Genomic DNA, 57,671 nt, shown 5'->3' on the forward strand with positions numbered 1-57,671 from the left:
ACGTTGGAAGATATCGCTGCCATCCCCCGTTTCCATTAACTCAATAAAACGTAATTGAATTGGGCGATGTTTAATCCAATTTAGAAATGATTTCAACGCAATATCATTGATATTTTTCATCAGTACGGCATTCACTTTGACTTTCTCAAAGCCTGCTTCAAAAGCAGCATCAATGCCTTTCATCACTTGGAAAAATTTATCTTGCCCTGTAATTGCAGCAAATTGACGAGGATCGAGACTATCGACGCTGACATTAATCGCGTTCAGACCAGCCTCTCTCCATGTTTGTACATCCCTCGCCATGCGGTAACCATTAGTCGTCACCGCTATTTTTTTGATGGCGTCATTTTCATTAATTGCGGCAATAATGTCGCTGAAATCTTTACGCATTGTTGGCTCACCACCAGTAATACGCACTTTTTCCGTTCCCAGTTCAGCAAATGCTGTACTGATGCGACGTATTTCATCTAGTGTTAGAAATTCATGGCGGCCACTGGGTTTATAGCCATCAGGTAGGCAGTATGTGCAACGAAAATTGCAAACATCTGTTATAGAAAGCCGAAGATAGTAAAATTTCCGGTCATATTGATCGACGAGTTGTTGCATAATCACACCTTTCCAAATACGGGAGATGCAGACATTTCTATCTTACACCCTGGTGGCTGTATGCCACGGCCAGTGCATCATATTTGTTTATGCAAACTTAGACGCAAAGGCTAGGAGTTTTATTTGGAACTTAGCCGCTGATTTTGAAAAATAAAATTAGCCACTCTGTTCACTTAATTTCTGTATGGATTCTAGCTGATAGAAATTGAAAAAGCGAATCAGAATTCGATATATATTATATTATACAGCGACTTACATAAGATGAGGTAATTGATTCGAAGCCATTATTATTACTGATAATTTTTTGTTTTGAGCTATAACAATGAATACAATTTCTCATAAAATGATTAACACACCTTATTATTTAATTAAACATTTATTGATGTAGATCTAAAATAAGAGCCCAGTTCGCCATTAAACCAGTGTAAACAAAACTCACACGGCCATTTAATTGCAATTCAATACCTCAAATGCAGTTGCAATTATGTTATGACTCCCAATACCGAAGCCTATCATTTCCAGTTTAGTACGATTTATAGCAAGATTATCTGGTGTATTTTTCCGCATTAAGCACACTTCAATACGGAATGTTCTCTTTTATTGTTTTTTATCACAGTACTTAAGCTAAGAATGATGTTTTATGATAGATTAATGCCCAATTTATTTAGAACCCTTTTTAAGTGCAGCATAAAAAATAGCAGTGGCATATCGGATGAATTTTGCCGTTGTAAACGATTTGGTTATTTTTTGGTGCTAAAAATTAATTGATATAGGAACACTATGCCGAATTGCAGTCTGGCGGATCTCAGGCATGTTGTCGCTCTCGGTGGCGGGCATGGGCTTGGTCGCGTGATGTCTTCTCTTTCCTCTTTAGGTTCTCGTTTAACCGGCATCGTTACCACCACTGATAATGGCGGTTCTACGGGTCGAATTCGTCGGTCTGAAGGTGGGATCGCTTGGGGAGATATGCGTAACTGTTTGAACCAATTGATCACTGAGCCTTCAATTGCTTCTGCCATGTTTGAATATCGTTTTAGTGGTAATGGTGAGCTATCTGGCCATAACTTAGGTAATTTGATGCTAAAGTCATTAGATCATCTGAGCGTGCGACCTTTGGAAGCCATTAATCTCATCCGTAATATGCTAAAAGTCGATGCGCAGTTAATCCCGATGTCAGAATCGCCTGTTGACTTAATGGCTGTTGATGAGATGGGTAATGAGGTTTACGGTGAAGTGAATGTCGATGCCCTGAGTGAAGTCCCGAAAGAACTTCGTTTATATCCAACAGTCAAAGCGACAGGCGAAGCTTTAGAGGCTATTCACCAAGCTGATTTGATCATCATCGGCCCCGGTAGTTTTTTTACAAGCCTGATGCCACTCTTATTGTTAGAAGAAATTGCAAGTGCATTGCATGAATGTAAAGCACCAATGATTTATATTGGTAACTTAGCAAAAGAAATAAGCTCCCCTGCCGCTAACCTTTCTTTACCTGAAAAGTTACAAATGATGGAGCATTATATTGGCTGTAAAAAAATCGATGCATTGATCCTTGGGCCACGCACGCAAATAGATAATATTAGTGGAGAGCGTAAAATCATCCAACGTGTTCTTGAGGCAGATGACATCCCTTATCGTCACGATAGAAAGCTACTATTACAAGCCATTGAGGCTGCCATCCAATTAATTTAATTAAGCATTTAAGAATTTAGTTCCTCTTTTTAAGGAGGAATTAAATTCTATTCCTAAAAACTTCATAATTATTTTTCTCTTTTCCAAGGTTTTCATCTATATTATTAATATATGATTTTATAAAGATAACTTTTAATATTTATGACTAGCAAAATGTGGTTCCATATAATGCCATTGAGGAACGTAAATGCTAAATGATTATTCAAATATTTTAATTCTTTTTCTGATTGTTGGGATAGGATTTATTTTAGGTAAAATAAAGTGGTTCAATGAAAATAGTAATAGTGCAATGACAAAGTTATTACTTAATATCACATTGCCTATAACGCTCATTTTATCTATCACTACTGACTTTTCAAAAAAAGAATTTTTAACATTAATTCCAGCTATTATACTCCCATTTAGCACTATTTTACTGTTAATGTTAATTTCCTTTATAGTTGCTATTATAATGAAGATCCCAAGGGGAGAACATGGCTTATTTATTGGCCTTTGCTCGATGAGTAGCACTGTTTTTTTTGGTATTCCAATCACAATGGCCGTTTATGGTTCCCATCAATTACCTTATGCATTAATGACATACATAGCACAAACCATTATCTACTGGACATTAGGCATCTATTTACTTAAGAATGATAATAATACCGAAAAATTTAACGTTATAGATACAATAAAAAATATTTTCACACCGCCTCTAATCGCATTTATTATTGGTGTATTTCTATTATTAACTCATATAAAGATACCCAGTTTATTAACATCTTTTTTTGACTATTTAAATGGCATGACTTCACCTCTCGCAATGCTGATTATTGGGGTCATCATTTATCTTACTGGCTTAAAAACATTAAAAATAACCATACCTATTATAGTGATTATTATTTTTAGGTTTATTGTTACACCTTTAGTTGTTTTATTACTTGGCCATTTATTGAATATGCCAATAATGATGATAAAAGTCACAATACTAGTCTGTTCACTACCTATTCCAAATACGACTGTTATCTTAGCTAATAAATATAAAGCCGATATAACACTTGCAACACAAGCTTTAACATTTTCTATTCTTATTTATTTATTATATATCCCTGTTATTTTATATTTTATCCATACAATATAACTGAGCTTAATAATTAACTTATATTTATTAAGGAATAACACTTATGCTAGATCTAAAAAAAATGCGCGTTACTGTCGAAGATATTTACCAAGAATTCCGCCATGATACGGAAGGAGCAAATGCAGACTATATTCCATTTTTAGCCAAAATTGATAGTCAACTTTGCGCATTAGCCGTGGTGACGGCTCAAGGGGATATTATTTCAGCAGGTGATACCCAATACCGTTTTGCTATTGAATCGATTTCTAAGGTGTGTACGCTCGCCTTAGCACTCGAAGACTTTAGCCCTGATGTAATTCAAGAAAAGTTAGGGGCATCTGCGACAGGGTTGCCTTTTAATTCTGTGATGGCATTAGAATTACATGGAGATAAACCTTTGTCCCCCTTAGTCAATGCAGGTGCAATTTCAGCGGCAAGTATTATTAAAGCGCAATCAATAGATGAGCGCTGGCAACGTATTTTAGAGATGCAACGAAAATTAGGCTCTAAAGAGATTACTATTTCTGAGGAATTAAACCAGTCCGAACAAGCGACTAATTTTCATAATCGTGGAATTGCTTGGCTATTATATGCCGCTGGCTACCTTTATTGCGATACAATGGAAGCTTGTGATGTATATACTCGTCAGTGCTCAACACTTATTACCACGGTAGAATTAGCCACTATGGGTGCAACTATTGCAACCGGTGGGAAAAACCCAATAACCAAAGAGCAAGTCCTTAACCCTGATAACTGCCCGAAAATACTCGCTGAAATGACCATGGAAGGGATGTACGACAGTTCAGGCAATTGGGCCTATAACGTTGGGCTACCTAGCAAAAGCGGAGTCGGAGGCGGTATATTAACGATAATACCTGGAGTGATGGCAATTGCGGCATTTTCTCCACCTTTAGACCCAATAGGAAACAGCGTTAGAGGGCAAAAGATGGTCGCAAAACTCGCCAAAAGTTTAGGCTATAATTTATACAAATGCCGTTAGCCTATAATACCCCGCCTTGATTGAACAGCCCCGCTGCCAATAAGCGGCGGGGTAATCTTAACAAATTGTTTTTAATCAATATTTATGAGTTAGCAATAAACTGAGAGCGTATCGCTTGCAGTTCATCTCGCACCCTTGCCGCAGCTTCAAACTCCAAATCTTGCGCGTGTTTATACATTTGGGCTTCGAGTTGCGAAATGCGTTGTTCCAACTGTTTTGTCGACATAGATTGCACATCAGCCATAACATCATTTTTGATGTTATCTTTGGCTCGATTCTTGCCCTTGCCCCCCACTTTGTGACCAATTTGCAAGATATCGCCGACTTTCTTATTAAGCCCCTGTGGAGTAATGCCATGCTCTTCATTGAAAGCCATTTGTTTAGCACGGCGGCGTTCCGTTTCGGCAATCGCTTTTTGCATTGAATTTGTGACCCTATCGCCATACAGAATAGCTTTACCATTCAAGTTACGGGCGGCACGGCCAATAGTCTGAATCAATGAACGCTCTGACCGCAAGAACCCTTCTTTATCTGCATCCAGAATAGCGACAAGAGACACCTCAGGCATATCGAGGCCTTCTCTTAATAAGTTAATACCAACCAACACATCAAACTCACCAAGACGCAAGTCGCGAATAATTTCAACACGCTCAACTGTATCGATATCAGAATGGAGATAACGTACTCGCTCGCCATGTTCCTCAAGATATTCGGTTAAATCCTCTGCCATCCGTTTTGTTAGCGTAGTGACTAACACCCGCTCATTTTTCTGTACACGAATACGAATTTCAGAAATTAAATCATCAACTTGAGTTGCAACAGGACGAACTTCAATTATTGGGTCAAGTAACCCAGTTGGGCGAACAACCTGTTCGATAACCTCATGACCAGATTTATCAAGCTCATAGTTACCTGGTGTTGCAGAGACATAGATTGTTTGAGGTGCCAGTGCTTCAAACTCTTCAAAGCGCATTGGCCGGTTATCCAATGCGGAAGGTAGACGAAAACCATATTCAACCAGAGTTTCTTTTCTCGAACGGTCACCTTTATACATCGCCCCAATTTGCGGGATAGTAACGTGAGACTCATCAACCACTAATAAACCGTCAGCAGGGAGGTAATCAAATAAGGTTGGAGGGGCTTCACCCGGTGCTCGCCCTGACAAATAACGTGAATAGTTTTCAATCCCTGAGCAATAACCGAGCTCATTCATCATTTCTAAATCATACTGAGTGCGTTGAGTTAACCGCTGCTCCTCTACTAATTTGTGGTTTTCCAATAGAACTTTACGTCTATCAACTAACTCAACTTTTATCTGTTCCATCGCTTCAAGAATACGTTCTCTCGGCGTAACATAGTGCGTTTTAGGATAGACGGTGAAACGAGGAACACGATGTTGGATTTGACCGGTAAGTGGGTCAAACAAGGATAACCTTTCGACTTCGTCATCAAATAATTCAACACGTAAAGCATATTCATCTGATTCAGCTGGGAATATATCAATAACTTCACCGCGTACACGGAACGTACCACGGGTAAAGGCTTGGTCATTACGTGTATATTGTAGATCTGCCAAGCGACGGAGAATCGACCGTTGATCAATAATCATACCGTCCGTCAAATGCAACATCATTTTTAAATAGCTATCGGGGTCACCTAACCCATAAATAGCAGATACCGAAGCGACAACAATGACGTCTCGACGTTCAAGTAAAGCCTTAGTCGCAGACAAACGCATTTGCTCAATATGTTCGTTAACAGAGGCATCTTTCTCAATAAAGGTATCCGAGCTTGGTACATAAGCTTCTGGCTGATAATAATCATAGTAAGAAACGAAGTACTCAACCGCATTTTCAGGAAAAAACGCTTTCATTTCACTGTAAAGCTGAGCCGCTAAGGTTTTATTATGCGCCATCAACATGGTTGGTCGATTTTCTTTTGCGATGACGTTAGCTATCGTAAAGGTTTTCCCCGAACCTGTTACCCCTAATAGGGTTTGATGAGCGAGACCATCTTGTAGCCCTTCCCTTAATTTTCGAATAGCTTCAGGCTGGTCCCCCCCCGGTTGGAAATCAGAATGCAGTTTAAAATCCTTACTCATATTAACGCCCCTTAGCTTATCTCTTGCGTTATAATACTGGATAAAAAACCAGCTTCAAGCCCTGAGATGAAATTTTCTGTAATTAACCATTCCAATAAGTTTATAAAAATGTTATCCCCAAAAAAGTACTTGACCTTTTCTAAACTTTATATTTTATGCTATTGCCTTTTTGCGCCCTATGTTAAATACAAATTGAAGGCTTGATTTTATTTAACCAATTGAATTTAAAATAAATTAATTTCGAGTCCAGATTCACATCAAATAAAGGCAAAGCCGCTTGTCACCTAGCATAGAACTTGTTTTATAACGTTAATACACAAGGTTATCCACAGAAATAGTGGATAACTCTTGAAGCCCTTAGGGCTCATGCTTTCACGCAATATCTAAAATTTGTTAAATGATAGCTAAATGACAATAAGATGGCAGTTCGATGAAAAAATTTTTACGTAGTATCCGCTACGAAAAAGGGATTTTATCTTTTTTACGAAGATCCAGCAGGTATCTCAGGTGAAAAACTTGACAAAATTTAGGTTGATCACGTTAAAAAGATCGCCAATATAATTAACAATTATTACAGCCCACTATCGCTTTCTATATAGGGGCTGATTCATCATTTTAAAATGTTTGATCAAGATGTTAGTAAAGAAAGATCTAAAAATTGCCCTAATGAGCAGCCCATTATATCTTTGCGATGCGGGATCACACCTAAGCAAGGTGCTTTAATCATATGTTTAAGTGTCTCTAAATACTGTTTTTGGTAATCCCCAGGGGTTTCTACCTCATTAGCAACCCAACCAACCACTGATAAGCCTGAAGCGATAATCGCTTTCATCGTTAATAATGCATGGTTAATACAACCTAACTTAACGCCCACCACTAGAATCACTGGTAATTGCTGTTCGATAACCCAATCAGCGTAAGTCTGTTCATGGGATAACGGTGTATACCAACCACCAGCACCTTCAACTAATACCCAATCCGCTTGCGATTGTAGATGCTGTAAGCCTTTATTGATCACTGAAAATTCGATCGGTTGCTGCAATTTATCACTAATTATATGCGGGGATGTTGGTGCTTCAAATACAATCGGATTAACTGCGCTATAAGGTAATGTTAACCCGCTATTTGCTTGCAATAGTAATGCATCACTATTTCGTAAACCATGTGGTGTAATTTCACTGCCTGATGCAACTGGCTTGTAACCTGCTGTTTTAACACCTTGGCAATTTGCAGACTGCAATAAAGCACAGCTTACGACCGTTTTACCAACTTCGGTATCCGTTCCTGTTACAAAATACGTTTTAGTCACGATAAAGTACCCCAAATACCGTATAATAAGTTAAAGGTAACCCTTGTTCTGTTATCGGATATACAGCCGCAAGCTGTTTTAGGCGCTGGCGTGTCATTAACCCCGTTTTGCGCCCAGCGGTTAAATGAGTTGCCCCTATCCCTTTTAATGAATGAAGTAACTCTGTAATTCCAGAAAAATACAATGTATCTTTTTGAATAGTTAGCTGATTTCTCCATCTTTGGCAGCTATTGCGCATTTGCTGAACTCCCAAAAACACATTAACATGAGGAGCATCATCTAATGCTTTCCAAGCGCTCGATAATTCACTTAATGAATGTTCTCCCAGTGTGGTAAATACCACTATTCCCCCACGTTTAGTCACACGGTATAATTCGCTTAATGCTTGAGTGATATCTTGGCACCATTGGAGTGCTAAATTGGAAAACACGACATCAACACTTTGATCCGCTAATGGGATCGTTTCTATATCTGCACAGATATAATGATCCGCAGCACACTTCCCTTCTGCAACATCTAACATCCCTACAGAAATATCTAACGCTATGACTTGGTAACCTTGAGCTGTAAGTTTTTGACTGAAATACCCCGTGCCACACCCCGCATCCAACACCCGTAATGGCGCTGAATGTGGCATTAATGCTAATTCGGATGTCAGTTGCTTCAACAGTTGTTCTCCTGTTGCTTGCTGGTAGCTAGCAACAGAATCGTAATTTTTCGCAGCGCGGCCAAAAGCAGCCGCTATTTTATGCTTTTCACGACATAGAGACGAAATCATCTAAAGTCTCCAATAATTGATCAATATCTTGACGTCTATGGGCGGCACTTAATGTGATCCGTAGCCTAGCACTTCCCACTGGCACTGTAGGTGGGCGGACCCCGTGAACCCAAATATTTCTATTACGCAAAAAATTTGCGAGTTGTTGGCTAGCTTGGTTATCACCAACAATTAATGGTTGGATAGCCGTCTTTGAGTCGGCTAGTTTCATCCCATTGAAATTCGCATTATTTCTAAAGTATTCGATATGTTGGTTAAGATTAAAACGTGCTTCATCTGCTTGCTTGATTTGTTGCATCGCCGATAAAATGGCAACGGCCTGTGCAGGCGGCATTGACGTGCTATAAATTAAGTGGCGTGCAGATTGCACCAAAAAGTCAGCGGTTTGCTGGTCACAAAGTATTGCTGCCCCACTTAAACCGAATGCTTTACCAAACGTCACCACTAAAATTTCAGGCTTAACTCCCTGCTCAAAGCAGCTTCCACGTCCTTGCTCACCTTTAACTCCAATCCCATGAGCATCATCAACCATCAGCCAAGCTTTGTGTTTTGTGGCGATTTGTTGTAATTGTCGCAAAGGCGCACTATCGCCATCCATGCTGAATACCCCTTCAGTGACAGCAAGAGTTTTCCCTGTAATAGGCTTAGTGATTAGATGTTCTAGAGATGATGTATTATTATGATGAAAGCGACGTAATTTAGCCCCTGAATGCATCGAAGCTTCGATGATTGAAGCATGACTTAATTTATCTGCTAAAATACGGTCGTTTTGTGTCATCAACGCCGTGATCACAGCATGGTTGGCAGCAAAACCCGAAATAAACAACAATGCCTTTGAATACCCCAACCACTCAGCAAGTGCCGTTTCGAGCTCATCATGTGCTTTGGTGTAACCAGTAATATGACCTGAGCCACCGCTACCGACCCCATATTGATTTGCTCCTCTTTGCCAAGCTGCAACAACCTTAGGATGGTGAGTTAACCCTAAATAGTCATTGGATGAGAAGTTAAGATATTCTTTGTCTGCCAGATAAAGTGACCGGCCATCAGCCCGGTCAATACATTGACGTTGCCGCCAGATCGACGCTTGTTTACGCTGTTCAATCTGTTCTTCGATGAATGATTGCCAAGACATTATACAACAGCGTTATAAAATTGTGGGTTATCTGCGGTTAGCAACGTTTCGGCTAGTTTAGCCGCTTGCTGGTTATCTCCCTCATCCGTTTCAATTCGCTCTGGGTTAATGTTTAGTTTGTTAAACAATGCGAGGTCTTTGTTCTCGTCTGGGTTAGGCGTTGTCAGTAATTTACAGCCGTAAAATACTGAGTTCGCTCCAGCCATAAAACACAGCGCTTGAGTCTGCTCATTCATATATTCTCGACCAGCAGAAAGCCTCACATAGGAGGTTGGCATCATGATCCGAGCCACTGCGATCGTGCGTATAAAATCAAAGGCATCAACATCTTCATTATCCGCCATCGGCGTCCCTTCGACTTTCATCAGCATATTGATGGGAACACTTTCTGGGGGCTTTGGTAAATTGGCAAGTTGCACTAAGAGTGCAGCACGATCACTCACTTTTTCCCCTAACCCTAAAATCCCGCCTGAACACACCTTGATACCCGCATCACGCACATTTTCTAAAGTATCTAAACGGTCTTGGTATGTACGTGTTGTAATAATATTGCCGTAATATTCAGGAGAAGTATCAAGGTTATGATTGTAATAATCCAAGCCTGCTTCTGCTAAACGCTGGGCTTGGGTATTATCAATCATTCCAAGTGTCATACAGGTTTCCATCCCTAACGATTTAACCTCTTTAACCATCATTTCAAGATAAGGCATATCCCTTTCTTTAGGGTTACGCCATGCAGCCCCCATACAAAAACGCGTTGAACCTGCTTGCTTCGCTTTCTTAGCTGATTCTAAAACTTGTTGTACTTCCATTAAACGCTCAGTTTCTAGCCCCGTTTTATAACGAGCACTTTGAGCACAATATTTACAATCTTCAGGACAAGCCCCTGTTTTAATTGATAGAAGCGTACTCACTTGCACTTGTTGGGGATCAAAATTTTGCCGATGAATTTGCTGCGCTTGAAATAACAAGTCAAAAAAAGGCATTGAAAACAGTTCATTAGCTTGTTTTATTGTCCACTGTTTTAATTGGCTCACGGGAACTCTCCAGTTGAAAAAGTTGTTGCCAGTTTAAATATTGCGATTATCATGTCAACTAAAATGATCATAAAAAGTTGACGAAGATAAAAATGAACAATGCTGATATTACTTTTGATGCCAAACATATTTGGCATCCTTACACATCAATGAGCCAACCCATTCCAGCCTATCCCATTGTGGAAGCGCAAGGAGTCGAACTCGTGATGCCTGATGGAAAAAGATTGATTGACGGCATGTCTTCATGGTGGGCTGCAATCCATGGCTATAATCACCCTGAACTCAACCAAGCTGTTACCACTCAGTTGAGCAAAATGTCTCATGTCATGTTTGGGGGGATCACTCACCCACCAGCAGTAAATCTATGCAAACAATTAGTGGCTATCACTCCTGAACCACTGGAATGCATATTTCTCGCTGATTCAGGCTCTGTCGCAGTTGAAGTGGCACTAAAAATGGCACTGCAATATTGGCAAGCCAAAGGCGAAAAACGCCAGCGAATTTTGACATTACGCCACGGATATCATGGTGATACCTTTGGTGCTATGGCCGTTTGTGACCCAGATAATTCCATGCATGGACTGTACAAGGGGTATTTGCCCCCCCACGTGTTTGTGGAAGCTCCACAATGTGGTTTTAATGATGAATGGAACCCCGCAGATTTACATCCACTCGAAGCACAATTAGCAGAAAATAGCCATGAAATTGCTGCGATCATCCTAGAACCCATTGTTCAAGGTGCTGGGGGAATGCGCATCTATCACCCTGCCTATTTAAAAGGCGTACGTGATTTATGCGACCATTATGGCCTCTTACTAATAGCAGATGAAATTGCGACAGGATTTGGCCGCACCGGTAAACTATTTGCCTGTCAACACGCAAATATCTCACCTGATATTATGTGTATCGGCAAAGCATTAACTGGGGGTTATATGACGCTATCAGCAACCCTGACAACTCGCCATGTCGCCGAAACCATAAGCAATGGCGAGGCTGGTTGTTTTATGCATGGACCAACATTTATGGGCAACCCCCTTGCCTGTGCGGTTGCAGATGCAAGCCTATCACTATTGCTCAATAGCCCGTGGCAACAAACCATCGCCAATATTGAGCTACAACTCAAAGCTGAATTAATGCCTTTACGCTCTCACCCTAGCGTCGCGGATATACGCGTCCTCGGTGCCATCGGCGTTATTGAAATGAAGCAGCCAGTGGATACAGCGGCATTACAAAAGGTATTTGTTGAAAATGGCGTTTGGGTTCGCCCGTTCGGCAAACTGATTTATGTGATGCCACCGTATATCATCACTCCCGAGCAACTCAGTAAAGTGACGAATACGATGGCAAAAGTGTTGGGATAACACAATAAATTCAATGATAATCGAAGTGATCCTTACTGAGTTTTTAATTAGATAATCTTCTAAATACTTCGAGTTATAGCAAGGCGGCAATCGAGGGTATCTTGGGGAGCATACATCAGTATGTGACCCAAAAGTAGCCGAGTGAAGCCAACACCGCTATAGCTCGAAGTATGACGAAGATTAAAGGATGACTGAAATAACCCACATAGGGCCTTTCCCAACCGCATACCTTCCTATTTGCGTTAGTTTTCCTGTAATTGGGTCAATTTCAGAAACTGAAATATGGTCTGACTTTTGCCCACTGGAAATTAAAAAGCGGCCGGTGTTATCAATATTAAAACCTCTTGGATGGGCTTCTGTCGGGTAACGCGCTTCCAAAGTGAGTTCGCAGCCATCATCAGAAATAAGATAGTGGCTAATATAGCTTTCTGACCGTTCACTGGCATACAAATGGCGGCCATCAGGCGTCACATGGATATCAGCGGCCCAACGCTGGCTTTCATTTCCTGCAGGATAGTTTGCTAATGTTTGCATGGTGCGATAACGGGTAAACTTACGGTAAACACCAATGGTTGAGTCTAACTCATTGATACAGTAGATCACTTTCTCACTAGGGTGGAATGCAAGGTGACGAGGCCCTGACTGCGGTGCTGTCGTAATTTGATCCGCGGTCGCTTCAGTTAGATAGCCATTTTCTTGCAAATCAAACAGGCGAATATGATCTTCCCCTAAGCACGGCACCCAAAGCTGTTGATTATCAGTATCAACATGAGATGAATGAGGGTTACGCAACCCTTCAATAACCTGAACAACTTGGCTTGGAATGCCCTCTTTATTGATCGTCAATACAGATAAATTGTGTTGATGATAAGAAGGAACAAAGAGATATTTGCCATTGTTATCAAGTGATAAATGAACCGGTGTACCTGGAATGGATGTTTCCGCTTTTAAACGTAATGTGCCCTTTGGCTCAATTTCATAGGTCACAACACGAAAATTTGGGCGAACACCGATATAAAGGTGTTTTTTATCATGGCTTAATACCATTGGTTGTACCTGACCCGGTGTTTTTACTGTCTGTAAAAGCGTGAGTTCCCCAACTTCGTTCATCGACCATACGTGGATCTGCTGGCTTTCGGGGCTGGCAATATAAACAACCTGATTCATTCTGACTCCTTAATTCATGACAAAATACTAAACAGCATCTATAGTCCACTACATTGGCTTAACTATACCCTATATTAAGTAAATTGCTGCGAGTAAATAGCACCACCGTTTCAGCCAAAAGGATCGATAATAATGGTACTAAAACGGTTCAGTTAACGCTATGATGATAAAACATACTAAGCTAATTATTTTCGAATGGATAATTTATAGCTGTAATTAATTCATCTTCCCTCCTATCTTTATACTTGATTAAGATAGGCAACCTGTAAAATCACGTGGAGCCGTTTATGTCATACCGCGTTATTGCGCTCGATCTTGATGGAACATTGCTAGATCACCAAAAAAAAATCCTACCTGAATCTTTAGCTGTCTTACAGGAAGCTCGACGCCAAGGCGTTAAAGTTATCATAGTAACAGGTCGCCACCATGTTGCGATCCACCCGTTTTACCAAGCCTTAGACCTTGATACCCCCGCGATTTGTTGTAACGGTACATACCTATATGATTATTTGGGTAAAAAAGTGTTAAAGTCTGATCCGATGCCGCTCAACTCTGTCACTCAAATGATCGATAAATTACGTGGAACCGATATTCAACATCTAATGTATGTCGATAATGCCATGCTCTACAACGCACAAACTGAAGGGATTAAACGTACCTTAAATTGGGCGGAGTCATTACCTGTAGCACAACGACCAACTATTGAGTTTGTGGAAGACTTTGCTGATGTTATGCATGACTATGAATCTATATGGAAATTTGCCGTTAGCTACCCAGATACAGAACGATTAAAACAAGTCGTTCATGAAATTGAAACGGACTTTGGCTTAGACTGCGAATGGTCATGGGTTGACCAAGTGGACATTGGTCTCAAAGGTAATAGTAAAGGCCAACGTTTAAAAGAATGGGTTGAATCTCAAGGTATGACAATGCAAGATGTTGTTGCTTTTGGCGATAACTTCAATGACTTAAGCATGCTTACTACCGCAGGTTTAGGTGTAGCAATGGGCAATGCCGTGGATGAAATCAAACAACAAGCAAAACTGGTGACACGTGTAAACACTGAACCGGGTATTGCCGAAGTGATCCGTAAGTACGTTTTATAAGCCATTAGCCGAATAAAAGGAGGCACACCGGCTCTTTTTATTCGGCTAGCTAATAATACGTTAGGCTATTGAGCAAGTAACTCTATTAATGTTTGTTCCAAAACAGGTAAAGCCGCACCATAAATCCGTGAGTTACGGCTAATTTGGCTCATTGAAAGTTCAGGTAATGCCTGACCAAAAAAACGGTTTTGCTGTTGAAAACTATCACAAAATGCAGCCCAAATTTGTGGGTTTTTCACAAATGGCCCTGAAACAATCAGCCGTGAAGGAAAAAATACCCGACAAATATTGGATGCTGCATGTGCCATATGTGAAATAGCTTGCTGCATTGTTGAATTATTTGCTAAATCAGAGGAGGCTAAAATTTCGGCAACATTTTCTTCATCATCATGCGCTTTAAATTTATCGGCAAGAACATCCGTACCGATAGACCATAAAGCAGTGACTGTTTCTAGGCACCCAACTTGCCCACACTGACAAGGCTTCGTTTGGCTGGGAATATTCCAATGCCCTATCTCACCAAAAGCATTCCCACCGATATTGATATAATTATCTGCCGTACTAAATGCAACCCCAACCCCGTACCCCCAATGCAGCAATAACGTACTTTTATTACGTTCAAGAACATGCAACATCAGTTCATCGTCCAGTGTTCTCGATAATACAACCCGATACTCTGGAGGGAATATGCTTTTGATATTCAGATTATTCATTTTCGGCCAGCGAGAGGCGTGTATCCAATGGTAGGTCTGGCGATCAAAGACCCCACCTAAGGAAAAAACACACCCTGTAACTTCGGCTGATTTGGGTATTTTCTGAATAATGTTGTCATAAAGCTGGCGAATTTTGTCCGCCAAAGCTGAATTATCGCACTCTGGTGAAGCTTCAAGTTGTTCATGAGCGATAACATTAGATACTAAATTGATAGCAAACACATGTAATGACAAGCTAATGACTTGAAATACTAAAGTCACTAACCGATTAGGATTAACAACCAATACCATCGAGGGTCGACCTCGACCTGAGTGCTGGCTAATTGTTTCGGTTAATAATCGGCTATCTAAGAGCTGTGTGACCTGCTCAGATACGGTAGTTGAACGGATCTTTAACAGCTTTACTGCTTCACGGCGCGTGGTAATTTGCCCATTTAAAATCGCAAAGAAAATCCGTTCTTTGTCGTGAGTAATAGGTTGAGTAATCGGTAAATGTGATAGAAAGCCTGTCGTTTGTTTAAATATCATAATAAGTAGACATAAAGCTGTCTATTTTAGGCCCTATCAACACTCATCAAACCTGCATGACATATTGAAACAGGCTACCTATATACAGCCTAACCCTTCTCTAGTTAGAAACACGGTAAATAACTATCGATAAAGTATGCCTTAAGGATCGATACTCAATCAATCCTTATTTATTGTAGGAAAAAATGCCATAAGCAACCGACAAATAAAGCCCCCAGTAATGAGTTGCTCGATTACTGGGGGAGTCCTATTAATTAAAACGATAAATTGAAATAACTAAATCGTTTATTCATACACAAGTTCTTCGTTGATTACGCTATGAATAACATTAAGTTGCTCATCCCATGTTATCGTCGTGATAGGCGATGTTATGCCATGAAACGCAAAAGCGGGTTGCAAGTAATGCCGTGGATTAACAGTTGCCATTCTTATTGCATCATCAAAACTCACTATCTGGTTGTGTACAACGTTACGTATCGCTTGGTCCAATGTCAGGCTTGAACCTGCTAAATTAGCCTCACCGGGAACACGTACCGTACCATCTTCAGTTCGTTCAATTGACATTGAAGCAAATTGATAATTCCCAGCTTTGACACTACCGGCAGCACTAACAGCATCCGTAACTAAAATGGATCTAGTGATAGTTTTCGCTCTTAATAGATTTTTCAACGCTGGAAATGGAATATGTATACCATCAGCAATAAAGCTTGCGCCTATAGCATCACAACTTAACTGGGCTTGTAGTGTGTTATCTAACTTATGTAAATGCTGAGGAATGCCATTTCCTAAGTGGGTACTCATACAAATACCAATTTTGGCAGCTTCATCCATTTGGCTAAAATTAATATTAGAGTGCCCCACAGCAACGCATTTCCCCGTGTTAACTAACTGCTTGGCAAATTGAAAGTTCTGGTCAAATTCAGGTGCATAAGTCACTAGCAATATTGGTCTAGTGAGCATACTTTCTAAATTAGCAACTAACTGGATATCAGGTTTAATTATATCACTCGGGGGATGACACCCTGCATAACCGCACTTAGGGTTAATAAATGGCCCCTCCAAATGGTAGCCAGGAACCATCAATTCACCAAGACGACTTGTTGATACTGCCTTATCAAGCGCTTGAAAACGCTCAGTCAATACTGACGCAGATGCTGTAATTAACGTCGGTAAACAAGAAGTCACCCCTGTTTTTAGCATTGCTTCTAGCGCATAATCAACCGCTTCCGCAGTAATATTTTTATCATTAAAATCAATGCCTGCAAACCCATTGACCTGAATATCAAATAAACCATCAGTTATCGTCATAGTTTAATCCTTCAATACTTTTCCCTAATCAACCGCTGATAATAATGATGCGGAATCTTTATCCAAAAATAGGTAGCAATTGTTATGCTGTTGCACAATGGATGCAGGTACTTGGTTCGTTATTTCCCCTTCTACCGTGTTTTTAACTGCAATAGACTTGCGTAAGTCAGGTACACTGAGAATTAACGTTTTAGACCTTAAAATTTGCATTATACTCATCGAAATGGCTTGTTTTGGGACGTCTTCCAACTGAGAAAACCATTTCTCTCCTAATTGTTGTTTTCTGCAGGCATCATCAAGGTTCACAACAATATAAGGAGAACTTATACTGAAGTCTGCGGGGGGATCATTGAACGCTAAATGTCCATTTTCCCCGATACCAGCAAAACAGACATCGATTTCATATTGACGAATAACCTGGTTCAAACGTTGGATTTCCTCATCAATGTTTTTGGCTGAACCATTCACACCAATAAATTGATGTAGCGAAGGTAATTTATTCACCAAGCGCTCTTGTAAATATCGACGAAAACTTGCGGGGTGTCCTTCATCAAGTCCGATATATTCATCCAAATGAAAAATGGTAATTCGTGACCAATCAATATCCTCATCAATTAAGTGTTCCAACATTTCAAACTGACTCGCACCAGTGGCGACAATAATCGCAATCTCTGATTTTTCACTTAATGCTTTTTGAATAGCATAAGCTCCTGCTCGACTGGCTTGTTTACCTAAAATCTGCTTATTTTCAGAAATAATAATATCCATACCAACCTCATACTTAATAAATAACCGTTTATTTAGCAAAGTGTCTTACTGGTGTTGCTTCAATTTCTTAGCCATTTGCACAGCAGTTAACGTCAGCACACAACAAAAGATTAAGTAATAAACAACATAGGTGGGTTTCCCATCACCAACAGAAACCAATGCAGCAGCAATAACAGGTGTTGAACCTGCAAAAATGACACTGTTTAGTTCACGAGAGAGCGCAATACCTGAATACCGATATTGCGTTGGGAATAGATTAGCTAAGAACGCGCCTTGAGCCCCTGATGTTGCACCATGCCCAATACCATAAGCAATACACATTCCAAGCGTTGCCAACATTAAGCTGCCGCTACCTAGTAGCCAGAATAATGGAAAAGCAAAAACGCCTAAGAAAATTGCCCCGAATGAGAAAATTGCAGTAGTGCCATATTTATCCGTTAACCGCCCCATGACAGGGGTCATCAGCGTATTAATAAGCACGGCAACCATTAACGCCATCAACCCATCTGACTTTTCCATACCCAACGTATTGGTGAGATAACTAATACTGAATACGCTCAACACATAACCATTAGCTTGGTGACCAGCTAAACTGAAAAAACCACAGAGTAAGTTTTTTCGACTATGAATAAAGAGCTCCTTAATAGGAATTTTTTGTTCTTTTTTCTCTACCTCTGCCTTTTCAACGGATTTAACGTATTCTGGCGTTTCATCTAGTTGTTTACGGATATAAATGGCTACAACAAATAAAACGATAGATAACAAGAAAGGGACGCGCCAGCCCCAGCTCATAAATGCTTCATCAGGTAATTGTGATACGGCAAAAAAAGCGGCTGTAGATAATAAAATGGCAATTCCTGTTGATGCATTAATTAACGAGGTATAAAACCCCCTCTGCTTCATCGGAACATATTCCGCCACAAAGGTTTGCGCTCCTGCAAGTTCAGCACCTGAACCAAAGCCTTGCATTAACCGTATGATAACTAAAGCGATTGTTGCCCAAATACCGATATGATAATAAGTTGGTAATAACCCCAGAGCTAATGTTGCGATCCCCATTAATACAATTGCGAAGATAAGCGCTGGTTTTCGCCCATATCGGTCGCCAATATGGGCAATAATCACCCCACCTAAGGGACGTGAAATAAAACCGACAGCAAAAGTAAGAAATGCTGCTAACGTTGCAATTGTGGGCGATAGATTAGGAAAATAAAGTTTATTAATAACCAATCCAGCTGCTGCACCATATAACGAATAGTCATACCACTCGATTACTGTTCCTGATACGCTTGCCATCATGACTTTTCTAATTGTTTTTTTATCAGCTGCAGGCGTTTCGCTTACAGTTTCTGTAGCTAATTGTTCTGAAATAGTGTCACTCATACTGCCCCCTACATTTTAGGAATACATTATTTAGGTATGTTTTATAAAAAACGGACAAAAAGCGCGCACTATTGAAACTAGCACCGTTAATATTATTTTAGAACATGTTTGTTTTTAAATGATCTAAAAATGGGATCACAATCAAAATTCAATGATAAAATACAATTTGAAATTTGAATTATGTTTGTTTACCTCCTATTAAACTAGACAATTCTCATTAGAAACCACTGCCAGAAAAAATAAATAAAATAATAAAATCAATCAACTAAACAAATTCATGACTGAAGTAATCTCTGATTTATATAATCCAGTAAAAAATAGTTTGTTAAGCCAATATTTTACTTTCCTCTACAATACTGCTATTTTTCACCTAAATTAAAAACCATTTTGTTTTTAATTATAAAGAAACCGAAGCAGCTCTAACCTAAATTACTGTTATTCTCAGGGGGATTATGGCGCCTATGTCTAGTTCAAAAAACAAGCTCCGTAACACAGCTCGACGTAATACATCACAAGTCACCTCACAAATGATACATCTTGGCTGTGGTGCATTTCATCGCGCCCATCAAGCCCTTTATACACATTTATTACTTGAAAAGTTCCAATCTAATTGGGGCTATTGTGAAATTAATTTAATGTCTGAGCGTGGTGCAATATTAATCAACCAATTAAACGAACAGCATTGCAATTATACTTTGCTAGAAAAAGATGAAGAAAAATCAACACTAAGGACTATCAAGGCAATTAAGCAGGCTATGCACCCGCGTATTGATGGTATTAATGCGATTATTGAAAAAATGGCTGCCCCCGAAATTGCCATTATTTCACTAACCGTGACAGAGAAAGGCTATTGTATTTCGCCCTCAACGGATAAGCTGGATTTAGCTAATCCGTTTATACAACATGACCTCACTAACCCTATGGAACCTCAATCTGTTTTAGGTTATATCGTTGCCGCACTTCGTTTACGTTTTCAGAGAAACCTGCCCCCTGTCACCATTCTTTCTTGCGATAATATCCGCAATAATGGAGAAACAGCACGTCAGGCTATTATTGGTTTAGCCATTCAACAAGATAATCAACTAGCACAATGGATTGAAAAAAATATCACTTTTCCAAATACCATGGTTGATAGGATTGTCCCTGCTATGACTGAAAGTTCATACGCCGAAATTAAACAACTCATTGGGAAAGATGACCCATGCGCAGTGATCAGTGAGTCATTTAGTCAATGGGTTATTGAAGATTGTTTTGCTAATGGCAGACCAGATTGGCAACGTGTCGGCGTACAATTTGTACCTGATGTTGCACCTTATGAAATGATGAAACTTAGAATGCTCAATGGGAGCCATTCTTTCCTAACTTATCTAGGTCATCTAGCAGGGTATGAGTTTATCTCTGACACTATGCAGAACCCTGATTTTAGCCAAGCAGTACACAAATTAATGCTTCATGAGCAAGCGCCAACACTGACAATGCCAAGTGATACAAACCTGAGAAAATATGCACAAGATTTATTAAAACGCTTTAGCAATCGCGCCATTAAACATAAGACAGCGCAAATAGCGATTGATGGCAGCCAAAAATTACCCCAGCGCCTATTAGATTCTATTATGTGGCATCAGCAACAGGGTTCAGACTATACGCTCCTAGCACTGGGTGTTGCTGCATGGATGAAATATGTCAGCGGGGTCAATGAACAAGGTAACCCAGTGAGTATCCAGGACCCATTACGAAACGAGTTTGCGGAAATCTACCAAAAATATGGTTTTAGCCTTGAAACTGTCGACAACTTGTTAAAAATAGGCGCTATTTTCCCACCCCAACTTTCGAGAAACCACCAAGTAGTTAAAAAAATCAAGGCTGCATACCAGCAACTCATCGTCTTAGGTGCTCAAAAAACTGTTAAATATTATTTGTAACAAATCGATGAGATATAGCAAACTGACGCAAAATAGCTATATCTCTAATATTTGCCTCACTATAGCTGACGAGAAAGCGAGACACTTTTCACCTGTGCAAACACCTTTCTTCCTTTACGAATAGAAAGCTCATCCCTCGCCCAGCGGGTGATGCGAGCCCATAGATAATGTTCTTCACCTAAATCTAGCTTCACATCAACTTGCTCACCATCTTCAATCCATTCAATAACTTCTGCCGCTAAAATATTACGAATACTACTCACTTGCGGCTTTTCTAAAACCAAAGAAACATCCGAAGCATCGATACGTATACGTACTTCAGCCCCTTGCTGCATTTCAACTCGCGGAACCCATAACTTTTGACCGCCGACAATTACCGCTGTCATATCGTAATCAGGGTGTTGACTATGTACCTTTGCACTCACCACACTGCTCAATGTTTCTTGCTGTAACCAAGGACGTAATGCACTGCTCGCCCAGACGTCTTCTAATGGGCCAAATGCTTTAACTTTCCCTTGAGCCATTACAATGACTTTATCCGCTAGGCGCAATATTTCATCAAGACTATGACTGACATATAAAATAGGGATTTTAACATCTTGAGAAAGCTTTTCTAAATAAGGTAATAACTCACGTTTGCGGGGGAGATCCAAAGAAGCAAGGGGTTCATCCATCAGCAGAATTTCTGGCGCAGTTAATAAAGCACGACCAATCGCAACGCGTTGTTTTTCACCGCCAGATAATGTTATTGGATAACGGTTGAGTAACTTTTCGATACCCAGCAACTCAACGATATCATCAAAGCGTGTTTTCATTTTTGGCGCCATGCCATAACGTAAATTACTTTTGACACGGTAATGTGGAAATAACCGCGCATCCTGAAAAACATAACCTATGTGACGCTGCTCTGGCGGTAAACAAATCCGTTTTTCGACATCAACCAATGTACGACCATTTAACACTATCCGCCCTTTATTTGGCTTAGTTAAACCGCCTATCACATTGATTAAAGAGGTTTTACCTGCACCAGAAAGCCCGAAAACCGCAGTAATGCTTTCTGTTGGTAATTGTGTATTCACTTCCAGCTGTAAGTCCCCTAACTTTTGGGAAAAGTCGAGTTCTAACATATCAGGCTACCCCCAAACGCTTTTTACCCCAACGGGTCAGCCATTCTGAAATTAATAATGAAATTAATGCAAGAACGATCGCAATAATACATAAGCGTGCAGCATCAACCTCTGCACCCGGCGTCTCAATTAAGGTATACATCGCTAATGGAATGGTTTGAGTTTCTCCAGGTATATTTGATACAAATGTAATCGTGGCACCGAATTCCCCTAAAGAACGGGCGAAAGCAAGCACTGTGCCTACAATGATACCCGGCAAAGAAAGCGGAATGGTGATGGTGAGAAAAACGCGCAATGGCGTGGCACCTAATGTTCTAGCCGCTTGCTCTAGCTTTCTATCTACCGCTTCTAATGCTAAACGAATTGCTCGTACCATCAACGGAAAAGCGACCACGGCCGAAGCAAGCGCAGCCCCTCGCCAACTAAAGGTGAAGCTAAAACCAAACCAGTTATATAACCATTCACCAATAAAACCGCGTTTTCCCATACTGATCAATAATAAATAACCCACTACCACTGGTGGCAATACCAGTGGTAGGTGGATAATACTATCGAGCAATGTTTTGCCAGGAAAATTACAGCGAACTAATACCCATGCAACTAATATCCCAAGCGGTAAGCTGAATAATACCGCTACGCTTGATACTTTTAGGCTTAAGTAAATTGCTTCCCATTCATAAGGACTTAACATCTGCAACAATATAATCTCTTAATGTTTATTTGGTACGTGGCTCGAAACCATAACGTTTAAAAACCTCAGAAGCTGCTGGAGTTTTCAGATACTCATAATAATCACGAGTCGCTTTATTATCTTGGTCTTTAACTATTGCCATTGGGTATTCAACAGGTTTATGCGTATCTGCAGGGAATACACCAACCACTTTTACTTTTTGGCTAGCGACCGCATCAGAACCATACACAATGCCTAAAGGTGCTTCTTGGCGTTCAACTAGTGCCATACCACTGCGGACATTGTTAGTACGCGCTAACAGTGGATCAACCGTTTCCCATGCACCTAAATTACCCAATGCTTCTTTAGCATAAATACCAACAGGTACATGGTCAGGATCACCAACGGCTAAACGACCGCCATCTAATAATTTTTTCCAATCTGTTTGCTTATTGATTTCCACTTTATCCAATTTAGAATCTTTTGGTGCAATCAACACTAATTCATTACCTAATAATGTATAACGAGTATCATCCACCATCAATTTTTTATCAATTGCATAATCCATCCACTGCTGGTCAGCAGAAATAAATAGATTAGCAGGTGCTCCTTGCTCAATTTGACGCGCCAATGTTGAAGAAGAGGCATAAGATGCCACAACGTCTACTTTCGCCTCTTTCTTATATTGCTCAGAGATTTCATTCAGCGCGTTAGTTAATGAGGCAGCTGCGAAAACCGTTATTTTATCCGCAGCAAAACTATGGCTAGCCATAGTGAGTGTCAGTGTTGCACCCGCGAGAAGTGATACCAAACCTTTTTTCATTTTTATTCACCATAGTATTAATCAACACGCTATATATATCAGGATACAGCGATAACTTAAAGTCAAACTCGTGATAAAAGTGTGCTGGCTCAAGAAATGATGTAATTTTTCTGCATGTTATCCTAAATGGTAAAGAGACACGCCATGTTTTTAGTTTACGAAGAATCGTTTTTGTATAGTTTATAACTTATTTCCCTTGTAACTTTATCGGCACAAATCGTGTGTCTTTGAATATTTCATTCAACTTTTTACAAGTATATAAAAGCAGAGGAGATAATATGGCAATTCAACCTACAGTACATTCTCCAACTAATGCTCATTACTCAGGCAGCTTAACCACTCAACAATTTTATGGGCTATTTGACAAAGATATTCCCCAAGAAACCTTAGATTCTTTAGCTAAATCGTCTGGAGAAGGGAACTTAAATAGTATTGATTTATTACATAACCTAGCTTTACGACAAGACAGTGTAGGAAAACAAGCACAAAATATCTTGTTTGATTTATTTAGCGGAAAATTGCCAGCGAAGAAAGGTGTAGATAAAGAAATACAAGAAACGAGCAAAGTTTTATATCAATCAGCACATCACCAAGCCGTATTGTCTAAACCATCGAAATTACTGTATATCATTGGCTCCGCATTAAACAATATTGCAGATAAATTAAGCCTAACGCGTTTATTTATGGAACCCGATAATATAAAACCGGCAGCGCCGAAACCACTCGCGGAGAGTAATTTATGGTGTGATAACCGAATGCAGCAAAGTGATGAGCTTTATTCAAACTTAATAAGTGATGATTATTTAGCTTTATTTTCAGTTAACTACCCTTTAGATATCAGCGAGGACAACGCGGCTTTGCTAAAAACAACTATTGAGGAAATAAAAAGACAAAGCAACTTTCTAAATAAGCCCGAAATATTTCCAATAAATACAGGGGCTCATTGGGTGCTATTTATGCTCTATCACGACGTCACTGACAATAAAGTTAAAAGCTTTGTTTTTAATTCATACCATCAATTACCATCGGAAATTAAGCAAACTATAACAGAATGCGCTAAAGAAGCTGGAATACAGAGCGACATTGAATATATTGAAGGGAATATCCAAGAAAATGTGCCAAATGGCTGTGGCCTTTTTGTCATTGAAGCCGTTAAACAACTCGCTGAAACTACAACAAAAAATTATGTCGAAACACTGAAAAATTTCAAAAATAATTTTTTAGCGTTACCTTTAGCAGAACAACAACAATTTAACCAGTCTAGCCGCAGACAACTCTATGGAAATTACCATGATACATTATATCCATAGAGGGGAACTTGATTAAACGAAAAACTCCCTGATAGCTTAATGAGTTATCAGGGAGTTTTATAATCCGTCAGAAAAGAAACTCGCTAAAAGTTACTTGTTCTCTGTATTGTGGTGATGTGGCACATGCGCTTTAGATAACAAGTTAAAAAATGCACCAAGACCATAAATCAGGCCCATGATTAAAAACATCACAACAGGAACCATCATCAGGGCGAAACCTAAACTTTTAATCAGTTCTAACATAAAAAAGCCTCTTCAGTGATACTGTACCCACCAGCCTACAAGATACGCTGACGAGGGAAATTCGACTCTCAATTTTTTGATTATAAATCAAATCAAAATAATAACGCATAATAGCGTTATAATGGAGACTATTTTAGACAAAATATTATACTAACGACATACTAAACGTGCTTTTTACCTCTGTCACCACCAACCAAGCCGGAAGGGAGAAAAATATGCAGGCAGAAATCTTACTCACACTTAAATTGCAAGGCAGTTTATTCGCTGATCCACGCCGTATCGCGCTACTCAAACAAATTAAAGCGACGGGTTCTATCAGCCAAGGGGCCAAACTTGCAGGTATCAGTTATAAAAGTGCTTGGGATGCCATTAATGAGATGAACCAACTCACCGATGATATTTTAGTCGACAGAGCAACCGGTGGCAAAGGAGGCGGCGGTACGACATTAACCCATTATGGTGAAAGACTGCTCCAGTTATATGACTTATTAGCTCAGATCCAACAAAAAGCGTTTGATGTCTTAAAAGAAGATAACCTACCTTTAGACAGCCTGCTGGCAGCGATTTCTCGCTTTTCACTACAAACCAGCGCCCGTAATCAATTTTTTGGCACCCTTATCACTCGCGACCACATGCAAGTTCAACAGCATGTACAAATTCGTTTAGCGGACAATAGTACCGTGATTAATGCAGCATTAACCGAACAAAGTGCTAACCGTTTAGGGTTAGTTGAAGGCAAAGAAGTACTTGCTCTCATTAAAGCGCCTTGGGTAAAACTAAGCAAACAACCACAAGCAACCGAGTTCGATAACTGTTTAGCAGGTAAAATTACCATGTTAGAACGTGGTAAAGATAATAGTGAAGTTATTGTAACCCTGACTGGCGGGGAAACACTCTGCTCAACCCTGCCAAATAGCGAGATTGATACACTGTCACTCAATGTTAATGATGCTATCACTGCCTTATTTAATGCAGACCAAGTTATTGTTGCCACCCTGTGCTAACCACCGCTGCTTACTTACCAAATAAGTAAGTAAGCATTTACCTTTTTTTCATCCTCCCACCTACAGTTGTTGACTTTATCTTCAATCCTGATTATTTGTGATAGATGACAAGGTAAATAAATGATGATAAGGAAGCTTAATGAGCTCAATAACTATACAACATGGCAGCTTTAAGCTCAGTGAAACACAAACACTTGAAATTCAACAACTCAATATTGAAAAAGGTGAAAACTGGGCTTTTATTGGTTCCAATGGCAGCGGTAAATCCTCTTTAGCTCGCGTGCTATCTAATGAACTAAAACCCCTTTCTGGTATTGTCACCAATACCTTTCTTTCCCCTGTCCGCCTTTCCTTTGAACAGTTACAGAAAATTATTACTGAAGAGTGGCAACGTAATAATACGGATATGCTGAGTGAAGACGAAGAAGACACTGGATATACTGCGGCTGAGATTATTCAATTTAACCATAAAGATAATGAATATTGCCTAGAGCTTGCTGCTCGCTTTGGCATCAGTGACTTGCTCTCCCGTCGCTTTAAATACCTTTCAACAGGGGAAACCCGCAAGGTATTGTTATGTCAAACATTAATGGGTAATCCTGACTTATTAATCCTTGATGAACCCTTTGATGGTCTGGATGTCTATTCCAGAAGCAACCTCAGTGAATTACTCTATAGTTTGTCTGAAAAAGGCTTAACTTTAATCTTAATTTTAAACCGTTTTGACGAACTCCCTGAGTTTGTTGAAAAAATGGGGGTCGTCGCGGACTGCAAACTGTCCCTTTCAGGAGATAAAGAGTCAGTACTCGCTAACACGCTAATTAACCAATTACAGCACAGTGAAAAAATAAAATTACTATCGATTCCCGAAACGGAAGATCCGACTGCTGATGAAAAACTAGATGATACTGTTCCTCGTATCATTTTGAAGAATGGGACTGTTAGCTATAACGACCAACCTATTTTGCATGGCCTAAACTGGCAAGTTAACCCAAATGAACATTGGCAGATTATTGGCGAAAATGGGGCGGGAAAATCCACATTATTAAGCCTAATTACAGGGGATCACCCACAAGGCTATAGTAATGACCTCACCTTATTTGGCCGTCGCAGAGGTACAGGAGAAACAATTTGGGATATCAAACGCCATATAGGCTATGTCAGTAACAGTATCCATCAAGAGTACCGGGTCGCAACCAGTGTACTAAATGTCATTATATCTGGCTTTCATGACTCCATCGGCTTATATCAAGCCCCGTCTGACCGTCAAATTCAATTAGCTAATGAATGGTTAACCTTATTAGGTTTTTCAGCCCAAACTGCACAGCAACCTTTCCATAGCCTGTCTTGGGGGCAGCAACGTTTAGTCTTAATTGCGCGTGCTCTGGTCAAACACCCTGCAATGCTAATTTTAGACGAACCATTACAGGGGCTCGATGGGTTGAACCGCTTGTTAGTCCTTAGGTTTATTGATGTCATGCTAAGCCAAGGCAACACACAATTACTGTTTGTCACTCACCACCAAGAAGATGCTCCAGCCTGTATTACTCACCGGTTAACCTTCGTCCCTGATAGCGGAAAATACCGCTACGAAATTGATGAACTTTAAAATTTGATCACTTCGCCAATAAGCTCTATTTCGGATTTATTGGCGAAGTTAATCTAGTGATTAACCAACCAACTACCAAAATAATAATATAATAAATTGATTATTAATAATATTTTTTATTTTTAATTCTTTACGATTAGCAAACTCATTAAAAATGATTAAACTCTGCCGCCCATAATAGTTTAAAGATTAATATAGGTATTATTTATGGCTTGGTTAATATTAGCCTCTTCACTTGCAACACTTGCTACGCATCGATTGATTTCATTCATACTGTTGTTGCTTGGGGTTGTTACCGCAGTATTGTCTGGAATTATGAGTTGGCCGGCCCTTTTACTTTGTATTGTTGTCGCTGCAGTTTCTTTTATTCGCATACACTACCAACACCATTTAGCGCTGAAAATAAGCAGTGAGATTGTATTAATTGCCTGTGCTATAGGGCTATTTATTCACTTATTTCCTGGGTTTAATAACCTGAAATATCTCGATAAAGTCACCGTAGGCACACGTAGCGCCCCTTTTACTATGTATTTTAATTTTGATAAGGCATTAGTCCCTTTTATTTTACTCGCCTGCTTACCAACGTTATTTGTCTGCCGTCCAGCCAAGCATGCAACTAAAGTTCAATGGGTACTGCTGGTTATTTCTGTGCCTCTTTTATTGCTGGTCGCGACTACTGCTGGCGGATTAGCCTTTGAATGGCATTTTCCTAGTTGGTTACCTGTTTTTGTGCTCTGTAATCTACTTTTTGTTTCACTAGCTGAAGAAGCGCTATTTCGTGGTTATTTACAACAAAGACTCACCCAATGGTTCGGTTCCCCTTACCTTGCTTTAATACTTACAGCTCTCTTATTTGGTGGGGTGCATTTTGCCGGCGGCCCACTCTTAATTCTCTTTGCGGCCATTGCAGGCTTAATTTATGGCTTAGCATGGATGTGGAGTGGAAAATTATGGCTTGCTGTATCGATTCACTTCGGGTTAAATTTAGTTCATCTGTTATTTTTTACCTACCCTGTAAAAATGGTAACTGGATAATAAAAAGGCAACTTTCCCCTTACAAACCAAATTATGGCTTGAATATTTCCATTGTTTATCCGTTTTTTGATTTGGTTTCGATAAAACGTAAGTTGCTACTAGCGTTCGAGTTGACTATCCCTATAATGTAGGTCAGCAATAATTCATTTTTAATTTGAGTGTACTGATAGGAGTTTTAGCTATGGCTGTAACTAAACTGGTTTTAGTAAGACACGGTGAAAGTGAGTGGAACAAAGAGAACCGCTTCACAGGTTGGACTGATGTAGAACTGTCTGATAAAGGTCGTGAAGAAGCAAAAATTGCAGGCCAACTGCTAAAAGATGAAGGCTTTGTTTTTGATTTCGCTTATACCTCAGTTCTAAAACGCGCTATCCATACTTTATGGAACATCCTTGATCAAGTTGAACAGCAATGGCTGCCAGTTGAAAAAAGCTGGAAATTAAACGAGCGTCATTATGGTGCTCTGCAAGGCTTAGACAAATCAGAAACTGCGGCCAAATATGGTGATGAGCAAGTTAAACTGTGGCGTCGTGGTTTTGCCATCACTCCACCAGATTTAACTAAAGACGATGAACGTTATCCTGGCCATGACCCACGTTACGCAAAACTTTCTGAAAAAGAATTACCGGTTACTGAAAGCTTAGCAACCACTATCGAGCGTGTTGTTCCTTATTGGGAAGAAGTGATCAAACCTCGCGTTGCTAGCGGTGAAAAAGTGATCATCGCAGCTCACGGTAACTCTCTGCGTGCCTTAGTTAAATATTTGGATAACATGGGTGAAGATGAAATTCTGAACTTGAATATCCCAACTGCGGTACCAATGGTTTATGAGTTCGATGAGAACATGAAACCTATCAAACGTTACTACTTAGGTAACCAAGACGAAATCGCGGCTAAACAAGCAGCTGTTGCGAACCAAGGTAAAGCGAAGTAATTACTTACTTTATCTATAGTACGAAAGGGTTAAGCCGTTTGCTTATCCCTTTTTCTTTTCAAAATACCTTTCATTTCCCCCTCTATCAAAAATAAAAAATACAAACAGTTAGTGTTAGAAATAGGAATAACGGATTATCATAGGGAAATACACATAAAAAGGTGCATAGAGCAAAGAAATGAACAAATTTAATATTTACGTGTGGGTAGGGCTGGTTCTTAGCGCGAGTATTTTGGGCTCACTCCTCTATATGATCAATGCAGGAGAGCTCGCCATTGATGGTTCAAATGGTGCAGCAAACCATGAATTAATGAAAACCTTGATGACGATTGCTTGCATCAGCTTTCCTATTCAAATTGTCAGCATGATGGTCATGAAATATAAACCAAGGCTCGCCATTGGCCTTGCTATCATCAGTAGCGTTGCACTCATGCCTATCACAATAGTGTTTGTCATGGGGATGATTTTTTCTGCGATCCGCTGGCGTTATCGCCAATTAGAGCCATTCGATACCACCATCAATATCGACTTTGCAACAAAAATCGAGTTTAATAAACGTAATAATCGTATTGTTGTCATTGCTCTAGGTATTATCAGTGTTGCCTTTATCTTACTTAGCCAAAGTTTAGGTATGTTTCTATTCGTCTTAACCATTTTCCTTGGTTATTTTGGCAAGAAAGCAGCTGATAGCGTTTATTTAGCCATTAAAGATGCACACTTGTATATTCGCCCAAATATTTTCGCTCATTGTTACCGTATTCCACTAAAAGACGTTACTTATACCAAGGGTGAAAAAGGGAAAGTGCATTTTAATGTGCAAACATCAAATGAGGTATTGCAGCTAACCGCTACTCCAGCAAATGCAACCCCTGAAGAGCAAAAGAAACTAGAAGAACTATTAGCCAAAATACCAAAGTAAAAGAGACTGCAATTTATTCGTCCCCTTTACCTACTTTAATATGTAGGTAAAGGGGATAATGACTTAAAATACTTTTATAGGGCTCAAGGGCGTCAGCGTTGATAATCTAGGAACTAAATTATTTATATTCATCGCCTCCATCAAGATAGTATTAGTAGCATTAAACACAGCCACAGCGCAAACTAAGCTCATTGAATCACTAGAAAAATCTTTTTCTACAAAAAACATATATTGAGCTTCAATAGAATATCTTTTTAAAGCATCCTCAGTATGAACAACTCTATATTGTAAATCTTCACGAGCCTGTTTCATGGCATTAATTTTACTTTCACTCTCTGTATTTCTTTTTTTACCCTGTGAAACCGCGTTCTCTTTCGAGATTAATTTATTATATTTCTGAATCATTTTTCTGGTGCCATCTAGGTCACTGATAAAATCAACACCATCATATATTTCATTTTCTTCAAACGATTGAATATTATTCAAAAACTCATTTAAGTTATCAACTAGCTCTTTATATGTATTAGTTAATAAATTAACTTCACTATATTCTAACCCTTTTATATTTTCATTAGGTAGAGTTGAGTTAAACTCACCAACCAAATTTTTATCTAGTTCATCAACTACACAAATTGGCTCTTTTTTAATTATCTCATCGACCTCCATTAACTGTTTATACATATCAACTCTATTATCCTTTTCTACAATATATTCCTTCATTGCATAAATCATACTCTGATAATACCCATGAGCCGATTTAAGTTTCTCTATATGTTTATAAACAACTTTTAACGTATTTAGTTTTGATTCCAATTCTTTAGCATTACCCTGAGGATTTTTATTTTTAATCTCATATTTTTTTATCATTAACCCTATTTTATATTTTCTTTCTTTAATGGACTCATAGAGTGAATCTGATTTTTTTAGTGATCTTAACAATTGATAATTTAAGTTAATTTCATAATTTACTTTCTCTATAAAATTATTAGAATTAGAATAACCAAGATCAACCGTGATACCATCTGATTTTTTATACTTAGTCGTTTGATATTTTAATTCTTCTCTAATTTCTTTCTTAATAATCATTTCATACTCCATTATGTTAGTTTTACAGGTGATATCCTTGCATCCATAAAATAACAAGCTATTACTTTACTATAAAAAAAACAAATTTTTATTTTATATAAATAAAAGAATTCAACAGAAAAATCACTTAAAATTAAAAAAAGGAAAAAAATATTAAACAATGAATTAATATAAAATTATATTAATAAAAACATCTATATTGTAATGGTAAGGTGTTTTTTGGTACAACCCTTTGATTCTATCTGCAAAACCGATAGTTTTTATTTAAGGTGCTAACCCAACTTAAATGGATTGATATCATAAAAAAAGCGAGTTTAATAAATAAACTCGCTTTAACTTTATTGAGTGAACGTGGTCTTGATTACTTGTTACGACGGGTAATCACTGCATCTGCTAATTGGCGTAATACTTTTTCTGTATCATTCCATCCAATACAAGCATCAGTGACACTTTTACCATAAATTAATGGCTCACCGGACTCTAAATTTTGATTACCCTCTACAAGGTTACTTTCAATCATAACACCTGTAATTGAGCGGTCACCATGACTAATTTGTTCACTTACATTGGTAGCCACTTCCATCTGTTTTTCAAATTGTTTACAGCTATTCGCATGGCTAAAATCGATCATAATACTGGGTGCTAAGCCGGCTTTTTCTAAACCTGCACAGACTTCTTTTACATGCTTAGCACTGTAGTTGGGTTCTTTCCCGCCACGCAAAATAATATGGCAATCAGGGTTACCACTCGTATTGACTATCGCAGAGTGCCCCCATTTGGTAACTGATAAGAAACAGTGGGCTGAACGGGCAGAGTTTATTGCATCAATCGCAATTTTAATCGTCCCATCTGTCCCGTTTTTGAAGCCAACAGGACAGGATAAACCTGATGCTAATTCACGGTGAATTTGTGATTCAGTGGTGCGAGCACCAATCGCTCCCCAACTCATTAAATCAGCAACGTACTGAGGGCTAATCACATCCAAAAATTCACCTGCGGTAGGTAAACCTTGGTTATTGATCGTTAATAATAATTCACGAGCTATACGTAAACCTTCGTTAATATCAAAGCTATGGTCCATTTTAGGGTCATTAATTAGCCCTTTCCAACCCACAGTTGTACGCGGCTTTTCAAAATACACTCGCATGACAATCTCAAGTGAATCTTTTAATTCTTCGCGTAGCTTACCTAAACGCTCTGCATACTCTAAAGCCGCTTTAGTATCATGAATAGAACAAGGGCCAATCACCACCACTAAACGATCATCTTTACCCGCTAAAATATTGTGGATTGCAAGTCGTGCTTCATGAACGGTAAACGCAGCTTTATCAGTTGCTGGAAATTTTTCAAGTAAAGCAATTGGTGGTAATAATTCTTTTATTTGTTTAATTCTGACGTCATCGTTCTGATAGTTCATACCCGTATATCCAATGTTTATTATTTTTTACTGTCGTTGATTTGCATGCCAAGTTTCTTCAAGTTACCCGCGCTAGAGCAAAGCATTAAGCAAGCAGATGAAAGCCTTCACTGCGCTTCAAAAGTTAACTGAAAATTGAAAAGATAATTAGCATCGAATTTTTAATCTAACTGTTCAACCGACGTCTGTAAACAGGCAAACGCACGATAAAACCATGGTTTTACCGTGGGCTGATTATAAAATGAGGTTTAATGTTGATATTTAGCACGATAAATAGGTTAAATACCGATTTTACAGAGCAAAAAATAACTAAAACGGCTAAACGACGATAATGTCACTTTAGCCGCTTTAAGCGATTTTTTCTGGTTAAGTTCGTGATATTGGTGAGGAGCCGTTCTCTTTGGCTGATTTTATCCAAAGTCTAGAGCCATTAACCGCGATACCTAATAAAATTAAGTATTCTAAAGACATTGCATAAACACCCTGAATAAAGAAAATCACGATACTAATCACGTTAATAATGACCCACAATAACCAGTTTTCAACATACTTACGCGTCATCAAGATCATTGCTACAACCGAAAGTACTGTCATTGCAGAATCCCAAAATGGAAATGCATCTGGTTCTATGGCTGGCATTGCTAAGTTTGCGCCAAATAAATTCAATAATTCAACGGCCCATATCGCTAACACACCAAATACAGCATCAATATTAAATGTTAAGTAAACGATAGCTAAAATAGAAACCACGAGTGTGGCCATGGCTTTTGGGAAGCTCAACCAGCGAATTTTTAACTCCGCTTGTTGTGAGCTGGTCACTCGGGTCCATGCGTACCAACCATAAATATTCGCAACAAAGAAAAATATCTGTAAGAGCAGGTTTGCATATAATTGGATTTGAAAAAATATGACAGCAAACAATGAAACATTAATTAAACCAAATAGATAGTTAATCGTTTTTTCAAAACTAGCCAGTAAGATACAGAGCAGCCCTGCAACCGTCCCCACCGCTTCAATATAAGACAAATCATAAACAGAACCCCAAAGTGGGATTTGCACTAATGTATTGGCTGTACTAAAGAAATCCATCCCAAAACCCTTTATGATTGATAGTTAATGTTGTATTGCTCAGTACTGAATTAGAATATAGCTAACATATCACGCTAACTTATTTTTATTTTAGACTCTCGGCAAACTCTAGCATCTTATTCAAAGGCAGCAATGCTTTTTCGCGTAAACTTGCACTTACCTCAATTTGATGATTTTGAGTATGGCCTTCTAGAGCCTCTGCAATTGCCTGTAACCCGTTCATCGCCATCCATGGACAGTGTGCACAAGTACGACATGTTGCGCCCTCACCAGCAGTTGGAGCAATATATAGCGCTTTATCAGGGCATGCTTGCTGCATTTTATAAAAAATGCCTTTATCCGTCGCTACAATCATTGAAGGGTTAGGTAGTGCTTGTGCCGCTTTGATTAATTGACTTGTTGACCCGACGGCATCAGCAAGGTCAACAATAGCTTGTGGGGACTCAGGATGAACTAACACTGCTGCTTCTGGGTAAAGCGCTTTCATTTTTTCCAATGACTGTGTTTTAAATTCATCATGAACAATACACGCACCTTGCCAGCACAAAATATCAGCCCCTGTTTGTTGCTGTACATAGCGACCTAAATGACGATCTGGAGCCCAAATTATTTTTTCACCTAAGCTATCAAGATGCTCAATCAATTCTACCGCAATACTGGATGTAACCACCCAATCGGCACGCGCTTTGACCGCTGCTGAAGTATTTGCATAAACGACAACAGTTCTGTCCGGATGTGCATCACAAAAACGAATAAACTCCTCTTCTGGGCAGCCAATATCAAGAGAACATTGGGCATCTAGAGTTGGCATTAATACGTGTTTTTCAGGGCTGAGTATTTTAGCGGTTTCCCCCATAAACTTTACCCCAGCCACGACTAAAGTTGAAGCTGGGTGCTTAGCCCCAAAACGAGCCATTTCTAATGAATCAGCAACGCAGCCCCCCGTTTCTTCCGCTAACGCCTGGATTTCTGGGTCTGTATAGTAGTGCGCAACAATAACTGCATTTTTTTCAACCAAAAGAGATTTGATCCGTTGGCGATAAAATGTTTTTTCATCCGAGCTTAATAGTGCCGGTTTTGCTGGAAATGGATATACTGACTGATCAAAATCGATAAACACGCTCATTTCTTGCCTCTGTTTAGCATAAAGCGATTTTAATGCTTCAAATAAGTTAAGACCGCAAAATTAGCCGCTTTTTGTTTTATATACTAAACAAGATACCCCACTTTACGAAAGAAGTCTCCACCCTTTTTCAGTTATCAAGCATCATTTTCCCCTTACGGTTGCTTTTCTTTAAAAGATATAAAAGTGAAAATTATTCTTTAATTAGATAGAAGCCGATAACGCCCTACTTGATTGGTCATTACACTTGTACTTTTGGTAAGAATTGCAGTGAACTATAAAATTCGACTACAGTTTTAGCATATCGCAAAATAATCGTTCTGATTCATCAGTTTTAAACTGCCATTATATTGAAGTAACTAGAACTCATTGCTTCACTTGATACTCTAATATGATGATACTGACGCATTTTTGGGATATCTAGAATGGTTCAGGGCTGCCATCCCCATTTATCTGTGATTGATTTACCAACGCTGATGTTATGAGCACAGGCAAATCAACCGCAGAAAGTTGTGGTAATGATTAGTTAGGCGGCTTTAAGTTTTAATTTACTTTGCCATAATATTACTATAAACCCTTAGGTGTATAATACCTCCTCTATTCAGGAGGCTAAATTAGCTATGTGATTTCAATACCACGACAAGTAGAGTAAAAATTTATTTTCACCACCCGCCGAGTTACATTGTAGGTAGAAATGAAATTAGTACTTTAGCACCATTACTAATATTTATATTATCACTTATTTTATTTAACAATGCTTGTTCACTGCTATATAAACTAACAATATTTTCTATCAATTTAATTCCTTCATTATAAAAACCTAAATTCTCCATATCTTTATCTTTGATTGATTTGTCTTGTTTTAATGATTCTTTTTTTAAACTATCATTTGGCGTATCAGTATTACCCAAATTTTCAGTCATTATTTTAGGCTTATATTCAACAAACTCACCAACTTCCCCTCCTGTTTCTTCATACTCTTTTATTTCATTTATTTTTCTAGATATTAATGCTACTGGCTCCCTTATTTTGGCCAAAGAGGTATGGAAATCTAATGTATAATCTTTAGCTTGATTTGTTTTTTTTGGGGAGTTTTGTTTAAACTTAGATGGCAGCCTATACAAAGAATAGTTAATAGTAGGATAATTACGAATACTTAATGCCACATTACTATAGATTCCTGTTATCTCTGATGGAATATTTTTTATTTTCACTGGTTCATCAAGATAGGGTTCCAATTTACCTTTTAGTTCCATATATGTGTCCAATCCCCCCTTAACTCTATCAATATATTCATTAACCCTATCAATATATTCATTAACCCTATCAATATATTCATTAGCTACATCATGTTTATCGATTGTTTTTTTTAGATTTGATATTTCTTCAGTTAATGATTTTAGTTCTTTATAATAAGCTGGTATTTTTTCATAGATATATTCAAAATTTTCCTTCAATTCTAAATAACTTTTATTCCTTCTACGAATACCCTCTTTACGCTCTTCCTGAGTATTGCTCCCCTGAAAAATAGCATTCATTTCAATTCCTTTTGAAAAAAAACATGATACTGATTAAATTATATTAACCTAAAATAAAATACAAATTTTATTTTATTATGTTAAATAAAGAAGAATAATTCTAAATTATATGCATGACTTAAATTCAATTTAAGTCATGCATTATCCTAATGTAAATTTTTCTCGTAAAAATGCGAATAGTCGAGAAAAACCATATCACTTTTTCAACAAGTCCACATTAATACTTGAGATGACTATACAATAAGGTCTCCTCTACTTTGCTCTATAACCTTCGTTTTTCACTTACTAAGCATAGACTTTAATCATTTTCGTGCCTTTTCTACACTTTTTACGTTTGTCCTTTAGCTTTTCACTCATTTTATCGGTATCGTAGCCATTCTTATCAAATTTAATTAGGCCAGTTATGGAATTACCTGTATCTATTATAAATAAAATTATATCCATTTCATTACTCGACCCAAGAATCGAAGCTGTGGTACTCACAGGCTCACGAGGAAGAGAGCAAGATGTTGATAATTACTCCGACATTGACATTGAGTTAATCGGTCACGGTGTGACAGAAATATTTAACCAAAAACATTGGGTTGACCATTTTGGCTCCTCTTTAGCAGTTCTACATTTACTCAATCAAGAAGAGGACGCACCAGATTGGCCGACATGTTTAGTTATATACGAGGAAGGTCGCAAAGTTGATTTCACATTTGCTGAGCCTGAACGCTTATATAAAATGAAACGTGAGGGGTTAGATGCGACATTCTCTCGCGGGTTTATTGTTTTGTTAGATAAAACTGGGATCACTGAAGGGCTACCAAAAGATGCCAATTTGCTATCTTTAGCACCAACACCGTTAACAGAGACTGAGTTTTCACAAACCGTTACAGACTTTTGGCACGAAGCCCATCAAGTCGCCATAGCATTAACCCGTGAAGAATTATGGGTGGCATGGTCAAGAAGTGCCGATATGAAGCACTATTTCTTAACGCTACTTGAGCACCTTGTAACCATACAAGGTAAGCATGTTTGGTATAATGGCCGTAAGTACCATGAATGGATGCCACAAAAGTACATACAGGCACTAGAAATCATTTTTAATTGCAGTACCTCAGAAAAAGCTGCCTTGTCATTGCAATGTTTAATGCGTTGTTTTGATGAGGTGAGTATCGACCTTGCCAAGTTACAGGGCTTTTCTCCTGCGCATAATTTAGCAAAAAAAATGCAAATGTTAGTCATTGGCTTTTTACAAGATAATGGCTTGCTACCTGAAGGATTATAATTAATTAGCGTAGAGTACAGCGAAAAAAGGCGATTTAATGACTATCTTTACAAAACAATGAGTTCTTTTATTTTGACTTTCAAAAGATGACTCATTTAACGGTATAACTGTATACAAGAGTTACCCTCAGTTAAATAAACCATCCCTTTTGAGCCCCAACACCAGGGGCTATTTTTTTATCTTGTCACTTTTCAGTTTATCTCAGTCATATTTAAGTCACTAACTAATTCATGCACTTTTTAAAGGTATGCTTAGAACCATTGCGCGCTTGCCGAGGTATGGATTGCCGACTGAGTATTTACGGGGTAGTGAATTGGCTTGCGCTGCTGTTGAGATGGTGGGTCGTGCAGGATTTAAATTCTACGAATTTAGCCTGCGGCCTGAACCTGCAACCAGCTTGCCGAGGTATGGATGCCGACTGAGTATTTACGGGGTAGTGAATTGGCTTGAATTGCTGTTGAGATGGTGGGTCGTGCAGGATTCGAACCTGCGACCAATTGATTAAAAGTCAACTGCTCTACCGACTGAGCTAACGACCCATCTGAATTGCTTGAATTGTTTGTTTCTTTTAGATGGTGGGTCGTGCAGGATTCGAACCTGCGACCAATTGATTAAAAGTCAACTGCTCTACCGACTGAGCTAACGACCCATCTATATAACTTTTCTAACTAATCACAGCTTCTTACCCTTCGGGTTGAACCTGCAACCATCTTAATAAAACTCAATCATCTACCGACTGAGCTAACAACCCATCTAAAACTATATTTCTTCTTTGTATCTCGAGGTTTTCGGCTAACCGTATTCTCGTATCAACGGCGGCTTATATTACTGATTTCTGACGATGGTGCAATGTTTTTTTTACTAAAATAGATTGAATGCGCACTTATCATACTGATAACCCCGAAATATTCGGCAATATTGCTTCGGGGTTAGTAATTAAAGTGTACTCAACTTTTTTTCTGCTAATTTTGAGCCTGCACTGTTTGGATATTGCTTTAACACCTGTTGGTAAACAGCCTTTGCTTTATCCTTTTGCCCTTTGTCTTGCATGATCAGCCCAACTTTATATAAAGCTTCACTGCTTTTCTGAGATTTAGGATATTGCTTAACTACAGTTGCAAAGTAAAAAGCCGCGTCATCTTTGCTGCCTTTGTTGTAGTTTAACTGCCCCAACCAATAGTTGGCGTTAGATTGATACCCAGACTTAGGGTAGGTTTTGATAAACCCTTGAAGCGCATTAATAGCCCCATCAATTTGGGCTTTTGATTTGCTTTCCATTGCAAGCTTAACTGCCGCATTATAATCATCTTTCTCATTTCCACCTGTATTAGCTGATGCAGCAGGTGTAGTTGAAGAAGATACATTTGATGCACTAGTGTCAGGTGTTTCACCTGTATTGGCAGAATTGCCGTCACCCGAGCCATTTAATTGCATATACAAATCTTTTTGACGCTCAATAACTTGATTCAATTTATATTCACTTTCTTGAATCTGACCACGTAACATATCTATGTCGCGTTGGTTATCGGCAAGCTGTTGCTGGATTTGATACATAATTTGGCCTTGAGAATTAACCGCAGTCTCAAGTTGGGTAAGACGGTCTGTTGTTGAACCAGATCCGACATTGTTGATTGGCGCTTGGGCAATAGCGGCCCAAGGGGCCGCTACGCCAACCAATAACGACAGACCTACAATTAGATGTCTGAAGTTACTGTTCATAATAGATAATTTCTCTTATCTATTAGTATGCAATGACTGCACGACGGTTTTTCGCGTAGTCTGCTTCAGTGTGACCTAACACAGCTGGTTTTTCTTTACCGTAAGAAACCAGTGAAACTTGGTCACCAGAAACACCTTTGCTTTGCAGATACATTTTAACTGCATTAGCACGACGCTCGCCCAGCGCGATGTTATATTCTGGAGTACCGCGCTCATCCGCATGACCTTCAACAACAACACGTACAGATGGGTTGCTACGTAGGAATGCTGCATGCGCATCTAACATTTCCGCATACTCTGGAGATACGTTGTATTTATCGAAACCAAAGTAAACAGTGTTGTTTTGTTGCAGCTGTTCCATTTGCTGACGTGCCAGCTCTTCCGCAGACAGACCAGTGTTAGTTTGGTTAGTAGAAGTATCTACGCCATCTTGGTCATTGTTTTTGTTAGAGCTACAAGCTGCGACTGCCATGATTGGTAATGCGATCATCAGCCCTTTAAGCACTTTATTCAGTTGCATCGTTTTGATCCTTAATATTTTTTTGCCACACATTATTATTATGCATCACAGATACGGCGACCAGGCAGGGAATTTTACCTGTCCATCGGTAGCCGGAAGACGCGCTTTGAAACGCCCGTCGGTCGAAACTAGCTGCAATATAGTCCCCAAGCCTTGAGAGGAGCTATAAATTACCATAGTGCCGTTAGGTGCGATACTCGGCGTTTCATCTAGGAACGTTTTCGTTAAAAATTCAACGTTGTTCGTTGCCAGATCTTGTTTGGCGACATGTTGCTGACCGCCGCCGGAGCTGACCATCACTAAGAAAGTACCATCCGGACTAACATCAGCGTCCTGATTTTGTGTTCCTTCCCAAGAAACACGTTCAGGGCTGCCACCATTAATATTCATTTTATAAATCTGCGGACGTCCCGCCTGATCTGAAGTATAGACTAAAGTTTGGCTATCCGGCATCCAGCTTGGTTCAGTATTGTTGCTACGACCATCTGTTACTTGACGAATTTGCCCACTCGCTAAGTCCATAACATATAAATTCAAGCTGCCTGTTTTAGACAGTGCGAATGCCAGTTTTGTCCCATCAGGAGAGAATGCAGGTGCCCCATTGTGACGTGGGAATGATGCAACCTGACGGACTGCTCCTGTAGAAAGAGTTTGAATAACAAGCGCTGAACTACCGCTTTCAAAAGTGACATACGCGAGTTTTTCGCCATCCGGTGACCATGCTGGCGACATTAAAGGTTCTGGTGAACGATGAACTGTAAACTGGTTAAACCCATCGTAGTCAGAAACTCGTAATTCATATGGATACTGACCGCCTTTGTTAACCACAATATAAGCAATACGCGTGCGGAATGCACCACGAATACCGGTTAGTTTTTCAAAGACTTCGTCACTTGCAGTATGAGCTGCATAACGTAACCATTCTTTAGTGACTTTATATTGGTTCTGAGATAAAACAGCACCTGGGTTAGCTGCAACATCAACCAGTTGATAGCTGACAACAAAGCTACCATCTGCGGCTGGCTGCACTTGCCCTACAACCACTGCATTAATACCCAATGCAGTCCATGCTTCTGGAGTTACTTCAGAGGCTGTACCGGGTTGCTGAGGCATACGACTTGGTTCAATAGGGTTAAATTTCCCGCTATTACGTAAATCAGAACCTACGATTTGGCCTACTTCCTGTGGGGGTGCTCCAGCACCTGTCCATTTAAAGGGTACGACACCAATCGGTTGAGCTGAATTAACACCTTCAGTGATCTCAATACGTATTTCAGCCTGAGCCACTGTCGCCCATAGCATTAGGAACCCTAAAACTACTTTAAAAGCCTGCTTCATTCTTGTCTCCCTTACTACGGATTGTTTACCACCGCAATAATTCGCTGAATTTTAACAAAGGTATAATAACAAAACTAGATACCACACAAACTATTTATTCTAATGCGATAGATTTTTCAATACAGATAGCTCTGACTTACTTAAATCAAGGTTTAAAATCGACGACGATACCTTCCCTCTTAACCCTTTCAAAAATTTTATCTGAATCGGGTCTTGGCATCGAAGCTAACTTCGCAGCTCGAATTGCCGCATCACATAACGCAGCGTCGTTCGTCGGGTTATTTTTAGGTTTAATCCCCATCAAAGCGCCATCCCGTGCGAGCACCAATTGCAATTCGCAAGTCCGCCCACGATAAGTATCTGAATCATAGAACTTACTTTGGATTGCCGCTTTTACCTTACCTGCATAGTTATCAACATCTGCGTTTGAGGCTCCTGATTTTTTACCGCCACCAGTTCCAGCAGAAGCTTGGCCGCCCTGTTTACTTGGCCCAGAAGCAGTTAAATCGCCGAGTAAATCATCTACAGAAGCCGCATTTTTTGCCGCCTCTGCTTTCGCTTTCGCTGCTTTAGCTTTCGCTTCTTTATCTGCTTTCTCTTTCGCTTCTTTATCCGCTTTAGCCTTAGCTTCCTTGTCTGCTTTTATTTTAGCTTCTTTATCAGCCTTTTCTTTGGCTTCTTTTTCTGCTTTTTCTTGAGCTTCTTTCTCTGCTTTAGCTTTAGCCGCTTCGGCTTCTTTTTTAGCTTGAGCTTCAGCTTTCGCCTTTTCAGCTGCCTGCTCTTTAACTAATTTTTCCTTTTCAGCTTTCGCTTTCGCGGCAGCTTCTTCCGCTATTTTTTGCTCTTCCTTGGCTTTTTTAGCGGCTTCTAATGCTTTTTTCTGTTGCTCTTCAGCTTGTTTTTGTTGCTTAGCGGTATCTCGTTCAGTTTTGATACGCTCTTGTTCAAGCTGTTGCAGGCGTTTTTGTTCCTTTTCTTGCTGCTCTCTTAGCTCAGCCTCTTGTTTTTGTTCTTGCTCTTTACGCTCTTTAGCTGCTTGTCTGACCATGTTTTGTTGTTTTTGCATTTGTTCATATTGCTCAACAACCACGCCAGGGTCGACCATCACCGCATCGATGACAGTCCCTTCTTCCCCGCCACCACCAAGTTTGACGACGGAAACTAAAGAGCCTATAACAATCAAGCCAATCAATATGATGTGCAATACAACAGACATCACTAATGAACGGTTTAGGTTATCTTTTTTCTCTTTTGACTTTCCCACTCTGGTATCCAAAAAAAGAATTGTGACTTATTCAAACCACAACAACCCAGCCTAGATAGGCTGAGTCATCAAGCCGACAGATTTTATCCCTGCACTGTGCAAAATATTCAGAGCCTTAATAACTTCTTCATAAGGCACCTCTTTTGCACCACCAATTAAGAAAATCGCTTTTGGGTTTTTCTCTAATTGTGATTTCGCTTCAGCAGCAATCTGTTCTGGTGGAAGCAATTCTAATACCTCACCATCGAGCCGCATATTATACTGCCCAACACCCGACACCTCTAAAATTATAGGTGGGTTGTCACTTGATGATACGGTTTGTGTATCTGTTGCATCCGGTAATTCAACTTCCACACTCTGGGAAATAATGGGTGCCGTTGCCATAAATATCAGTAACAGCACCAACAAAACGTCCAGCAGTGGAACGATGTTGATTTCGGATTTCAGCTCACGTCTGCGACTAGTGCGCGCCATTCGCTTATCTCCTCAACTTATTTCTTATCAGCAGAGAATGCTTGACGATGCAAGATGGCTAAAAACTCTTCCATAAAGTTATCGTAAGTTTGCTCTAACTTATTGACTCGTAAGTTCAAGCGGTTGAAAGCCATAACCGCAGGAATCGCTGCAAACAAACCTATCGCGGTTGCGATAAGTGCTTCGGCGATCCCCGGAGCAACCATCTGTAATGTTGCTTGTTTTACCGCACCCAAAGCAATAAACGCATGCATAATTCCCCATACTGTCCCGAATAAACCAATATATGGGCTAATCGAACCAACAGTACCTAAAAATGGGATATGTGCTTCTACTGACTCTAATTCACGATTCATTGATATACGCATCGCGCGTGATGCACCAGTAACCACCGCATCTGGTGCGTGAATATTTGCCTGATGTAAACGAACGAACTCTTTAAAACCGGAGTGGAAAATTTGTTCAGCTCCGCTCAATTCATCACGGCGAGCTTGGCTTTCTTTATATAAGCGCGATAGCTCAATACCTGACCAAAACTTATCCTCAAATGCCTCCGCCTCACGGGTTGCAGCATTTAAAATTTTCGTTCTTTGAATAATAATGGCCCATGATGCAATAGAAAAACCGATCAAAACGAACATAATGAGCTGAACCAAAAGGCTCGCTTTAAGGAATAAATCCAGGATATTCATGTCAGTCACTGTTTAAACTCCGCGACAATAGACTTAGGAAGCGCAATCGGCTTCATTTTTGATGTGTCCACACAAGCAATTAGGGCATTAGCCCCACAAAGCAGGTTACCTTGTGAATCAACTAACCTTTGATGAAAAGTTAATGAGGCACGTTTCATTTCAACAATTTGCGTCTCAACCTCCAACAGATCATCTAGCTTTGCCCCTTTTACAAAATCAATTGTCATGCTACGCACAACAAAACCAAGGTTATCAGCAAGCATACTTTGTTGGTTGATTCCTTTATTTCGCAACATTTCGGTTCTTGCTCGCTCAAAAAATGCTAAATAACGCGCATGATAAACTACACCGCCCGCGTCTGTATCTTCATAGTACACGCGAACTGGCCAGCGAAATAACATAACAACCACTCCGTCTTAGGTTAAATTAACTAACGGTGCCACTATACGCAAGACAGTGCCAGTTTGGAATCACTTTGAAAGTAAAGATATCAAAAATAATTATGGGTCCATTGACCCACAATTAGCAATTAGAATTATCTAAAGACTTGTAAAAGTCCCCAAATAAGAATGATGGCAGCCGGTAATGGATGGAAAATCGCACGCCAAATGACTTTTTGGGGTTTGAAACCAACACCAAAAATCATCGCACTGCAAGTTGCCCAAATTAATAACAGCCCTTGCCAAATTTGGAATGAACTGGTTTTTGCAGCAAATAGAGATGGGTCCCACATCACTGCACCAGCTGTAACTAAAGCTAAAATAAGGATAAGGGCCCTTAACGGCCCCTTATCCAATAGCTGATAGGTTTTATCCACCAGCATTTTATTTACTCACCATCTTTAGCTGCTTTAGAGTCTTCAGAGTGCTCTAATGCTAGTGCTGCAATCACTGCAAAACTACAAGCTAACAGCGTGCCGAGAATCCAGGCGAAATACCACATAGTTATGCTCCTTAATACAGTGAATGCTTGTTGCCTTCGATGAAGTTTTTGTCCAGACGACCAAACATTTTGTAGTAACACCATGCGGTGTATGCCAGTACGATTGGAACAAAGATAGCCGCGACAACTGTCATGACTTGCAGTGTGAACAAGCTAGATGTTGCATCCCACATGGTCAAGCTTGCATTTGGCATAATGCTTGAAGGCATGATGAATGGGAACATTGCTACACCACAAGTTAAAATGATACAAGCGATAGTTAATGAAGAGCTCACAAACGCCCAACCATTTTTGTCTGCTTTACTGAACAGCATAGTCAGTAGTGGCAGCGCTAAACCCAGTGCAGGCAGAGCCCACAGGATTGGGTAAGTATTGAAGTTAGTCAACCAAGCCCCTGAAACAACCTCTACGGTTTTATTCAGTGGGTTTGATACCGCATGGTGATCAATCGCTGAAGTGATAACATAGCCATCGATACCCATTACTAACCAAACACCAGCACCCGCAAACGCTAACAGTGTGACTAATGCACAGATATAGGTTGCTTTACGTACACGTAGGTACAGCTCGCCAGTGGTACGCATTTGCAGATAAGTTGCACCTTGGGTAACAATCATCATTAAACCAACCACACCCGCTAACAGACCATATGGGTTCAGCAGACCAAACAGGTTACCTGTATAGGTTAAGTACTGTTGGTTATCAATTTGCAGTGGGACACCTAATAATAGGTTACCAAATGCAACACCGATAACTAATGGTGGAACGAAACCACCGATGAACAGACCCCAGTCCCACATGTTACGCCATTTTGGGTTCTCCAGTTTTGAACGGTAGTCGAAACCCACCGGACGGAAGAACAAAGCAGCTAACACTAAAATCATCGCGATATAGAAACCGGAGAATGATGCCGCATAGACTTGTGGCCATGCAGCAAACATCGCACCACCCGCAGTGATTAACCAAACTTGGTTACCATCCCAGTGCGGTGCAACGGCATTAATCATGATACGGCGTTCGGTATCTGTTTTACCTAAAATAGGTAATAAGAAGCCAACGCCCATGTCAAAGCCATCCGTGACAGCAAACCCAATCAGTAATACACCGATAAGGATCCACCACACAAACCGAAGAACTTCATAATCAAACATAAGTGGCTCCTATTTACTGAACGTCGTGTGCAGAAGTGTTTTTCTGTTCAAAGTGGTAGCGACCAGTTTTCAGGCTACTAGGCCCTTTACGAGCGAATTTGAACATTAAGAACATTTCAGCAATTAAGAACAGTGTGTACAGACCACAGATCAATACCATAGAGAAGATCAGGTCATGGGTCGTTAAATTAGAATGAGCAACCGACACCGGTAATACTTCACCAATTGCCCAAGGCTGACGACCATACTCTGCAACGAACCAACCTGATTCAATTGCAATCCATGGTAGTGGAATACCAAACAGTGCAATACGTAACAGCAGTTTGCTTTGACCAATTTTGTTACGGACTACTGACAGGAATGCCCAGCCAATAATTAATAACAACAGGAAGCCAACACCAACCATGATACGGAATGCCCAGAACAGAGGCCCTACGTTAGGAATACTGTCTTTTACTGCTTTTTGAATTTGCGCTTCTGTCGCATCAACAACATTTGGTGCGTATTGTTTTAACAGAAGACCATAACCGAGATCTTTTTTGCTAGCTTCAAATGCAGCACGCAATTCAGGATCTTTATTTCCAGCTAACAGTTCTTGTAATTGACCATATGCAACCATACCGTTACGGATACGAACTTCGTGTTGTTTCATTAGATCTTTCAGACCTAATACTGGCGTATCAACAGAACGAGTTGCAATGATACCCATCGCCCAAGGAATTGAGATAGCAAACTTGTTTTCTTGCTTCTCAGTATCTGGCCAAGCGATTAAGTTAAATGCAGCAGGAGGCGCATGGGTTTCCCACTCAGCTTCAACCGCAGCGAGTTTAGTTTTCTGAACGTCACCCATTTCGTAACCTGATTCATCACCAAGAACGATAACAGATAGAACCGCAGCAATACCAAAACTAGCAGCAATTGCAAAAGAACGCTTAGCAAAAGCAACATCACGACCTTTAAGTAGGTAGTAAGAGCTGATACCTAAGATAAACATTGCACCAGTACAATAACCTGCAGCCACTGTGTGGACAAACTTAACTTGCGCAACTGGGTTTAAGACTAGCTCAGAGAAGCTAACCATTTCCATACGCATTGTTTCAAAGTTGAAGTCAGCTGCGATCGGGTTTTGCATCCAACCATTCGCCACTAAAATCCACAAAGCAGAGAAGTTAGAACCTAAAGCAACTAACCATGTTACAGCAAGGTGTTGAGTTTTGCTTAAACGATCCCAACCAAAGAAGAATAAACCAACAAAAGTAGATTCTAAGAAGAACGCCATCAAACCTTCGATTGCCAGAGGCGCACCGAAGATATCTCCAACGTAATGAGCATAGTAAGACCAGTTAGTCCCGAATTGGAATTCCATGGTCAGACCCGTTGCAACACCTAGGGCGAAGTTAATACCAAATAACTTACCCCAGAACTTAGTCATATCTTTATAAATTTGCTTGCCAGACAGCACATATACCGTTTCCATGATCGCAAGCAAAAACGCCATACCGAGCGTTAATGGCACGAACAGGAAGTGATACATTGCAGTTAAGGCAAACTGTAATCGTGACAGTTCGACAATATCAAACATCTTGACTCCTTGCTCCTAGCAGGAAGACACCGACTTGCGGCAACCCAGCTTCCAGATTAAATTTCGAAGAAAGCCTCTTAACTACCAGCAAAAAATGCCTCAAAACAACAAATAATTAACAAAACCAAAAGAAAGAACAATACTATAATAATAGTACGCCTATCTTCACATACAATAAACTTCTTTTACGTGACTCAGATTTGAATTCTGAATTTACATCAATAATTATACCCTTTAATAGAAAATAGAGTATTTGATCGTGCACCAATTTAAGCAATTTCGACAAATAAAGCTAGAGGTAATAAATTGATTTACGTCAATTTTTTTCCTATTGTTAATTGATTTGCATACCAGTCAATTAATAGTTATTCACTTGTTAATGTACTGTTATTGGTATTGATATAAATGTTCTTATTTTTTCTAAAGATTAACAAAAAAATATAATCTTTTTATTAAGAAGTCTAAAAAAGAATATTTAATTTCTAATAGTATCTTATTTCAAAGCTATTATGAATTTTATTAATATACGAACTTATCTCAACTAAAATCATATATTCGGTTAATTAACTTTTCCCAATAATTATAAAATTGACCTGACACAACTTTCTCGTTTTTTGCTTAAAATGGGCTTTGTAGCCCACCAAAGCTATGGAGCATTTTCACAGATAGCCGTACCTGTACTCGTATCTTTTAATATTTTTAAGTATAGACACTCTTTGCCAGAAATCCTTATCCTCTCTCCAGAAATTACACTAACGGCTTTTAAAGCCATAAAAAAACCCGTACTCAAATAAGCACGGGCTTTCGTCTCTTACGGCTGCTAGTTACCTAGCGGATCATTTACTTATTCAGTAATGATTTCACGGCATCGCCGATGTCTGCAAGGCTACGAACGGTTTTCACGCCCGCAGCTTCTAATGCAGCAAATTTCTCATCCGCAGTACCTTTACCGCCAGCAATGATTGCGCCAGCATGGCCCATACGTTTACCTTTCGGTGCCGTTACACCAGCGATATAACCAACTACTGGTTTAGTTACATGCTCTTTAATATAAGCCGCAGCTTCTTCTTCCGCGTTACCACCAATTTCACCGATCATGACAATCGCTTCAGTTTGTGGGTCAGCTTGGAACATTTTCAGGATATCAATAAAGTTTGAACCTGGGATTGGGTCACCACCGATACCAACACAAGTTGATTGGCCTAAACCTGCATCAGTAGTTTGTTTTACCGCTTCATAAGTCAGCGTACCTGAACGTGAAACGATACCGACTTTACCTGGCATATGAATGTGACCAGGTTGGATACCAATCTTACATTCACCTGGAGTGATAACGCCTGGGCAGTTAGGGCCGATCATGCGAACGCCAGCTTCATCCAGCTTCACTTTCACAGTCAGCATGTCCAGAGTTGGAATACCTTCAGTGATGGTGATAATCAGTTTAATGCCTGCATCGATAGCTTCTAAGATAGAGTCTTTACAAAATGGCGCTGGCACATAGATAACAGACGCAGTTGCACCTGTCGCTTCAACCGCTTCGCGAACTGTATTGAACACCGGCAGACCTAAGTGTGTTGTACCACCTTTGCCTGGTGTAACACCACCGACCATTTTTGTACCATAAGCAATCGCTTGTTCTGAATGGAATGTACCTTGACCACCAGTAAAACCTTGGCAAATCACTTTGGTGTTTTTATCGATTAAAATAGACATTATTTAGCCTCCGCTGCTGCTACTGCTTTTTTAGCTGCGTCAGTCAAGCTGTTAGCAGCGATAATGTTCAAGCCGCTGTCTGCCAGTTTCTTAGCACCTAATTCAGCATTGTTACCTTCTAAACGCACAACTACTGGTACATTTACGCCAACTTCTTCAACTGCACCAATGATGCCGTCTGCAATCAGGTCGCAACGAACGATACCACCAAAGATGTTAACAAAAACGGCTTTCACGTTTTCATCAGAAAGAATGATTTTAAATGCTTCAGTTACACGCTCTTTAGTTGCGCCGCCACCAACATCTAAGAAGTTTGCAGGTGCGCCACCGTGAAGTTTAACAATGTCCATAGTTCCCATTGCTAAGCCTGCACCGTTAACCATACAGCCAATGTTACCATCTAATGCAACATAGTTGAGTTCCCACTGCGCTGCTTGAGCTTCGCGCGCATCTTCTTGAGATTCATCACGTAGTTCACGGATTTCTGGCTGACGATATAGCGCATTACTGTCGATGCCTAATTTGCCATCTAAGCAAACTAAATCACCCGCAGTACTGATAACCAGAGGGTTAATTTCTGCTAAAGCTAAGTCACGCTCAAGGAATAAAGTTGCTAGACCCATAAAAATTTTAGCAAATTGGCTAACTTGTTTACCTGTTAAGCCTAATTTAAATGCCAATTCACGGCCTTGGAAAGGCATTGGGCCAGTCAGTGGGTCGATAATTGCTTTATGAATTAATTCAGGCGTTTCTTCAGCAACTTTTTCAATTTCCACACCACCTTCAGTCGATGCCATGAAAACAACACGACGAGTGCTACGGTCAACAACCGCACCTAAATACAACTCTTTATCAATGTCAGTCGCTGTTTCAACAAGAATCTGGTTTACTGGTTGGCCGTTAGCGTCTGTTTGATAAGTCACTAAGTTTTTACCTAACCAGTTTTCTGCAAATGCTTTAACTTCGTTAATATCGCTAGTGACTTTAACGCCACCTGCTTTACCACGTCCGCCTGCATGTACTTGGCATTTAATTACCCATGGGCCATTGCCAATTTTTTTAGCAGCGTCTACGGTTTCAGCGACTGATGAACAGGCATAACCTGTTGGTGCAGGCATCCCATAACGTGCAAACAACTGTTTTGCCTGGTACTCGTGTAAATTCATGATGTTCTATCCATAATTGAGTCTGAAGAGGCGTTTATTCGCCTCCTGCAATTGTTACTGATTTAGCAACCCGCAAGCGGGTTGCATCGGTTACTTCAGACCGGGCAGGTTGTTCCTACCCTGTTATGTTGCTATACGTCCAGCAGTAAACGAGTTGGATCTTCCAGCATATCTTTGATAGCGACTAAGAAGCCCACTGACTCACTACCATCGATTAAACGGTGGTCATAAGACAGCGCTAAATACATCATAGGAAGAATCTCTACCTTACCATTTACAGCCATAGGGCGGTCTTTAATGGCATGCATGCCTAAAATTGCGCTCTGTGGTGGGTTAATGATAGGTGTAGACATCAGAGAACCAAATACGCCACCGTTAGTGATAGTGAAGTTACCACCACTTAAGTCTTCAACAGTTAATTTACCATCGCGACCTTTAACAGCCAGTTCTTTAATTTTTTTCTCGATATCTGCCATGCTCATTGCATCAACATCACGTAGAACTGGAGTTACCAGACCACGAGGCGTAGAGACGGCAATGCTGATATCAAAATAGTTGTGGTAAACCACATCGCTGCCATCAATAGAAGCGTTAACTTCTGGATAGCGTTTCAGTGCTTCTACCGCAGCTTTAACATAGAAGGACATAAAGCCTAAACGTACACCGTGGCGTTTTTCGAATGCTTCGCCATATTGTTTCCGTAAGTCTTTAATTGGTTGCATGTTAACTTCATTAAATGTTGTCAACATTGCAGTGGTGTTTTTCGCTTCTAACAGGCGCTCTGCGATACGTTTACGTAAACGTGTCATTGGTACACGTTTCTCGCTACGGTGTGCTAACGGCGCTTGTGGTGCAGCAGGTGCTGTTGCTGCTGGAGCTGCTGATTTATTTGCTGCTAAATGTTTTTCAACATCTTCACGAGTCAAACGACCACCAACACCCGTCCCTTTAATGTCAGCTGGGTTCAGGCTATGTTCTGCAATCAAGCGACGAATAGCTGGGCTCAGAGCGTCATTACTTTCAGTCTCTAGGCTTGCAGTTTGGCGTTGTGCTGGCGTTGCTTCCTGTGCATCTTTAACTTCAGCAGGAATACCTGAGCTATCACCTAAACGAATACGACCTAACAGTTGTTTAGATAATACCGTCGCGCCTTCTTCTTCAACGATAGCTTCTAACACACCTGCTTCACTTGCAGGCACTTCTAACACCACTTTATCTGTTTCGATCTCAACCAGGACTTCGTCACGCTGAACACTATCACCTGGTTTTTTATGCCATGTGGCAACCGTGGCATCTGCAACGGACTCAGGAAGATCGGGAACAAGAATTTCTACGCTACTCATTTTCTATCCTTTAATTATTCAATGTTCAAAGCGTCATTAACCAGGGCTTTTTGTTGTTCCTGGTGAACGGACGTATAGCCAACTGCTGGTGATGAAGAAGCAGCTCGACCTGCATAACGTAAAGTAGCCCCTGCTGGGATAGCTTCACGGAAATTATGTTGACTGCAATACCAAGCACCTTGGTTTAATGGCTCTTCTTGACACCATACAAAGTCTTTAACATCAGTAAATTGCGCCAACGCTTTTTGGATATCATCGTGTGGGAACGGATACAACTGCTCAATACGCACGATAGCAACGTCAGTTTGTTCATTCTTACGACGTTGTTCTAACAGATCGTAATAGACTTTCCCTGAACACAGAACGACGCGTTTCACATTTTTCGGATTGATTTCATCGATTTCACCGATAACTGGTTCGAATTTGCCATTCGCCAGTTCATCCATACTAGATACTGCTAATGGGTGACGGAGCAGAGACTTCGGTGACATCACAATCAGAGGACGACGCATGCCACGTAAGGCCTGACGACGTAACATGTGGTAAACCTGAGCTGGTGTTGATGGAACACATACTTGCATGTTTTGATCAGCACACAGTTGGAGATAACGCTCTAAACGTGCAGATGAGTGTTCTGGCCCCTGACCTTCATATCCATGTGGCAGTAACATTACAAGGCCACACATACGACCCCATTTTTGCTCACCAGAGCTAATGAATTGGTCGATAACAACCTGAGCACAGTTTGCGAAGTCACCAAATTGCGCTTCCCAAATCGTCAGAGCACGTGGTTCAGTCGTCGCATAACCATATTCAAATGCCAATACTGCGTTTTCTGTTAGGACAGAGTCCCAAACGTTGAATACGCCTTGACCGTTATGAATATTTTGTAATGGAACATAGACAGAACCGTTAGTTTGGTTATGAATAACCGCATGGCGGTGGAAGAATGTACCACGACCCGCATCTTCACCTGACAAACGAACAGGAACACCTTCATCAACCAATGTTGCATAAGCTAAAGTTTCAGCCGCACCCCAGTCGAGTAATTTTTCGCCTTTCGCCATTTCAGCGCGATCTGCATAAATTTTCTCAACACGAGACTGAGCAACAACACCTTCAGGAATAGTGCTAACTTTAGTTGCCAATTCAGTTAAACGTTTGATATCAACGGTCGATTTATATGATTCATCCCATTCATGGTTCAAATACGGAGCCCATGTATAAGAATTGAGTCCCATTTCACGGTACTCTTCAACCACACAATTACCTGCATCTAAGGCATCACGGTACAGATTGACCATTTCAGTCACATCATTAGCACTCAACACGTTCTCTGCAATTAAACGGTCCGCATAAATTTTACGTGGTGTTGGATGCTGTTTGATTTTTTGATACATCACAGGCTGAGTTGCACTTGGCTCATCCGCTTCGTTATGACCATGACGGCGATAACACACTAAATCGATCATCACATCACGTTTAAATGTATTACGGAAATCTAGCGCTAAGCGAGTCACAAATGAAACGGCTTCAGGATCATCAGCATTCACGTGGAAAATAGGCGCCTGCACCATTTTCACGATATCAGTACAGTATTCAGTTGAACGGGTATCTTTCGGATTTGAAGTAGTAAAACCAATTTGGTTGTTAATAACGATACGTACAGTACCGCCAACTTCATAACCACGAGCCTGAGACATGTTCAGTGTTTCTTGAACAACACCCTGACCGGTAACTGCGGAGTCACCATGAATAGTGATTGGTAACACCATGTTGCTGCGACCTTCGTCCAAGCGATCACGACGAGCACGCACTGAACCAATTACCACAGGGCTAACAATTTCAAGGTGAGATGGGTTAAATGCTAACGCTAAGTGAACACGAGAACCGGCGGTTTCAAAGTCAGACGAGAAACCTTGGTGATATTTAACGTCACCCGCACTTGAATGGTCTTTATGTTTACCCGCGAATTCATCGAATAATTCACCAGGTTTTTTACCTAGGATATTCACAAGAACGTTTAAACGACCACGGTGAGCCATCCCCAGAACAACTTCACGAGTATCCTGTTTGCCTGCGTGGTGAATTAAATCTTTCAGCATTGGGATCAGGGCATCACCGCCTTCCAATGAGAAACGTTTAGCCCCTGGGAATTTAGCCCCGATATAGCGCTCAAGGCCTTCAGCGGCGGTGAGTTCCGCTAAGAAACGTAATTTTTCTTCTTTAGAGAAAACTTTTGCAACATCAACTGACTCAAGACGTTGTTGAATCCAACGTTTTTCTTCAGTATTTGTGATATGCATATATTCAGCACCAATCGAACCGCAATAAATGCGTTTCAAGTGCTCATATAGCTCACTGAGTTTCATGGTTTCTTTGCCAATAGCAAATGAACCCACGTTAAAGGTTTCGTCGAAATCTTCTTTCGTCAGATTATGGAATGCTGGGTCTAAATCTGGAACAGATTCGCGTTTCCAAAGCCCTAACGGGTCAAGATTCGCATTCTGGTGCCCGCGGAAGCGGAATGCATTTATTAACTGCAAAACTTTGACTTGTTTTGCATCGATAGCTGGATCGCTAACAGAAGTGTGATAACGCGTAGAGTCTTTTGCTAAGCGGCGGAAGTAATCGCGCGCTTGGGAGTGGAATTGTTCACCACTAGTACCTAAAGTAGCACCAGGAAGTTGCTCAAAAATGGCTTTCCACTCGGCATCTACAGAGTTAGGGTCAGTCAGATAATCTTCATAAAGCTGTTCTATATATGTCTGGTTCGCGCCTGCCAGAAAGCTTGAATCCAGCCAGTCCTTCATTACGCCGTTCTGCATTGTGATCCCTTAAGCTTTAAAAGCTTTAGTTTTCGCCGTGGTTAACTAATTACCGCATTTAAGCGGCCTCGATAAAGGTTCTCTTGGACGTGCTTTATGCATGTTCTCTCTTTGGGAGGCCCTTTATCAGTAAGGGTTTCCCTTTTAAGGAACCTTTAAAAACTGGCTACGGTTTTTAAAGGCCCCTATGCTTGGGCTGTCGTCTTCATCTTTTTTTGCAGTTGGCTATTTTTTCTACTTTTTACTGTTACTTTCTTTGCTTTCACTTTTTTGCGCTTTTGTTATGACAACGTTTTATTAAGTGCTACATTTTATATATGACAATGTTACTTTCTGATGCTCGTTGTGGGTATTTCGTTTTCGCGCTTTTGTGACCTTAAGCGCTATTTAAATTAAAAACCCTACTTTACTTTACGCCCTATTTTTAAGTTATGTATTTATTTTGTGCTATTCCCATTTTAACCCGTAGCACTTAAGCACTACGGGTTAAATATTCACTATCAGGCAGTATGTTTTAGCAACATAGATTTAATATGACCGATAGCTTTTGTTGGATTTAGCCCTTTAGGGCATACATTGACACAATTCATGATGCTATGACAGCGGAAAACACTAAAAGCGTCGTTCAGATCATCTAATCTTGAATCCGTTTCAGTATCGCGGCTATCGATCAGGAAGCGGTATGCTGCCAGCAAGCCCGCAGGCCCAATAAACTTATCTGGATTCCACCAGAAAGATGGGCAAGAAGTCGAACAACAAGCACATAAGATACACTCGTATAAACCATCAAGTTTTTCACGTTGTGCAGGAGTTTGTAAATTCTCACGAGCAGGAGGGTTCTTATTATCATTAATAAGATATGGGCGGATTTTTTCGTATTGGGTATAAAACTGAGTCATGTCGATAATCAGGTCGCGCACAACAGGCAAACCTGGTAACGGACGGATAACAATTTTTTTCCCACCACGGATTAAAGCGGACAATGGTGTGATACACGCCAGCCCGTTTTTACCGTTCATATTGACACCATCAGAACCACAGACACCTTCACGACAAGAACGACGGAATGACAGTGTTGGGTCCTGTTCTTTAATTTGGATCAACGCATCCAACAGCATCATGTCACGCCCTTCTGGCACTTCGAGGGTGTAATCTTGCATGCGTGGGGCGTTGTCCACATCTGGATTATAACGATAAATCGAAAATTGTAGTTTCATAGTTTATTTCTCCGCAACTGGATTAACACCACGCATTAGTAGGTACGAATTTTCGGTGGGAAGGCTTCACGCAATTTTGGCTGCATGTTGACTTCACGACGCGTCATCGTTTCAGATTGCGGTAAATATAATGAGTGACATAACCAATTCGCATCATCACGCTCTGGATAGTCAAAGCGGCTATGCGCCCCACGACTTTCTGTACGGAAGTTCGCTGCTTGTGCTGTCGCATAAGCGGTTTCCATCAGGTTATCCAGTTCTAAACACTCAATACGCTGAGTGTTGAACTCTGTTGAGGTATCATCAAGACGTGCATTTTGCAGGCGTTCACGGATCACTTTTAGCTCTTCCAGACCTTTCGCCATCGCATCACCTTCACGGAATACCGAGAAGTTATGCTGCATACAGGTTTGCAGTGCCTTGCGGATCTCAGTTGGATCTTCGCCAGTACGAGCCCCTTCCCAACGGTTAAAGCGTGTCATCGCCGCATCAATATCGGATTCAGAAGCATCACGCATTGAACCTTGTTCCATGATGGACTCTTTTAGGTGTAGACCCGCAGAACGACCAAATACGACTAAGTCGAGCAATGAGTTACCGCCTAAACGGTTAGCGCCGTGTACAGATACACACGCAATTTCACCCACAGCAAACAGACCTGGAATAACTTCGTCTTCGCCTTTTTCGTTATAGCGAATCGCTTGGCCAGTCACTTTTGTTGGAATACCACCCATCATATAGTGACAAGTTGGAATAACTGGGATTGGCTCTTTGATTGGGTCAACGTGAGCAAAGGTACGGGATAATTCAAGAATACCCGGTAAACGAGACTCGAGAACTTCTTTCCCTAAATGATCCAATTTCAGTTTGGCATGTGGACCCCAAGGACCATCACAGCCACGGCCTTCACGGATTTCAATCATGATTGAACGTGCAACAACATCACGACCTGCCAAATCTTTCGCATTTGGCGCATAACGTTCCATGAAGCGCTCACCGTCTTTATTCAGCAAATAGCCACCTTCACCACGGCAACCTTCTGTCACAAGAACCCCTGCGCCAGCGATACCCGTCGGGTGGAATTGCCACATTTCCATATCTTGTAAAGGAACACCAGCACGAGCTGCCATCCCAACACCATCACCGGTATTGATATGCGCATTGGTGGTCGATTGATAAATACGCCCTGCACCACCCGTAGCTAAGATGGTCGCTTTAGCTTTGAAGTAAACTAATTCGCCAGTTTCCATACAAATTGCAGTACAGCCCACCACATCGCCGTCTTGATTTTTAACTAAATCAAGGGCATACCACTCTGAAAAGATGGTTGTGTGATTTTTTAAGTTTTGCTGATACAAAGTATGTAACAATGCGTGACCAGTCCGGTCAGCCGCAGCCGCAGTACGTGCCGCTTGCTCGCCACCGAAATTCTTAGACTGACCACCAAATGGACGCTGATAAATACTGCCATCGTCTAAGCGAGAAAAAGGTAACCCCATATGCTCTAATTCT

Annotated in this window: 50 protein-coding genes, 2 tRNA genes and 1 riboswitch (2 of these 53 cut by a window edge); of the genes, 13 read left to right on the plus strand and 39 right to left on the minus strand. The window is 40.3% G+C overall.

Annotated features, from left to right (window positions below):
* Positions 1–606: the 5' portion of a GTP 3',8-cyclase MoaA gene (gene moaA / locus ACIPUA_RS20770; protein ID WP_042846603.1), read on the minus strand. It extends 375 nt beyond the left edge of the window; 606 of the gene's 981 nt are visible here — the first part of the coding sequence; the start codon lies at positions 604–606; its stop codon lies off the left edge, out of view.
* Positions 596–735, minus strand: a riboswitch (molybdenum cofactor riboswitch). (Overlaps the previous gene by 11 nt.)
* Before the next feature lie 651 nt (positions 736–1,386).
* On the opposite strand from moaA, the gene ACIPUA_RS20775 reads away from it, so the two are divergent.
* From ACIPUA_RS20775 to glsA, 3 genes are all read left to right on the plus strand, one after another.
* Positions 1,387–2,295, plus strand: coding sequence for a gluconeogenesis factor YvcK family protein (locus tag ACIPUA_RS20775; protein WP_042846604.1), 909 nt, complete (start codon positions 1,387–1,389; stop codon positions 2,293–2,295).
* Positions 2,296–2,482: 187 nt separating this feature from the next.
* Positions 2,483–3,415, plus strand: coding sequence for an AEC family transporter (locus tag ACIPUA_RS20780; protein WP_048606496.1), 933 nt, complete (start codon positions 2,483–2,485; stop codon positions 3,413–3,415).
* Between the two features lie 43 nt (positions 3,416–3,458).
* The gene (glsA, locus tag ACIPUA_RS20785) at positions 3,459–4,394 is read left to right on the plus strand and encodes a glutaminase A (RefSeq protein ID WP_048606494.1); all 936 of its coding nucleotides are present in this window, start codon (positions 3,459–3,461) and stop codon (positions 4,392–4,394) included.
* An 82-nt stretch (positions 4,395–4,476) separates the two neighbouring features.
* On the opposite strand, the gene uvrB is transcribed toward glsA, so the two are convergent.
* The 5 genes from uvrB to bioB form a co-directional block, all read right to left on the minus strand.
* Positions 4,477–6,495 (minus strand): excinuclease ABC subunit UvrB, encoded by a 2,019-nt coding sequence (uvrB, locus tag ACIPUA_RS20790; RefSeq protein ID WP_048606492.1) that lies wholly within the window; start codon positions 6,493–6,495, stop codon positions 4,477–4,479.
* Between the two features lie 628 nt (positions 6,496–7,123).
* On the minus strand, positions 7,124–7,804 hold the full coding sequence (gene bioD / locus ACIPUA_RS20795; RefSeq protein WP_071547846.1) for a dethiobiotin synthase: 681 nt from the start codon (positions 7,802–7,804) through the stop codon (positions 7,124–7,126).
* Positions 7,797–8,582 (minus strand): malonyl-ACP O-methyltransferase BioC, encoded by a 786-nt coding sequence (gene bioC, locus ACIPUA_RS20800; RefSeq protein WP_042846609.1) that lies wholly within the window; start codon positions 8,580–8,582, stop codon positions 7,797–7,799. The genes bioD and bioC overlap by 8 nt, the downstream gene beginning before the upstream one ends.
* Entirely contained in the window at positions 8,560–9,717 is a 1,158-nt protein-coding gene (bioF, locus tag ACIPUA_RS20805) for an 8-amino-7-oxononanoate synthase (RefSeq protein WP_042846610.1), read from the minus strand. Before bioF ends, bioC begins: the two co-directional genes overlap by 23 nt.
* Positions 9,717–10,754 (minus strand): biotin synthase BioB, encoded by a 1,038-nt coding sequence (gene bioB / locus ACIPUA_RS20810; protein WP_042846611.1) that lies wholly within the window; start codon positions 10,752–10,754, stop codon positions 9,717–9,719. Before bioB ends, bioF begins: the two co-directional genes overlap by 1 nt.
* A gap of 92 nt (positions 10,755–10,846) precedes the next feature.
* Between bioB and bioA the strand changes: the two genes are divergently transcribed.
* Positions 10,847–12,115, plus strand: coding sequence for an adenosylmethionine--8-amino-7-oxononanoate transaminase (bioA, locus tag ACIPUA_RS20815; protein ID WP_042846612.1), 1,269 nt, complete (start codon positions 10,847–10,849; stop codon positions 12,113–12,115).
* 180 nt (positions 12,116–12,295) lie between these two features.
* Here the strand turns inward: bioA and pgl are convergent, their stop codons facing one another.
* Positions 12,296–13,282 (minus strand): 6-phosphogluconolactonase, encoded by a 987-nt coding sequence (gene pgl, locus ACIPUA_RS20820; RefSeq protein WP_042846613.1) that lies wholly within the window; start codon positions 13,280–13,282, stop codon positions 12,296–12,298.
* A gap of 287 nt (positions 13,283–13,569) precedes the next feature.
* On the opposite strand from pgl, the gene ACIPUA_RS20825 reads away from it, so the two are divergent.
* Complete coding sequence (locus ACIPUA_RS20825) at positions 13,570–14,388, plus strand: pyridoxal phosphatase (RefSeq protein ID WP_272678113.1); 819 nt, start codon at positions 13,570–13,572, stop codon at positions 14,386–14,388.
* Between the two features lie 65 nt (positions 14,389–14,453).
* Here the strand turns inward: ACIPUA_RS20825 and ACIPUA_RS20830 are convergent, their stop codons facing one another.
* The 4 genes from ACIPUA_RS20830 to ACIPUA_RS20845 all read right to left on the minus strand — a co-directional run bounded on the left by ACIPUA_RS20830 (position 14,454) and on the right by ACIPUA_RS20845 (position 19,088).
* Complete coding sequence (locus tag ACIPUA_RS20830; RefSeq protein ID WP_042846615.1) at positions 14,454–15,629, minus strand: ROK family protein; 1,176 nt, start codon at positions 15,627–15,629, stop codon at positions 14,454–14,456.
* A 285-nt stretch (positions 15,630–15,914) separates the two neighbouring features.
* The gene (locus ACIPUA_RS20835) at positions 15,915–16,937 is read right to left on the minus strand and encodes an N-acetylglucosamine-6-phosphate deacetylase (RefSeq protein ID WP_042846616.1); all 1,023 of its coding nucleotides are present in this window, start codon (positions 16,935–16,937) and stop codon (positions 15,915–15,917) included.
* Between the two features lie 24 nt (positions 16,938–16,961).
* A complete protein-coding gene (locus tag ACIPUA_RS20840; protein ID WP_042846617.1) occupies positions 16,962–17,705 on the minus strand; it encodes a glucosamine-6-phosphate deaminase in 744 nt (247 codons plus the stop codon).
* Between the two features lie 45 nt (positions 17,706–17,750).
* Positions 17,751–19,088, minus strand: a complete 1,338-nt coding sequence (locus ACIPUA_RS20845; protein WP_042846618.1) for an MFS transporter — start codon at positions 19,086–19,088, stop codon at positions 17,751–17,753.
* 461 nt (positions 19,089–19,549) lie between these two features.
* Here ACIPUA_RS20845 and ACIPUA_RS20850 point away from each other — a divergent pair, with 461 nt between their 5' ends.
* Positions 19,550–21,010 (plus strand): mannitol dehydrogenase family protein, encoded by a 1,461-nt coding sequence (locus ACIPUA_RS20850; protein WP_449060098.1) that lies wholly within the window; start codon positions 19,550–19,552, stop codon positions 21,008–21,010.
* 59 nt (positions 21,011–21,069) lie between these two features.
* On the opposite strand, the gene modC is transcribed toward ACIPUA_RS20850, so the two are convergent.
* The 3 genes from modC to modA are packed head-to-tail and all read right to left on the minus strand — an operon-like array spanning position 21,070 to position 23,630.
* Positions 21,070–22,137 (minus strand): molybdenum ABC transporter ATP-binding protein ModC, encoded by a 1,068-nt coding sequence (gene modC, locus ACIPUA_RS20855; RefSeq protein WP_042846619.1) that lies wholly within the window; start codon positions 22,135–22,137, stop codon positions 21,070–21,072.
* Between the two features lies 1 nt (position 22,138).
* Complete coding sequence (modB, locus tag ACIPUA_RS20860) at positions 22,139–22,828, minus strand: molybdate ABC transporter permease subunit (protein ID WP_042846620.1); 690 nt, start codon at positions 22,826–22,828, stop codon at positions 22,139–22,141.
* A 25-nt stretch (positions 22,829–22,853) separates the two neighbouring features.
* Entirely contained in the window at positions 22,854–23,630 is a 777-nt protein-coding gene (gene modA / locus ACIPUA_RS20865) for a molybdate ABC transporter substrate-binding protein (protein ID WP_042846621.1), read from the minus strand.
* Between the two features lie 278 nt (positions 23,631–23,908).
* On the opposite strand from modA, the gene ACIPUA_RS20870 reads away from it, so the two are divergent.
* Positions 23,909–24,940 (plus strand): ElaD/SseL family deubiquitinase, encoded by a 1,032-nt coding sequence (locus ACIPUA_RS20870; RefSeq protein ID WP_042846622.1) that lies wholly within the window; start codon positions 23,909–23,911, stop codon positions 24,938–24,940.
* Positions 24,941–25,030: 90 nt separating this feature from the next.
* Here the strand turns inward: ACIPUA_RS20870 and ACIPUA_RS20875 are convergent, their stop codons facing one another.
* Positions 25,031–25,183 (minus strand): AcrZ family multidrug efflux pump-associated protein, encoded by a 153-nt coding sequence (locus ACIPUA_RS20875; protein WP_004256731.1) that lies wholly within the window; start codon positions 25,181–25,183, stop codon positions 25,031–25,033.
* A 215-nt stretch (positions 25,184–25,398) separates the two neighbouring features.
* On the opposite strand from ACIPUA_RS20875, the gene modE reads away from it, so the two are divergent.
* The 5 genes from modE (at position 25,399) to ACIPUA_RS20900 (ending at position 30,684) form a co-directional block, all read left to right on the plus strand.
* A complete protein-coding gene (gene modE / locus ACIPUA_RS20880; protein ID WP_042846623.1) occupies positions 25,399–26,187 on the plus strand; it encodes a molybdenum-dependent transcriptional regulator in 789 nt (262 codons plus the stop codon).
* A gap of 139 nt (positions 26,188–26,326) precedes the next feature.
* Positions 26,327–27,796: a molybdate ABC transporter ATP-binding protein ModF gene (gene modF, locus ACIPUA_RS20885; RefSeq protein ID WP_048606391.1), complete on the plus strand. Its 1,470-nt coding sequence runs from the start codon at positions 26,327–26,329 to the stop codon at positions 27,794–27,796.
* Between the two features lie 207 nt (positions 27,797–28,003).
* Positions 28,004–28,831 carry a CPBP family intramembrane glutamic endopeptidase gene (locus ACIPUA_RS20890; RefSeq protein WP_048606389.1) on the plus strand — a complete coding sequence of 276 codons (828 nt, stop codon included), beginning with the start codon at positions 28,004–28,006 and terminating at the stop codon, positions 28,829–28,831.
* Positions 28,832–29,012: 181 nt separating this feature from the next.
* Complete coding sequence (gpmA, locus tag ACIPUA_RS20895) at positions 29,013–29,765, plus strand: 2,3-diphosphoglycerate-dependent phosphoglycerate mutase (protein WP_042846626.1); 753 nt, start codon at positions 29,013–29,015, stop codon at positions 29,763–29,765.
* A gap of 178 nt (positions 29,766–29,943) precedes the next feature.
* Entirely contained in the window at positions 29,944–30,684 is a 741-nt protein-coding gene (locus ACIPUA_RS20900; protein ID WP_042846627.1) for a hypothetical protein, read from the plus strand.
* A 63-nt stretch (positions 30,685–30,747) separates the two neighbouring features.
* Here ACIPUA_RS20900 and ACIPUA_RS20905 read toward each other — a convergent pair whose 3' ends face one another.
* From ACIPUA_RS20905 to ACIPUA_RS20925, 5 genes are all read right to left on the minus strand, one after another.
* Positions 30,748–31,770, minus strand: a complete 1,023-nt coding sequence (locus ACIPUA_RS20905; protein ID WP_449060099.1) for a hypothetical protein — start codon at positions 31,768–31,770, stop codon at positions 30,748–30,750.
* A 361-nt stretch (positions 31,771–32,131) separates the two neighbouring features.
* On the minus strand, positions 32,132–33,187 hold the full coding sequence (gene aroG, locus ACIPUA_RS20910; protein ID WP_449060100.1) for a 3-deoxy-7-phosphoheptulonate synthase AroG: 1,056 nt from the start codon (positions 33,185–33,187) through the stop codon (positions 32,132–32,134).
* Positions 33,188–33,553: 366 nt separating this feature from the next.
* Entirely contained in the window at positions 33,554–34,276 is a 723-nt protein-coding gene (pnuC, locus tag ACIPUA_RS20915; protein ID WP_181469142.1) for a nicotinamide riboside transporter PnuC, read from the minus strand.
* An 85-nt stretch (positions 34,277–34,361) separates the two neighbouring features.
* Positions 34,362–35,402, minus strand: coding sequence for a quinolinate synthase NadA (gene nadA, locus ACIPUA_RS20920; RefSeq protein WP_449060101.1), 1,041 nt, complete (start codon positions 35,400–35,402; stop codon positions 34,362–34,364).
* Between the two features lie 674 nt (positions 35,403–36,076).
* Positions 36,077–36,937: a hypothetical protein gene (locus tag ACIPUA_RS20925; RefSeq protein WP_449060102.1), complete on the minus strand. Its 861-nt coding sequence runs from the start codon at positions 36,935–36,937 to the stop codon at positions 36,077–36,079.
* 403 nt (positions 36,938–37,340) lie between these two features.
* Here ACIPUA_RS20925 and ACIPUA_RS20930 point away from each other — a divergent pair, with 403 nt between their 5' ends.
* Positions 37,341–38,210 carry an aminoglycoside 6-adenylyltransferase gene (locus tag ACIPUA_RS20930; protein WP_129466779.1) on the plus strand — a complete coding sequence of 290 codons (870 nt, stop codon included), beginning with the start codon at positions 37,341–37,343 and terminating at the stop codon, positions 38,208–38,210.
* Between the two features lie 463 nt (positions 38,211–38,673).
* Here the strand turns inward: ACIPUA_RS20930 and ACIPUA_RS20935 are convergent.
* The 19 genes from ACIPUA_RS20935 to sdhA form a co-directional block, all read right to left on the minus strand.
* A tRNA-Lys gene (locus tag ACIPUA_RS20935) sits at positions 38,674–38,749 on the minus strand.
* 34 nt (positions 38,750–38,783) lie between these two features.
* Positions 38,784–38,859: transfer RNA gene (locus ACIPUA_RS20940), tRNA-Lys, on the minus strand.
* A 287-nt stretch (positions 38,860–39,146) separates the two neighbouring features.
* Positions 39,147–39,929, minus strand: a complete 783-nt coding sequence (cpoB, locus tag ACIPUA_RS20945; protein WP_449060103.1) for a cell division protein CpoB — start codon at positions 39,927–39,929, stop codon at positions 39,147–39,149.
* A gap of 22 nt (positions 39,930–39,951) precedes the next feature.
* Positions 39,952–40,449, minus strand: coding sequence for a peptidoglycan-associated lipoprotein Pal (gene pal, locus ACIPUA_RS20950; RefSeq protein WP_004909091.1), 498 nt, complete (start codon positions 40,447–40,449; stop codon positions 39,952–39,954).
* Between the two features lie 45 nt (positions 40,450–40,494).
* Positions 40,495–41,787: a Tol-Pal system beta propeller repeat protein TolB gene (gene tolB / locus ACIPUA_RS20955; RefSeq protein WP_042848275.1), complete on the minus strand. Its 1,293-nt coding sequence runs from the start codon at positions 41,785–41,787 to the stop codon at positions 40,495–40,497.
* A gap of 145 nt (positions 41,788–41,932) precedes the next feature.
* A complete protein-coding gene (gene tolA / locus ACIPUA_RS20960) occupies positions 41,933–43,051 on the minus strand; it encodes a cell envelope integrity protein TolA (RefSeq protein WP_042848278.1) in 1,119 nt (372 codons plus the stop codon).
* Positions 43,052–43,102: 51 nt separating this feature from the next.
* The gene (gene tolR / locus ACIPUA_RS20965) at positions 43,103–43,525 is read right to left on the minus strand and encodes a colicin uptake protein TolR (protein WP_004256786.1); all 423 of its coding nucleotides are present in this window, start codon (positions 43,523–43,525) and stop codon (positions 43,103–43,105) included.
* Positions 43,526–43,542: 17 nt separating this feature from the next.
* Positions 43,543–44,226 (minus strand): Tol-Pal system protein TolQ, encoded by a 684-nt coding sequence (gene tolQ / locus ACIPUA_RS20970; protein ID WP_042848280.1) that lies wholly within the window; start codon positions 44,224–44,226, stop codon positions 43,543–43,545.
* Entirely contained in the window at positions 44,223–44,618 is a 396-nt protein-coding gene (gene ybgC, locus ACIPUA_RS20975; protein WP_042848281.1) for a tol-pal system-associated acyl-CoA thioesterase, read from the minus strand. The genes tolQ and ybgC overlap by 4 nt, the downstream gene beginning before the upstream one ends.
* Positions 44,619–44,752: 134 nt before the next feature.
* Positions 44,753–45,040, minus strand: coding sequence for a cyd operon protein YbgE (ybgE, locus tag ACIPUA_RS20980; protein WP_042848283.1), 288 nt, complete (start codon positions 45,038–45,040; stop codon positions 44,753–44,755).
* Positions 45,041–45,045: 5 nt separating this feature from the next.
* The gene (cydX, locus tag ACIPUA_RS20985; protein WP_004909083.1) at positions 45,046–45,159 is read right to left on the minus strand and encodes a cytochrome bd-I oxidase subunit CydX; all 114 of its coding nucleotides are present in this window, start codon (positions 45,157–45,159) and stop codon (positions 45,046–45,048) included.
* 11 nt (positions 45,160–45,170) lie between these two features.
* The gene (gene cydB / locus ACIPUA_RS20990; protein ID WP_042848285.1) at positions 45,171–46,310 is read right to left on the minus strand and encodes a cytochrome d ubiquinol oxidase subunit II; all 1,140 of its coding nucleotides are present in this window, start codon (positions 46,308–46,310) and stop codon (positions 45,171–45,173) included.
* Between the two features lie 13 nt (positions 46,311–46,323).
* Positions 46,324–47,892, minus strand: coding sequence for a cytochrome ubiquinol oxidase subunit I (gene cydA / locus ACIPUA_RS20995; protein WP_042848286.1), 1,569 nt, complete (start codon positions 47,890–47,892; stop codon positions 46,324–46,326).
* Positions 47,893–48,732: 840 nt separating this feature from the next.
* Positions 48,733–49,605 carry a succinate--CoA ligase subunit alpha gene (gene sucD / locus ACIPUA_RS21000; protein ID WP_042848287.1) on the minus strand — a complete coding sequence of 291 codons (873 nt, stop codon included), beginning with the start codon at positions 49,603–49,605 and terminating at the stop codon, positions 48,733–48,735.
* Positions 49,605–50,771: an ADP-forming succinate--CoA ligase subunit beta gene (sucC, locus tag ACIPUA_RS21005; protein WP_042848289.1), complete on the minus strand. Its 1,167-nt coding sequence runs from the start codon at positions 50,769–50,771 to the stop codon at positions 49,605–49,607. Before sucC ends, sucD begins: the two co-directional genes overlap by 1 nt.
* Before the next feature lie 131 nt (positions 50,772–50,902).
* Positions 50,903–52,114: a 2-oxoglutarate dehydrogenase complex dihydrolipoyllysine-residue succinyltransferase gene (gene odhB / locus ACIPUA_RS21010; RefSeq protein ID WP_042848291.1), complete on the minus strand. Its 1,212-nt coding sequence runs from the start codon at positions 52,112–52,114 to the stop codon at positions 50,903–50,905.
* Positions 52,115–52,128: 14 nt separating this feature from the next.
* On the minus strand, positions 52,129–54,942 hold the full coding sequence (gene sucA, locus ACIPUA_RS21015) for a 2-oxoglutarate dehydrogenase E1 component (protein ID WP_042848293.1): 2,814 nt from the start codon (positions 54,940–54,942) through the stop codon (positions 52,129–52,131).
* Positions 54,943–55,442: 500 nt separating this feature from the next.
* The gene (locus ACIPUA_RS21020) at positions 55,443–56,159 is read right to left on the minus strand and encodes a succinate dehydrogenase iron-sulfur subunit (RefSeq protein WP_042848294.1); all 717 of its coding nucleotides are present in this window, start codon (positions 56,157–56,159) and stop codon (positions 55,443–55,445) included.
* A gap of 35 nt (positions 56,160–56,194) precedes the next feature.
* On the minus strand, positions 56,195–57,671 hold the 3' portion of the coding sequence (gene sdhA, locus ACIPUA_RS21025) for a succinate dehydrogenase flavoprotein subunit (RefSeq protein WP_042848296.1). The gene runs 290 nt beyond the window's last position; the window shows 1,477 of its 1,767 coding nt (coding positions 291–1,767); the start codon falls outside the window, past its right edge; it ends in the stop codon at positions 56,195–56,197.

This window comes from Providencia sp. AGC89, assembly GCF_053543535.1.

What these genes read in the sequence shown, in the direction of transcription:
- ACIPUA_RS20775 (WP_042846604.1), top strand. Translation starts at nt 1,387, where the DNA reads ATGCCGAATTGCAGTCTGGCGGATCTCAGGCATGTTGTCGCTCTCGGT.
- ACIPUA_RS20780 (WP_048606496.1), top strand. Translation starts at nt 2,483, where the DNA reads ATGCTAAATGATTATTCAAATATTTTAATTCTTTTTCTGATTGTTGGG.
- glsA (WP_048606494.1), top strand. Translation starts at nt 3,459, where the DNA reads ATGCTAGATCTAAAAAAAATGCGCGTTACTGTCGAAGATATTTACCAA.
- uvrB (WP_048606492.1), bottom strand. Translation starts at nt 6,495, where the DNA reads ATGAGTAAGGATTTTAAACTGCATTCTGATTTCCAACCGGGGGGGGAC.
- bioC (WP_042846609.1), bottom strand. Translation starts at nt 8,582, where the DNA reads ATGATTTCGTCTCTATGTCGTGAAAAGCATAAAATAGCGGCTGCTTTT.
- bioF (WP_042846610.1), bottom strand. Translation starts at nt 9,717, where the DNA reads ATGTCTTGGCAATCATTCATCGAAGAACAGATTGAACAGCGTAAACAA.
- bioA (WP_042846612.1), top strand. Translation starts at nt 10,847, where the DNA reads ATGAACAATGCTGATATTACTTTTGATGCCAAACATATTTGGCATCCT.
- pgl (WP_042846613.1), bottom strand. Translation starts at nt 13,282, where the DNA reads ATGAATCAGGTTGTTTATATTGCCAGCCCCGAAAGCCAGCAGATCCAC.
- ACIPUA_RS20825 (WP_272678113.1), top strand. Translation starts at nt 13,570, where the DNA reads ATGTCATACCGCGTTATTGCGCTCGATCTTGATGGAACATTGCTAGAT.
- ACIPUA_RS20830 (WP_042846615.1), bottom strand. Translation starts at nt 15,629, where the DNA reads ATGATATTTAAACAAACGACAGGCTTTCTATCACATTTACCGATTACT.
- ACIPUA_RS20835 (WP_042846616.1), bottom strand. Translation starts at nt 16,937, where the DNA reads ATGACGATAACTGATGGTTTATTTGATATTCAGGTCAATGGGTTTGCA.
- ACIPUA_RS20840 (WP_042846617.1), bottom strand. Translation starts at nt 17,705, where the DNA reads ATGGATATTATTATTTCTGAAAATAAGCAGATTTTAGGTAAACAAGCC.
- ACIPUA_RS20845 (WP_042846618.1), bottom strand. Translation starts at nt 19,088, where the DNA reads ATGAGTGACACTATTTCAGAACAATTAGCTACAGAAACTGTAAGCGAA.
- ACIPUA_RS20850 (WP_449060098.1), top strand. Translation starts at nt 19,550, where the DNA reads ATGTCTAGTTCAAAAAACAAGCTCCGTAACACAGCTCGACGTAATACA.
- modC (WP_042846619.1), bottom strand. Translation starts at nt 22,137, where the DNA reads ATGTTAGAACTCGACTTTTCCCAAAAGTTAGGGGACTTACAGCTGGAA.
- modB (WP_042846620.1), bottom strand. Translation starts at nt 22,828, where the DNA reads ATGTTAAGTCCTTATGAATGGGAAGCAATTTACTTAAGCCTAAAAGTA.
- modA (WP_042846621.1), bottom strand. Translation starts at nt 23,630, where the DNA reads ATGAAAAAAGGTTTGGTATCACTTCTCGCGGGTGCAACACTGACACTC.
- ACIPUA_RS20870 (WP_042846622.1), top strand. Translation starts at nt 23,909, where the DNA reads ATGGCAATTCAACCTACAGTACATTCTCCAACTAATGCTCATTACTCA.
- ACIPUA_RS20875 (WP_004256731.1), bottom strand. Translation starts at nt 25,183, where the DNA reads ATGTTAGAACTGATTAAAAGTTTAGGTTTCGCCCTGATGATGGTTCCT.
- modE (WP_042846623.1), top strand. Translation starts at nt 25,399, where the DNA reads ATGCAGGCAGAAATCTTACTCACACTTAAATTGCAAGGCAGTTTATTC.
- modF (WP_048606391.1), top strand. Translation starts at nt 26,327, where the DNA reads ATGAGCTCAATAACTATACAACATGGCAGCTTTAAGCTCAGTGAAACA.
- ACIPUA_RS20890 (WP_048606389.1), top strand. Translation starts at nt 28,004, where the DNA reads ATGGCTTGGTTAATATTAGCCTCTTCACTTGCAACACTTGCTACGCAT.
- gpmA (WP_042846626.1), top strand. Translation starts at nt 29,013, where the DNA reads ATGGCTGTAACTAAACTGGTTTTAGTAAGACACGGTGAAAGTGAGTGG.
- ACIPUA_RS20900 (WP_042846627.1), top strand. Translation starts at nt 29,944, where the DNA reads ATGAACAAATTTAATATTTACGTGTGGGTAGGGCTGGTTCTTAGCGCG.
- ACIPUA_RS20905 (WP_449060099.1), bottom strand. Translation starts at nt 31,770, where the DNA reads ATGATTATTAAGAAAGAAATTAGAGAAGAATTAAAATATCAAACGACT.
- aroG (WP_449060100.1), bottom strand. Translation starts at nt 33,187, where the DNA reads ATGAACTATCAGAACGATGACGTCAGAATTAAACAAATAAAAGAATTA.
- pnuC (WP_181469142.1), bottom strand. Translation starts at nt 34,276, where the DNA reads ATGGATTTCTTTAGTACAGCCAATACATTAGTGCAAATCCCACTTTGG.
- nadA (WP_449060101.1), bottom strand. Translation starts at nt 35,402, where the DNA reads ATGAGCGTGTTTATCGATTTTGATCAGTCAGTATATCCATTTCCAGCA.
- ACIPUA_RS20925 (WP_449060102.1), bottom strand. Translation starts at nt 36,937, where the DNA reads ATGAATGCTATTTTTCAGGGGAGCAATACTCAGGAAGAGCGTAAAGAG.
- ACIPUA_RS20930 (WP_129466779.1), top strand. Translation starts at nt 37,341, where the DNA reads ATGGAATTACCTGTATCTATTATAAATAAAATTATATCCATTTCATTA.
- cpoB (WP_449060103.1), bottom strand. Translation starts at nt 39,929, where the DNA reads ATGAACAGTAACTTCAGACATCTAATTGTAGGTCTGTCGTTATTGGTT.
- pal (WP_004909091.1), bottom strand. Translation starts at nt 40,449, where the DNA reads ATGCAACTGAATAAAGTGCTTAAAGGGCTGATGATCGCATTACCAATC.
- tolB (WP_042848275.1), bottom strand. Translation starts at nt 41,787, where the DNA reads ATGAAGCAGGCTTTTAAAGTAGTTTTAGGGTTCCTAATGCTATGGGCG.
- tolR (WP_004256786.1), bottom strand. Translation starts at nt 43,525, where the DNA reads ATGGCGCGCACTAGTCGCAGACGTGAGCTGAAATCCGAAATCAACATC.
- ybgC (WP_042848281.1), bottom strand. Translation starts at nt 44,618, where the DNA reads ATGTTATTTCGCTGGCCAGTTCGCGTGTACTATGAAGATACAGACGCG.
- ybgE (WP_042848283.1), bottom strand. Translation starts at nt 45,040, where the DNA reads ATGCTGGTGGATAAAACCTATCAGCTATTGGATAAGGGGCCGTTAAGG.
- cydX (WP_004909083.1), bottom strand. Translation starts at nt 45,159, where the DNA reads ATGTGGTATTTCGCCTGGATTCTCGGCACGCTGTTAGCTTGTAGTTTT.
- cydB (WP_042848285.1), bottom strand. Translation starts at nt 46,310, where the DNA reads ATGTTTGATTATGAAGTTCTTCGGTTTGTGTGGTGGATCCTTATCGGT.
- cydA (WP_042848286.1), bottom strand. Translation starts at nt 47,892, where the DNA reads ATGTTTGATATTGTCGAACTGTCACGATTACAGTTTGCCTTAACTGCA.
- sucD (WP_042848287.1), bottom strand. Translation starts at nt 49,605, where the DNA reads ATGTCTATTTTAATCGATAAAAACACCAAAGTGATTTGCCAAGGTTTT.
- sucC (WP_042848289.1), bottom strand. Translation starts at nt 50,771, where the DNA reads ATGAATTTACACGAGTACCAGGCAAAACAGTTGTTTGCACGTTATGGG.
- odhB (WP_042848291.1), bottom strand. Translation starts at nt 52,114, where the DNA reads ATGAGTAGCGTAGAAATTCTTGTTCCCGATCTTCCTGAGTCCGTTGCA.
- sucA (WP_042848293.1), bottom strand. Translation starts at nt 54,942, where the DNA reads ATGCAGAACGGCGTAATGAAGGACTGGCTGGATTCAAGCTTTCTGGCA.
- ACIPUA_RS21020 (WP_042848294.1), bottom strand. Translation starts at nt 56,159, where the DNA reads ATGAAACTACAATTTTCGATTTATCGTTATAATCCAGATGTGGACAAC.